At 49.4% G+C, this 57,671-nt stretch carries 56 protein-coding genes and 2 pseudogenes (1 of these 58 running past the window's edge); 17 read left to right on the top strand and 41 right to left on the bottom strand.

Annotated features, from left to right (window positions below):
• The 4 genes from J3348_RS13480 to J3348_RS13465 all read left to right on the top strand — a co-directional run.
• A protein-coding gene (locus J3348_RS13480; RefSeq protein ID WP_207699160.1) for a DEAD/DEAH box helicase family protein crosses the window boundary here: on the top strand, positions 1 to 1,226 show its end. Its footprint begins 4,534 nt before the window's first position; the window shows 1,226 of its 5,760 coding nt (coding positions 4,535-5,760); its start codon lies off the left edge, out of view; it ends in the stop codon at positions 1,224 to 1,226.
• Between the two features lies 1 nt (position 1,227).
• Positions 1,228 to 1,557 (top strand): plasmid mobilization relaxosome protein MobC, encoded by a 330-nt coding sequence (gene mobC / locus J3348_RS13475; protein ID WP_005924636.1) that lies wholly within the window; start codon positions 1,228 to 1,230, stop codon positions 1,555 to 1,557.
• A gap of 110 nt (positions 1,558 to 1,667) precedes the next feature.
• Complete coding sequence (locus tag J3348_RS13470) at positions 1,668 to 1,946, top strand: hypothetical protein (protein WP_005924630.1); 279 nt, start codon at positions 1,668 to 1,670, stop codon at positions 1,944 to 1,946.
• A gap of 62 nt (positions 1,947 to 2,008) precedes the next feature.
• Positions 2,009 to 3,391 carry a relaxase/mobilization nuclease domain-containing protein gene (locus tag J3348_RS13465; protein WP_005924627.1) on the top strand — a complete coding sequence of 461 codons (1,383 nt, stop codon included), beginning with the start codon at positions 2,009 to 2,011 and terminating at the stop codon, positions 3,389 to 3,391.
• 56 nt (positions 3,392 to 3,447) lie between these two features.
• Here the strand turns inward: J3348_RS13465 and J3348_RS13460 are convergent, their stop codons facing one another.
• Positions 3,448 to 3,642, bottom strand: coding sequence for a DUF3873 family protein (locus tag J3348_RS13460; RefSeq protein WP_005924624.1), 195 nt, complete (start codon positions 3,640 to 3,642; stop codon positions 3,448 to 3,450).
• A 513-nt stretch (positions 3,643 to 4,155) separates the two neighbouring features.
• Here J3348_RS13460 and J3348_RS13455 point away from each other — a divergent pair.
• A pseudogene (locus J3348_RS13455) lies at positions 4,156 to 4,362 on the top strand (PfkB family carbohydrate kinase); the annotation flags it as partial.
• A 234-nt stretch (positions 4,363 to 4,596) separates the two neighbouring features.
• Positions 4,597 to 5,934, top strand: a complete 1,338-nt coding sequence (locus J3348_RS13450; protein ID WP_015536769.1) for an FMN-binding protein — start codon at positions 4,597 to 4,599, stop codon at positions 5,932 to 5,934.
• A gap of 177 nt (positions 5,935 to 6,111) precedes the next feature.
• Here the strand turns inward: J3348_RS13450 and J3348_RS13445 are convergent, their stop codons facing one another.
• From J3348_RS13445 to J3348_RS13400, 10 genes are all read right to left on the bottom strand, one after another.
• Positions 6,112 to 6,624, bottom strand: a complete 513-nt coding sequence (locus J3348_RS13445) for a ferritin (protein WP_055185902.1) — start codon at positions 6,622 to 6,624, stop codon at positions 6,112 to 6,114.
• 567 nt (positions 6,625 to 7,191) lie between these two features.
• Entirely contained in the window at positions 7,192 to 8,121 is a 930-nt protein-coding gene (gene trxB, locus J3348_RS13440; RefSeq protein WP_015536766.1) for a thioredoxin-disulfide reductase, read from the bottom strand.
• Positions 8,122 to 8,135: 14 nt separating this feature from the next.
• On the bottom strand, positions 8,136 to 8,459 hold the full coding sequence (trxA, locus tag J3348_RS13435) for a thioredoxin (RefSeq protein ID WP_015536765.1): 324 nt from the start codon (positions 8,457 to 8,459) through the stop codon (positions 8,136 to 8,138).
• Between the two features lie 161 nt (positions 8,460 to 8,620).
• Positions 8,621 to 9,802, bottom strand: a complete 1,182-nt coding sequence (locus tag J3348_RS13430) for an MBL fold metallo-hydrolase (protein WP_015536764.1) — start codon at positions 9,800 to 9,802, stop codon at positions 8,621 to 8,623.
• 128 nt (positions 9,803 to 9,930) lie between these two features.
• Positions 9,931 to 10,794 carry a nitroreductase family protein gene (locus J3348_RS13425; protein WP_015536763.1) on the bottom strand — a complete coding sequence of 288 codons (864 nt, stop codon included), beginning with the start codon at positions 10,792 to 10,794 and terminating at the stop codon, positions 9,931 to 9,933.
• A 34-nt stretch (positions 10,795 to 10,828) separates the two neighbouring features.
• A complete protein-coding gene (locus J3348_RS13420) occupies positions 10,829 to 11,872 on the bottom strand; it encodes a ribonucleotide-diphosphate reductase subunit beta (protein WP_005946381.1) in 1,044 nt (347 codons plus the stop codon).
• Positions 11,873 to 11,882: 10 nt separating this feature from the next.
• Positions 11,883 to 14,399 (bottom strand): ribonucleoside-diphosphate reductase subunit alpha, encoded by a 2,517-nt coding sequence (locus J3348_RS13415; RefSeq protein WP_207699152.1) that lies wholly within the window; start codon positions 14,397 to 14,399, stop codon positions 11,883 to 11,885.
• A 165-nt stretch (positions 14,400 to 14,564) separates the two neighbouring features.
• The gene (locus J3348_RS13410; protein ID WP_005946385.1) at positions 14,565 to 15,776 is read right to left on the bottom strand and encodes an FprA family A-type flavoprotein; all 1,212 of its coding nucleotides are present in this window, start codon (positions 15,774 to 15,776) and stop codon (positions 14,565 to 14,567) included.
• 23 nt (positions 15,777 to 15,799) lie between these two features.
• Entirely contained in the window at positions 15,800 to 17,713 is a 1,914-nt protein-coding gene (locus tag J3348_RS13405) for an acyl-CoA dehydrogenase family protein (RefSeq protein ID WP_005946387.1), read from the bottom strand.
• Positions 17,714 to 17,735: 22 nt separating this feature from the next.
• The gene (locus J3348_RS13400) at positions 17,736 to 18,167 is read right to left on the bottom strand and encodes an Rrf2 family transcriptional regulator (protein WP_044954298.1); all 432 of its coding nucleotides are present in this window, start codon (positions 18,165 to 18,167) and stop codon (positions 17,736 to 17,738) included.
• Between the two features lie 479 nt (positions 18,168 to 18,646).
• Between J3348_RS13400 and J3348_RS13395 the strand changes: the two genes are divergently transcribed.
• Both J3348_RS13395 and J3348_RS13390 read left to right on the top strand, forming a co-directional pair.
• Positions 18,647 to 19,726, top strand: coding sequence for a diguanylate cyclase (locus J3348_RS13395; RefSeq protein WP_154261245.1), 1,080 nt, complete (start codon positions 18,647 to 18,649; stop codon positions 19,724 to 19,726).
• A 673-nt stretch (positions 19,727 to 20,399) separates the two neighbouring features.
• Complete coding sequence (locus tag J3348_RS13390) at positions 20,400 to 20,675, top strand: hypothetical protein (RefSeq protein ID WP_242703004.1); 276 nt, start codon at positions 20,400 to 20,402, stop codon at positions 20,673 to 20,675.
• A gap of 243 nt (positions 20,676 to 20,918) precedes the next feature.
• On the opposite strand, the gene J3348_RS13385 is transcribed toward J3348_RS13390, so the two are convergent.
• From J3348_RS13385 to J3348_RS13300, 19 genes are all read right to left on the bottom strand, one after another.
• Positions 20,919 to 21,707 (bottom strand): DUF975 family protein, encoded by a 789-nt coding sequence (locus J3348_RS13385; RefSeq protein WP_207699151.1) that lies wholly within the window; start codon positions 21,705 to 21,707, stop codon positions 20,919 to 20,921.
• 191 nt (positions 21,708 to 21,898) lie between these two features.
• Positions 21,899 to 22,234: a hypothetical protein gene (locus J3348_RS13380; protein ID WP_207699150.1), complete on the bottom strand. Its 336-nt coding sequence runs from the start codon at positions 22,232 to 22,234 to the stop codon at positions 21,899 to 21,901.
• A gap of 185 nt (positions 22,235 to 22,419) precedes the next feature.
• Complete coding sequence (locus tag J3348_RS13375; protein ID WP_005921183.1) at positions 22,420 to 22,851, bottom strand: hypothetical protein; 432 nt, start codon at positions 22,849 to 22,851, stop codon at positions 22,420 to 22,422.
• Positions 22,841 to 23,905: an FUSC family protein gene (locus J3348_RS13370; protein WP_207699149.1), complete on the bottom strand. Its 1,065-nt coding sequence runs from the start codon at positions 23,903 to 23,905 to the stop codon at positions 22,841 to 22,843. Before J3348_RS13370 ends, J3348_RS13375 begins: the two co-directional genes overlap by 11 nt.
• Before the next feature lie 33 nt (positions 23,906 to 23,938).
• A complete protein-coding gene (locus J3348_RS13365; RefSeq protein ID WP_005929825.1) occupies positions 23,939 to 24,982 on the bottom strand; it encodes a HAMP domain-containing sensor histidine kinase in 1,044 nt (347 codons plus the stop codon).
• Positions 24,982 to 25,692 (bottom strand): response regulator transcription factor, encoded by a 711-nt coding sequence (locus J3348_RS13360; RefSeq protein WP_005946428.1) that lies wholly within the window; start codon positions 25,690 to 25,692, stop codon positions 24,982 to 24,984. The genes J3348_RS13365 and J3348_RS13360 overlap by 1 nt, the downstream gene beginning before the upstream one ends.
• Positions 25,671 to 27,104 (bottom strand): phospholipase D family protein, encoded by a 1,434-nt coding sequence (locus tag J3348_RS13355; protein ID WP_207699148.1) that lies wholly within the window; start codon positions 27,102 to 27,104, stop codon positions 25,671 to 25,673. Before J3348_RS13355 ends, J3348_RS13360 begins: the two co-directional genes overlap by 22 nt.
• A 210-nt stretch (positions 27,105 to 27,314) precedes the next feature.
• Positions 27,315 to 28,874 (bottom strand): cardiolipin synthase, encoded by a 1,560-nt coding sequence (cls, locus tag J3348_RS13350; protein ID WP_005921174.1) that lies wholly within the window; start codon positions 28,872 to 28,874, stop codon positions 27,315 to 27,317.
• Positions 28,875 to 29,255: 381 nt separating this feature from the next.
• Positions 29,256 to 29,366, bottom strand: coding sequence for a hypothetical protein (locus tag J3348_RS14485; RefSeq protein ID WP_347565391.1), 111 nt, complete (start codon positions 29,364 to 29,366; stop codon positions 29,256 to 29,258).
• Positions 29,333 to 29,458 (bottom strand): hypothetical protein, encoded by a 126-nt coding sequence (locus J3348_RS14430; RefSeq protein ID WP_278251705.1) that lies wholly within the window; start codon positions 29,456 to 29,458, stop codon positions 29,333 to 29,335. The genes J3348_RS14485 and J3348_RS14430 overlap by 34 nt, the downstream gene beginning before the upstream one ends.
• 19 nt (positions 29,459 to 29,477) lie before the next feature.
• A complete protein-coding gene (locus tag J3348_RS13340; protein WP_242703003.1) occupies positions 29,478 to 30,050 on the bottom strand; it encodes a S24 family peptidase in 573 nt (190 codons plus the stop codon).
• Positions 30,051 to 30,140: 90 nt separating this feature from the next.
• On the bottom strand, positions 30,141 to 31,763 hold the full coding sequence (locus tag J3348_RS13335) for a recombinase family protein (protein WP_008791695.1): 1,623 nt from the start codon (positions 31,761 to 31,763) through the stop codon (positions 30,141 to 30,143).
• 107 nt (positions 31,764 to 31,870) lie between these two features.
• Positions 31,871 to 32,056 carry a hypothetical protein gene (locus J3348_RS13330; protein ID WP_004849804.1) on the bottom strand — a complete coding sequence of 62 codons (186 nt, stop codon included), beginning with the start codon at positions 32,054 to 32,056 and terminating at the stop codon, positions 31,871 to 31,873.
• A 270-nt stretch (positions 32,057 to 32,326) separates the two neighbouring features.
• Positions 32,327 to 33,667, bottom strand: a complete 1,341-nt coding sequence (locus J3348_RS13325) for a virulence-associated E family protein (protein WP_115714955.1) — start codon at positions 33,665 to 33,667, stop codon at positions 32,327 to 32,329.
• A complete protein-coding gene (locus J3348_RS13320; protein ID WP_115714956.1) occupies positions 33,552 to 34,292 on the bottom strand; it encodes a CHC2 zinc finger domain-containing protein in 741 nt (246 codons plus the stop codon). Before J3348_RS13320 ends, J3348_RS13325 begins: the two co-directional genes overlap by 116 nt.
• Positions 34,293 to 34,339: 47 nt before the next feature.
• Positions 34,340 to 35,755 (bottom strand): MobQ family relaxase, encoded by a 1,416-nt coding sequence (mobQ, locus tag J3348_RS13315; RefSeq protein ID WP_085953783.1) that lies wholly within the window; start codon positions 35,753 to 35,755, stop codon positions 34,340 to 34,342.
• Positions 35,756 to 35,814: 59 nt separating this feature from the next.
• Positions 35,815 to 36,132, bottom strand: coding sequence for a DUF3847 domain-containing protein (locus J3348_RS13310; protein WP_008816380.1), 318 nt, complete (start codon positions 36,130 to 36,132; stop codon positions 35,815 to 35,817).
• A gap of 286 nt (positions 36,133 to 36,418) precedes the next feature.
• Positions 36,419 to 36,622: a hypothetical protein gene (locus tag J3348_RS13305; RefSeq protein WP_004614949.1), complete on the bottom strand. Its 204-nt coding sequence runs from the start codon at positions 36,620 to 36,622 to the stop codon at positions 36,419 to 36,421.
• Between the two features lie 145 nt (positions 36,623 to 36,767).
• Entirely contained in the window at positions 36,768 to 36,992 is a 225-nt protein-coding gene (locus tag J3348_RS13300) for a helix-turn-helix domain-containing protein (protein ID WP_110104245.1), read from the bottom strand.
• Between the two features lie 302 nt (positions 36,993 to 37,294).
• Here J3348_RS13300 and J3348_RS13295 point away from each other — a divergent pair, with 302 nt between their 5' ends.
• Complete coding sequence (locus tag J3348_RS13295) at positions 37,295 to 38,335, top strand: DUF6076 domain-containing protein (protein ID WP_110104246.1); 1,041 nt, start codon at positions 37,295 to 37,297, stop codon at positions 38,333 to 38,335.
• Between the two features lie 256 nt (positions 38,336 to 38,591).
• Here the strand turns inward: J3348_RS13295 and J3348_RS13290 are convergent, their stop codons facing one another.
• The 5 genes from J3348_RS13290 to J3348_RS14300 all read right to left on the bottom strand — a co-directional run bounded on the left by J3348_RS13290 (position 38,592) and on the right by J3348_RS14300 (position 44,103).
• Positions 38,592 to 41,084, bottom strand: coding sequence for an ABC transporter permease (locus J3348_RS13290; protein WP_115714958.1), 2,493 nt, complete (start codon positions 41,082 to 41,084; stop codon positions 38,592 to 38,594).
• Between the two features lie 14 nt (positions 41,085 to 41,098).
• Positions 41,099 to 41,764, bottom strand: a complete 666-nt coding sequence (locus J3348_RS13285) for an ABC transporter ATP-binding protein (RefSeq protein ID WP_115714959.1) — start codon at positions 41,762 to 41,764, stop codon at positions 41,099 to 41,101.
• Between the two features lie 182 nt (positions 41,765 to 41,946).
• A complete protein-coding gene (locus J3348_RS13280) occupies positions 41,947 to 42,978 on the bottom strand; it encodes a HAMP domain-containing sensor histidine kinase (RefSeq protein WP_115714960.1) in 1,032 nt (343 codons plus the stop codon).
• Positions 42,975 to 43,667 (bottom strand): response regulator transcription factor, encoded by a 693-nt coding sequence (locus J3348_RS13275; protein WP_007890426.1) that lies wholly within the window; start codon positions 43,665 to 43,667, stop codon positions 42,975 to 42,977. The genes J3348_RS13280 and J3348_RS13275 overlap by 4 nt, the downstream gene beginning before the upstream one ends.
• Positions 43,668 to 43,878: 211 nt before the next feature.
• Positions 43,879 to 44,103: a hypothetical protein gene (locus tag J3348_RS14300; RefSeq protein WP_242703002.1), complete on the bottom strand. Its 225-nt coding sequence runs from the start codon at positions 44,101 to 44,103 to the stop codon at positions 43,879 to 43,881.
• A gap of 449 nt (positions 44,104 to 44,552) precedes the next feature.
• Here J3348_RS14300 and J3348_RS13265 point away from each other — a divergent pair, with 449 nt between their 5' ends.
• From J3348_RS13265 to J3348_RS13255, 3 genes are all read left to right on the top strand, one after another.
• Positions 44,553 to 44,834 carry a hypothetical protein gene (locus J3348_RS13265; protein ID WP_005928337.1) on the top strand — a complete coding sequence of 94 codons (282 nt, stop codon included), beginning with the start codon at positions 44,553 to 44,555 and terminating at the stop codon, positions 44,832 to 44,834.
• Complete coding sequence (locus J3348_RS13260; RefSeq protein WP_181573319.1) at positions 44,834 to 45,541, top strand: ImmA/IrrE family metallo-endopeptidase; 708 nt, start codon at positions 44,834 to 44,836, stop codon at positions 45,539 to 45,541. The genes J3348_RS13265 and J3348_RS13260 overlap by 1 nt, the downstream gene beginning before the upstream one ends.
• A 526-nt stretch (positions 45,542 to 46,067) precedes the next feature.
• On the top strand, positions 46,068 to 46,355 hold the full coding sequence (locus J3348_RS13255) for a helix-turn-helix transcriptional regulator (protein ID WP_005928332.1): 288 nt from the start codon (positions 46,068 to 46,070) through the stop codon (positions 46,353 to 46,355).
• 56 nt (positions 46,356 to 46,411) lie between these two features.
• On the opposite strand, the gene J3348_RS13250 is transcribed toward J3348_RS13255, so the two are convergent.
• Complete coding sequence (locus J3348_RS13250) at positions 46,412 to 47,809, bottom strand: ATP-binding protein (RefSeq protein WP_113992752.1); 1,398 nt, start codon at positions 47,807 to 47,809, stop codon at positions 46,412 to 46,414.
• Positions 47,810 to 48,460: 651 nt separating this feature from the next.
• Between J3348_RS13250 and J3348_RS13245 the strand changes: the two genes are divergently transcribed.
• From J3348_RS13245 to J3348_RS13225, 5 genes are all read left to right on the top strand, one after another.
• Entirely contained in the window at positions 48,461 to 49,228 is a 768-nt protein-coding gene (locus J3348_RS13245) for a type II toxin-antitoxin system PemK/MazF family toxin (protein WP_223474137.1), read from the top strand.
• On the top strand, positions 49,225 to 50,010 hold the full coding sequence (locus J3348_RS13240) for a DUF6551 family protein (RefSeq protein WP_097773969.1): 786 nt from the start codon (positions 49,225 to 49,227) through the stop codon (positions 50,008 to 50,010). The genes J3348_RS13245 and J3348_RS13240 overlap by 4 nt, the downstream gene beginning before the upstream one ends.
• A gap of 30 nt (positions 50,011 to 50,040) precedes the next feature.
• Positions 50,041 to 50,286, top strand: coding sequence for a helix-turn-helix domain-containing protein (locus tag J3348_RS14425; protein ID WP_005933015.1), 246 nt, complete (start codon positions 50,041 to 50,043; stop codon positions 50,284 to 50,286).
• A gap of 90 nt (positions 50,287 to 50,376) precedes the next feature.
• Positions 50,377 to 51,267: a helix-turn-helix domain-containing protein gene (locus tag J3348_RS13230; protein ID WP_207699147.1), complete on the top strand. Its 891-nt coding sequence runs from the start codon at positions 50,377 to 50,379 to the stop codon at positions 51,265 to 51,267.
• Positions 51,267 to 52,658, top strand: coding sequence for a site-specific integrase (locus J3348_RS13225; RefSeq protein ID WP_113992753.1), 1,392 nt, complete (start codon positions 51,267 to 51,269; stop codon positions 52,656 to 52,658). The genes J3348_RS13230 and J3348_RS13225 overlap by 1 nt, the downstream gene beginning before the upstream one ends.
• Before the next feature lie 57 nt (positions 52,659 to 52,715).
• On the opposite strand, the gene J3348_RS13220 is transcribed toward J3348_RS13225, so the two are convergent.
• From J3348_RS13220 to J3348_RS13200, 5 genes and pseudogenes are all read right to left on the bottom strand, one after another.
• Positions 52,716 to 53,120: an AbrB/MazE/SpoVT family DNA-binding domain-containing protein gene (locus J3348_RS13220; RefSeq protein ID WP_015536742.1), complete on the bottom strand. Its 405-nt coding sequence runs from the start codon at positions 53,118 to 53,120 to the stop codon at positions 52,716 to 52,718.
• A gap of 758 nt (positions 53,121 to 53,878) precedes the next feature.
• A complete protein-coding gene (locus J3348_RS13215; RefSeq protein WP_097780897.1) occupies positions 53,879 to 55,252 on the bottom strand; it encodes a sodium-dependent transporter in 1,374 nt (457 codons plus the stop codon).
• Positions 55,253 to 55,411: 159 nt separating this feature from the next.
• Entirely contained in the window at positions 55,412 to 56,704 is a 1,293-nt protein-coding gene (locus tag J3348_RS13210) for a TRAP transporter large permease (protein WP_005946462.1), read from the bottom strand.
• Entirely contained in the window at positions 56,674 to 57,135 is a 462-nt protein-coding gene (locus J3348_RS13205; protein WP_207699146.1) for an XRE family transcriptional regulator, read from the bottom strand. The genes J3348_RS13210 and J3348_RS13205 overlap by 31 nt, the downstream gene beginning before the upstream one ends.
• Before the next feature lie 81 nt (positions 57,136 to 57,216).
• A pseudogene (locus J3348_RS13200) lies at positions 57,217 to 57,671 on the bottom strand (tetracycline resistance ribosomal protection protein); the annotation flags it as partial.

Here is a 57,671-nt window from a genome sequence, read left to right as displayed (position 1 = left end):
TCTATGATGATATTCGCACCAAGCTGCTCAACGCCGGTGTGCCCGAACAGGAGATCGAGTTCATCCACAACGCAGATACGGAGAACAAGAAAGCAGAACTTTTCTCCAAGGTACGCAGCGGACAGGTGCGTGTGCTGCTGGGCAGCACTGCCAAAATGGGGGCAGGGACCAACGTCCAGACGCTGCTCGTAGCGGTGCATCATCTGGATGTAGGCTGGCGTCCGTCTGATATGACCCAGCGCAACGGCAGAATCATCCGCCAAGGCAACCAAAACAAACAAGTCTACGTCTATAACTACGTCACGGAATCGACATTTGACGCCTACCTCTATCAGACCCTTGAGAATAAGCAGAAGTTTATCTCGCAGATCATGACGAGCAAATCGCCTATGCGATCTTGCGATGATATTGACGAACAGGCTTTATCTTACGCAGAAATCAAGGCTCTGTGTGCAGGCGACCCTCGCATCCGGGAAAAGATGGACTTGGACGTGCAGGTAGCAAAATTGAAGGTGCTGCGCGGAGACTTCCAGAATCAGAAATATCGTCTGGAGGATAAGCTGCTCAAAACTTTCCCGGAGGAGATCCAGAAACAGAAAACCCGCATTGCTGCTTTGCAGCAGGATTCACAGATTGCAGCAGCACACCCGCAAGACAAAGAAAACTTCTGCGGTATGACCATCAAAGGTATGGTGTACGATGACAAAAAGGCTGCGGGCGAACGGTTGCTGCTGGCTCGGCAGGAGATGCCCAATGCCGATATGATGCTGCTGGGCACCTACCGTGGCTTTGAACTGAACATCCGGTTCGACAGCTTCAAAAATGAGCATCAAGCCGTTCTCCGGGCAGAGTTGAGCTATCCGGTATCGCTGGGCGATGATGCGCGCGGCAATATCACTCGTCTGGACAATGCCATCGACAACTTTACGGACCGTATTGCAGACGCTGAAAATGCTCTGCAAAATCTGGAGCAGCAGAAACAGGCTGCAGAGGTTGAAGTGGCAAAGCCGTTTGCACAGGAGGAAGAACTGGCCGAAAAGTCTGCCCGACTTTCTGAATTGAACGCCTTGCTGAACATTGATCGCAGTTCGGCACAGGATTCTCCCGAAAAAACAGAAGAAACTCCCACAACTCGTCCGTCCGTGCTGGCTGCGCTGGAGGAAAAGGTCAACCAACCGGAACCAGTCAAGCCGTTCAAGAGTTATCTGGATAAGGAGGGGCGATAATGTGAAAAAGCGGGAACACCGTCTATTTATTCGTGTGACCGATGAAGAACGAAACCGCATTTTAGATAAGATGTATGGAATGGGCATCCACAGTCTGAGTGCCTATATCCGCAAAATGGCACTGGATGGCTACTGCCTGAATCTCGACCTTCCACAGCTGCGCCGAATGGCTTATCTGCTTCAGAATTGCAGTAACAATCTGAATCAGGTCGCCAAACGCGCTAACGAAAACGGCAAGATCTACTCTGCCGACCTTGCTGATCTGCGCACCCGGCTGGACGAACTGATTTCCATTGGCAAGCAGATTCTGACTAAACTGGCAAATCTCTAAGAAAATTCCCGCAGTTGGAGGACTGCGGGTGTACATATAATGCTTGACATCCTTGCAGTGCAATAGTCGATACCTTTATAATAAGAGCGAACAGAAAGGAAGTGCCTGATATGATGTCTATCCTGAAGAAAATTGTTCTCTTCCCGGTTTCTCTCTTTGTGGCTTTTCTGGCTCTGATGGCGAAGTGGCTGCTCACGTTGTCCAGCTATGTGGTTGCTCCGCTGATGCTCTACATCTTCGGCTGCGGCATCTACACTGCCTACCGCCAGACTTGGGATCAGTTCTTTATCCTGCTGGTAGCTGAGTTCATCTGCTTCGTTCTCTTTTTCGGTGCAACAGCCATCACCGAGGACATCGGACGTTTCAGTGAGTGGCTTGCCGAACTGTAAGAAATAGTTTTAATCGTTTGCCGCCTTCGGGCGGCATTTTTCTTTTATGGGGGTGATTCAGGATGGCCGCGACACGGCTGATCGCGTTGCACAAAAACAAGGGCAAGTCGGTTGCGGCTTGTCTGAAAAGCCGCACAGACTATGTGCAGAATCCAGATAAGACCGAACAAGGTGAACTGGTAAGCTGCTACGAGTGTAGCCCTCTGACAGTCGATGAAGAATTTATGCTTTCCAAGCGGCAGTATGAACTTGCTACCGGGCGCAGACAGAAAAGCGACATCATCGCCTATCAAATTCGACAGTCTTTCAAACCCGGTGAGATCACCGCCGAGGAAGCCAACAAGGTGGGCTATGAACTTGCCATGCGGTTTACCAAGGGCAAATACGCTTTTATCGTTGCCACCCACACAGACCGTCACCACATCCATAACCATGTGATTTTCAACTCCACCGCATTGGACGGTTCAAAAAAGTTCCGGGATTTTTTCTTTTCGGCACTGGCCGTTCAGCGGTTGAGCGACTTGATTTGTCTGGAGCATCAGCTCTCTGTTATTGAAATAAAGCCCTACCGGGAACGGCAGAAACGTACCCTCTATCCACCCAAAGAAAGCAATCGTGATAGGCTGTGTGGCATCATCGACAGCATCCTTGCAGAAAAGCCCAAGGATTACGAAGATTTTCTGCAAAAACTGGAACAACAGGGTTATGAGGTCAAGCGTGGAAAATACACTTCCGTCAAGGGCGCACGGCAGAAGCGGTTCATCCGCTTCAAAACGCTGGGGGCTGGGTACAGTGAGGATGAACTGCAAGCGGTGATTGCGGGAAAAACCGAACACCGTCCGCGTCAGACACAGCCGTTCCAAGAGCCGCCGTTCCAATTGCTGGTTGACATTCAGGCAAAGCTCTCCGAGGGCAAAAGCGAAGGCTATGCACGATGGGCGAAAAAATATAATCTGAAAGAAATGTCCAAGACGCTGATTTTCTTGCAGGAGCACAAAATTGGCAGCGCAGATGAACTGAATGAACGCACAGCGGCGGCAACAGAAAAATACCACCAGCTGGGAGATTCCATCAAAGCCGCCGAAACACGGATGGCGGAAATTGCTGTGCTGAAAACGCACATCGTCAATTACGCCAAGACCCACCCAGTCTACGATGCCTACCGGAAAGCGGGATATAGCAAAAAGTTTCTGGATACTCACCGGGAAGAAATCACACTGCACAAAGTAGCCAAGGCCGCTTTCGATGAAACTGGCTTAAAAAAGCTGCCGAAGGTCAAAGCACTGAATGCAGAGTATTCCGATCTTCTGACCCAAAAGAAAGCAGCCTACCCGGACTATCGCAAGGCACGAGAAGAAATGCAGGAGTTGGTAAAGGCACAGAAAAATATTGAATTGTTCTTCGCAGAAGAAAAAGACGCACAGGAAAAGCAGCAGACCCGATAAACGAAAGTCGCCGAGGATTCTAACCCTTTCATGGGGCGGAATCCTCGGCGACTTTTTTAGTTTATGTAGCAGCGATCCTGCGTTACGAGCCAATCTTCACACAGCCGTTGGGCTTCATCTGTTGAGCGGCACACGCAATTGAACAGCTTGCCGTGCAGGGAGCAGTAGGTGTAACGGATTTTGGGCACACCGTTCTCATCCCGAAACTTTGTGTAGCGTTCCTCACCGGGCATCAGATAAAGCTGCTCCATTTCTGCATCGTCCTTTCCGTTTTCATGTGTCAGGCACACAACGCACCTATTCTATCATGAACTTAGGAATTATGCCATTGACGCTTGCACCAAAAAGCGCCCCGGATTTTCGGAGAGAGTGTGCATTGACACATTCAATAGCGTTCGGAAAGAACGCGCAGCCTGCACCGGAACGGTGCAGATCAGAAAGGGTTTGGGATTTCCCAACAAGCATTTTGCAACGCAAAATTTGCATTTGTGCGCACGAATGCCCTGCTTGCTACAATGGTGTTGGTTCTGAGAAGTTCACAGCCAGTGAGCTATACAGATGCCCAAACCTAAGCTACAATGAAGATGTGCTGAGAGAACGAAGCATTGCTTGAGCTGAACGCTCGTACGCGCAAACTGTTCTCCGCCATCTCCATTGCAGCGTTCGATTGACGCAGGTTGAGTTATCGGCAGATAAAAATGTTGCCGTACATTCGTGTCACAAAGCAAGCTGAATCGGTAATGGGCATAGGCGGAACCGGCATTAATATCCTCGACCGCGTGGGCGGCGGCGATGCCTTCGCCAGCGGCCTCATCTACGCCATGCTGCACGACTACAAGGCCATGGATATGATCAACTTTGCCGTGGCCAGCAGCGCCATCAAGCACACCATCCACGGCGATGCCAACATCACCGACGAAGTAAGCTCCATCCGCAACCTGATGAACATGAACTACGACATCAAGCGTTGAGTTTCGCCTTAGCGCTTCCGTCTGCCGGGAACCGACCGCTGCACGTTGGTTTCCGGCTTTTTTTATACCGTCAGCGTCACAAATTGACACCAATTTATCATTCTTCACGAAGTATGTGCTAAAATCTCTTGACAGCACCTCACAAAATATGTTATCTTTTGTAAACATCCTTGAAAAGATATGACATTTTCTGGGGACCGAACACAAACCGATTTTTCTCTGGAGGAAAGACCCATGAAACAGGAGATCATCCGCAAACTGAGCGCTGCCGTGGCCATGAGCCTCGTTGTTGGCGTCTCTCTGGCCGCCTGCGGCGGCAGCAGCAGCTCCACCGCTGCCGGTGTGACTAAGACCGGCTCTGCCGAAGGCTTTGGCGGTGCTGTCACCGCCACCCTGACCGTGGATGCCAACGGCACCGTTACCGACTGCAAACTGGAAGGCGCACAGGAGACCGAGAGCATCGGCGGCGCTGCACTGGAAGAGCTGTCCAAGCAGGTCGTGGCCGCCAACGGCCCCGCCATCGACGGCGTTGCCGGTGCCACGGTGACCTCCAAGGCCGTCCGGAAGGCCGTTGCCGCCGCACTGGGTGTGGAGCTGGCCGAAGAAGCCCCCGCCGACTCTGCTGCCGCAGCCCCCGCTGAGCCCGCCGCCATCGTCCCGGTGGAAGGCGGCATCCAGATCGGTCAGGCCTATGCTGCCGCCCACGGCACCAAGTGCTTCACTGAAGCGGTGGCTGTGGTGAAGGATGACGTCATCCTCGCCGCCTACCTCGACGATTTTCAGTTCACCAGCACCGATGCAGGCGTGACCGCCGTGCCCAACTCCGACTCCGACTTTGCCGCAGGCTACGCCGAGGGCAAGGTGCTGATGTCCAAGCGGGCCAACGCCGATTATTACAGCAAGATGATGGCTGAAAAGGGCGGCTCCACGGTCGCTCTGGATGCAAACTTCGACGCCATCCAGAACTTTGCCGTCGGCAAGACCATCTCCGAGCTGGAGGATGTGGCCGCCAAGGGTGCCGAGGCTGTGGACGCCGTCTCCGGCGCAACGCTGGTGGATACCGCCGGTTATCTCTCTGCCATCGTGGATGCCGCCAAAAACGCCCAGACCACGCAGGCCGTGGAGTTCAACGGCAGCTCCGAGGACCTGAAGCTGAATGTGGTCTATGGGGCCGCACACGGTACCAAGTGCTTCACCTCCGGCGCTGTCGCCACCGCCGGGGACACCATCGTGCTGAGCTACATTGACGAGTTCCAGTTTGCCGGTTCGGACGCCGGGGTCGTCGGTGTGCCCAACTCCGATTCTGACTTCGGCGCAGGCTACGCCGAGGGCAAGGTGCTGATGTCCAAGCGGGTCAACGCCGATTACTACAGCAAGATGATGGCCGAAAAGGCTGGTTCCACCGTTTCGCTGGATGCCAACTACGACGCCATCCAGAATCACGTGAACGGCATGAGCATTGCCGACGCCGAGGCTCTGAGCAAAGATGAAAAGGCTGTGGACGCCGTTTCCGGTGCCACGCTGGTGGATACTGCCGGCTACGTTGGTGTGCTGGTGGATGCCGCAAAGTAAGGCAAGAAAAATAACGTTCCTCTGAACACAGCAGCGCCCGCCGGGAGATCTCCCGGCGGGCGCTGCTTATTTATTATACGCAGTTAGCACAATCTAACCATCTGGTGGAAGAAAAGGCAGGCCACCTGTATGCAGTCTGCCTTTTGCCTGATGCGAAAGCCCGCAGACGCGCGGGGCTTACAGCACCAGCGAGGGCGCGGTGTAGACCCGTGCCTTCAGCTCGCTGTTTAGCATATACAGCCCCTTGCTGTCACCGCCGAACAGATCCATCTTGGTAATGAGGTCAGCGGCGTTCTTCTCCTCCTCACCCTGTTCCTTGATGAACCAGTCCAGCATCTGCATGGTGCGGAAGTCCCTGACCTCGTATGCGGCGGCGTAGATGGCATTGATGCTGGCGGTGACCAGCATCTCGTGTTCCAGTGCTCTTTTCAGCGGGGCCATGTGGTCGCCTCGTTCCCACTCCGGCTTTGCGATAGCCTCAAAGGTGACGCCCTCGCCGTTATTCTGCAAATACTGACAAAACAGCATGGCGTGATCCCGTTCCTCCTGCGCCTGTACCCGGTACCAGTTCTCAAAGCCGTCCAGTCCGACGGCGGCGTAGTAGTTGGCAAAGTCCAGATACAGATAGGCGGAGTAGAACTCCTTATTGATCTGCTCGTTGAGCAGAAGAGATACGTTAGCGTTCATGATACTTCTCCTCCATAAGATTGTCTTTTCCTGCTCCCGGCATGGGGGCAGATATACCGTACCCAGAGCGATGCTGGGATGCTCCCTTTTTTCATCTCCAGGAACACCTGCTCCGCTTTGGGATGCTGCTGCAGCTCCGTTACGGCGGCCAATATCTCCTCTGCGTATTTTGGCATACCGCCAATTCTCCAAATGCAAGAATGAACCTTATTATTTTGCTTTTATTATACCTATATTTTTTTCTCTGTCAACAACCACAAAGGGCTTGTGCTCCAAAAGCTGCCTCGAAGCCGATTTTCTCAAATTATGTGACGCCGTCACAGTAAAACCGCTTGTCACGCGGTAATACTACGCATAAAAGCACAGCCGCAGAGTACATCTGTGGCTGTGCTTTGTGTTCAGTTGCTCACTGTTGTGTGGACTGGATATGGAGAGACAACATATCTCCCGATCCTACATGGGTTATCTTATCTGCCATCACTCTGGCAGTTTGCCTTGCAGATATGTCGGCATCCCCACTGCGGTCGTATCCGGCCTGACCTTAAACATGGCTTTTTCAATCTACCTCCCTTATCGGTTTTCCGCGATATATTTCTCCGCCATGTGGACTGCCACCGCGCCGTCCGCCACGGCGGTGACCACCTGACGGAGGGGCTTCGTCCTCACGTCGCCCACGGCGTATACGCCGGGAATACTGGTTTCCGTGGTCTCTCCGGCCACGATATAGCCGCCGCCGTCCAGCGCCAGTTGACCCACCGCCAGCGCCGTGGCGGGCTGTCGGCCCACGCTGACAAATACGCCGTCGCAGTCCACCACGCTTTCCTCACCGGTGACGGTGTCCCGCAGGCGGACGCCGGTCAGCCTGTCCCCGGAAAGCAGCGCGGAAACGACGCTGTTCCAACGGAATTCCACGTTTTCGGCCTGTGCCAGCGGCTCGTGATAGATCTTGGTGGCCCGCAGGGTGTCTCTGCGGTGGACGAGGATCACTTTTTTCGCCACGCGGCTGAGAAGGAGGGCATCTGCCGCGGCGGAATTGCCGCCGCCCACCACGACCACCGTTTTGCCCTTGTAAAACATCCCGTCGCAGGCGGCGCAGTAGGCCACGCCCCGGCCCAACAGCTCCGTCTCTCCGGCAACGCCCAGCGTTCTGGGGTCTGCGCCGGTGGCCAGCACCACGGTTTTCCCCCGGAAGATCCCCTCGCTGGTCTCCACGAGCTTGGGAACCGCCGTCAGATCCATGCGGAGAACTTCCGCGTATTCGCTGCGTGCCCCAAAACGCTCCGCCTGCTTTTGCATATTCTCCGCCAGAGAGAAGCCGTCGATCCCGTTCTCAAAGCCGGGGTAGTTGTCGATCTGCTCGGTCAGGGCCATCTGCCCACCGGCGGACAGTTTTTCCAGCACGATGGTGTCCAGCCCCGCCCGTGCCGCGTACAGGGCAGCGGTGTAGCCGCCCGGTCCGCCGCCCACCACGAGCATATCATAAACATGATTGTTGTTCATATCTGAACCCTCCGTTATTTCGCCAAGGCTTCCTGAATGAAACGGTCGATTTCTGCCTTTGAGCCGGGCGCGATGATGGAATCCACGGCCTTTCCGTTCCGGTACAGCATCAGAGTTGGGATGTCCTCGATCCCCTCGGCCCCCGCCAGCTGCGGCTCCTCGTCAATATTGATCTTGCCGACAGCAAGGCTGTCCGCGTATTCCTCTCCAATCTTCTCATACGCAGGGCCGATCCTCCGGCAATAGCTGCACCAGGGCGCCCAGAAATCCACCAAAACAGGCTTTTCCTCCCGGATCAACTGCTTAAACTGCTCCTGATTCATATTCATAGCTGCCATATCTGTCAGCTCCTTTCCTTTGTTTGGGTATTCTCAAGACTCCGGTCTCGTCCCACACCACATTGTGACCTCATCCTGAGGTGACGGTACTCTGCCCTTGGGACATAAAGCAGATGAGTAAGACCATCATCTGTACGAAAATAGCTGCGGTTTGTTGCAGCTTATTCTGCGCAGAGCTCAGCCACCAGAGCGTCCATCTGCGCTTCGTTGGTTTGGTTCAATGCACCACGCAGAGACACTACCGTTTCGTAAAGGTGGATATCCTTCATCTCCTCCAATTTGGTGCGCATCAGCCGCGCGGCAGCAGGTGCCCAAGAGCCGTCTTCAATAAGGCCAACCCGGCGGTTTCGGAATCCCTTTGTCCGTAAATGTTCCAAAAACTCCCTCATGGGCGGAAACAGTCCTCCGTCATAGGTGGCGCTGGCTAAAACCAACTTCCCGCAGTAGAACGCACTGGCAACAGCGTAGGAAAGATCTGTCACAGTGAGATCACATATGTTGACCTGTACGCCTTTTTTCTCTAATTTACCCTTGAGGGTCTTCGCCGCATGGGCAGTATTTCCATGGATGGATGCGTGGGCAATCAGTATGCTCTCCGATTCTTCTGGTTCCCATTGTGACCAGAGATCATAGAACCGCAGACACTCCTCCAGCCCTTCTGTAAGCACGGGACCGTGGAGCGGGCAGATTGTTTTGATCTCCAGCGCGGAGATTTTTTTCAGCAGCGCCTGCACCTGTGCGCCATATTTCCCGATAATATTGTAATAATACCGTCGGGCCTGCGGCACCCAGGGGGCACGGGCAGTCCGTTCCAGTGAGCCAAAGCGTCCGAAGGCATCCGCCGAGAACAGGATTTTTTCCGTTTCCTCATACGCCGTCATCACCTCCGGCCAGTGTACCATCGGCGCCAGCAGAAAGCGCAGCCGGTGCAAACCCAAGGAAAGCGTATCTCTTTCGCCAACCTCCAGCATACGGTCTTCCGACAATGCACCTGTGCCGAAGAACTGCTTGATCAGGGTAAATGTTTTCGCGTTTCCCACGATCTTCATCTCCGGGTACTTTTGTGCCAGCCGCATGAGGCTGCCGGAATGATCCGGCTCCATGTGTGTGACCACAAGATAGTCGGGGCTGCGCCCCTCCAACACCCGCGCCACATTGGAAAGCCATTCTTCCGCCGCCCGTGCGTCCACGCTGTCCATCACGGCGATCTTCTCATCCAGAATGACATAGGAGTTGTAGCTCACTCCCATAGGCTGGACGGAGTACTGGTTTTCAAAGAGTGCCAATGTGTTATCATCCACCCCTACATAGCGGATGGCATCTGTTACCGTTTGGATAGCCATATAAAAAATACCTCCTATTTTCCTTACTCAGACTCTGACTGATAGGTTCTTCTTTTCTAATGGAACATACGCTCAACCGCGGATCGACGGTCGCGCATTTTACCGTTGCCTTGCTTCCCCCAGAGTCGTTACATGTGGTACACCGCAGCGGAGCGAAGTCCTTCCGGCAGGCCGTCGGGCGCAGCAGGTGAAAGTTCCCAGCGTACCTGCCCCGCCCACTGGGAGGCGACGGCGGAGAAGTGGAGCATGACAATACCGAGATCCAATGCGGCATCCAAATTATCGGTGTAGGCATCCTCCTGCTGCACCAAATAGATGCTGTGATCCTGCACAAGGAAGCCATAGGGCTGACGGTTGAGATAGCTGGGGGAGAGCGAAGCGGCGTAGAAGGACTGCCAGAGCATATCGTCGTAGAAGTCTATCATCTCGTCAAGCCCAGACTTGTTGCTCCAGCTCCCCATGTGAACCAAATCATGCACGCCCTTTTTGGGCGCGTAGTACTGCTGCTCGGCCCGCACATCGATCTGAGACATACTTAGGATATTCAGCCGCAGCTTTTTTGCGGTCTTTTCCCCGTAGCCAAAGGCAACGATTGCCGCCACCTCTAACGGGGTGGCGAGAGACAGTGCCTTTTTGATTTTGTCGCTGTCGGTGAAGGTCATCCAGCAGGTGTCAATGTCCAACTCAGTCAGCTTGAGGACGAGATCTTCCATCATGTAGCCGGCGTTGATGGCCGCATAGGAATGCGGGGCAGACATAAGGAGCAGGTAGTGCGGTGCTCCGATGAGAAATTGATTATAGCCCGCTGAGCTCTCCAGCGCCGGCTGTGCATCCTTGTCCAAGACGATCAACTCCGTTGCAATCTCCGGGACAAGACGGGGGCAGGTCTTTTCATAGTAGGATCGGAGCTGGCCGATAGCCTCGCTCGGAACTTCCTTTTCGCAGAATGCGTGAACGGATCTGCGATTTTGGATCATAGCGCTGTAATTCATAGTAGTATCTCCTATTCTGATGTCTTTGGTTTTCTTATAAATCGTCTATCAGTGCGGTGCTCTTGGCGTAGGCGGTACTGCGTGCCTCAAAGAAATCGGTCTTGACCATGTTGGCGTCGGCGTACTGGCTGACCCATTCCATGCTCTCCGGTTCGCTCTCAAAGCCTGGATACAATGCGGGATAGCCAAGGCTCGTCCAGCGGAGGTTGCCGAGATAGCGGATGTAATCGCTGATCATCTGCCGGTTCAGCCCCGGGATGTCGTCGCCGATTACATAATGTCCCCATGCGATCTCCTGCTCCACGCCCTCACGCATCATCTCGCGCAGCGCTTGTACGCTCTCGGCGGTGAACAACTCCGGCTGCTCCTTTTGCAGCTCCGTGATGATATTGCGGAACAGCCACAAGTGCGTGTTCTCATCGCGGTTTATGTAGCGAATCTCCTGCGCCGAGCCGGGCATCTTCCCGTTTCGGGAGAGATTGTAGAAGAACATAAAGCCGCTGTAAAAATAGATGCCCTCCAAAATATAGTTTGCCATCATCACGCGCAGCAGCGTGGGAGCGTCCTTCCGCTCCTGAAACTCGTTGTAGCAGTCCCCAATGAAGGTGTTGCGGCGCAGCAGATGCTCGTCCGTTTTCCATTGGTAGAGGATGTCATTGCGCTCCACGGGGGAACAGATGGTGTCGAGCATATAGCTGTAGCTCTGTGAGTGGACACACTCCTGAAACGCCTGAATGGACAGGCAGAGATTGACCTCGTTGGCGGTAATGTAGGCGCCGATATTAGGCAGGTTCGCTGTCTGAATGGAATCCAAAAAGACAAGAAAACTCAGAATTTTATCGTAGGCGCTGCGCTCGGCTGACAGCAGGCGTGGATAGTCCTTCACATCCTGCGAGAGATTGATCTCCTCAGGGATCCAAAAGTTGTTCATGGCCTGCCGGTACCAGTCGCTGACCCAAGCGTACTTCATATTGTTGAAGTCGTTGAGGTTTGTGGTATTGCCGCCGATCATGCGCCGCAGGCGCACATCAGGGTCGCCCTCCGGGTTAAAGAGGGGCTTTTTCTTCAGTTCCGTCATGCTATCCTCCTTATGACGAGCAGCTTTCGCAGGCCTCGACCTCAAGGGCCTTGCTGCGGACATAGTAAATGGTCTTGACGCCGGCCCTCCACGCCTCCAAATACAGTCTGAGCACCTGACGCATGGAATAGTCGTTTGTGATATAGAGATTCATGCTCTGCGCCTGGTCAATATGTCTCTGGCGAAGGCCCGCGGCGCGTACCGACCAGCTTTGGTCGATTAGATGCGCTGCCTTATAGTACCACCATGTGTCCATAGAAAGCTCTGGAGCAACGCGGGGCAGCATGCTGCCCTTTTTTTCCTCTAAAAAGAATTTCTTCATAATTGGATCTATACCCGCCGACGTGCCGGAGAGGATAGATGTGCTGGAGGTCGGTGCGACCGCCAGCAGATAGGCGTTGCGCATTCCCTGCACCGCCACCGTTTTCGCAAGCGCCCGCCACTTTTCGGAGGTATAACCCCGCTTTTCAAAATACGCGCCCGTCTGCCAGTCGCTGCCCTCAAAGAGCGCGTAACGACTCTTTTCCCGTGCCAGAGCTGTGTCCGCCTTGACGGCGGCGTAGTTGATGAGCTCGAACACTGCGTCGGTGAAGGCAAGGTGCTTATCGCTCTCCCAGTGGATGCCGCGCTTTGCCAGCATGTGGTGGTAGCCGCTGACGCCCAGGCCGATGCTGCGGTACTTCTGATTGGTAAGCCGCGCGTATTCCAACGGGTAGAAGTTGAGGTCGATCACATTATCCAGTGCGCGGATGGCCGTTTCCACCGTGCGTTCCATATAGGCCTCGTCCTCCACCGGCAGATTACCGAGAGACAGACTCGCCAGGTTGCAGACCACAAACTCACCTGGGCGTGTGGCCGTCACCACAATTGTGTCGCCGTTCTCCGTGTGCACCTCAGTGCTGATGTGCTCGATGGGTGCCATGTTCTGCGCGATCTCCGTACAGAGATTGGAGCAATAGATCATTCCCGTGTGGCCGTTTGGGTTCATATGGTTTACACTGTCGCGATTGAAAGCGAAGGGTGTGCCGGTCTCCACTGCCGAGCGAAGCACCAGCCGCACGATGTCCTTGACGGTGACGCTGCGCTTTTCGATGCGCGGGTCATTGACGCAGTCCAGATACCGCTTCTCCCATTCTGTACCCCAGTAATCCTCCAGTGCGTAGCCCTTGACCGTGAGGATCTCATGCGGACACATGAGATGCCACGGTGCGTCTATGTTCTCCTCCGCCAGTCGCCAGAAGAGATCCGGATAGCACACGGCGGGAAACACATCATGTGCCTTCATGCGGTCGTCGCCGTTGTTGGTGCGCAGTTGAAGGAATTCCGGCAGATCCCGGTGCCATGCGTCTAAGTAAACCGCCACAGCGCCCTGCCGCATCCCCAACTGATCCACCGCCACGGCGGTGTCGTTGACCAGCCGGATCCAGCGGATAACACCGCCCGCCGCCCCTTGAAAGCCGCGGATGGTGCTGCCTGCAGCGCGCACCTTACCGAAGTACATCCCCATTCCACCGCCGAATTTAGAGACCTTTGCGAAGTTGTCCAGCGAGCGGTAGATGCCGTCCAGACTGTCCGGCACAGTGTCCACAAAGCAGCTTGAAAGCTGATGGTAGGGCTTTCGTGCGTTGGACATGGTAGGTGTCGCCATCGTGACCTCCATACGGCTGAGCATATCGTAAAAGCGTTTTACCCACCCCATGCGGTCAGAGCCTTCGTTCATAGCAAGATGCAGCGCGATACCCAAAAACATCTCCTGCGGTGTTTCCAGCGGCACGCGGCTGCGTGACTGGATCACATAGCGTTTGAGCAGCAGGTCAAGGCCGGAATAGGTGAACAGCTCGTCCCGTTCCGGGCAGAGAAAGTCCTCCGCCATGGCAATCTCCTCGTGGGTATAGTGGGCAAGGATATAGTCACCGTAGAGTCCCTTATCCGTCAGATAGCGAAGCTTGCCATAGAGGTCGCAGACGCCGCGCCCCTCCCATTCCTGTGCGTTGCGACAGCGAAAGGAGTGGTTCAGAAGCCGCGCCGCGATGAACTCCCACTTGGGTGCCTCTGCCGTAGTCAGCTCTACCGCCGCCTTGGTCAGTGCCTCAGCCCGCTCATCCTCCGTCATGCCCAGACGACAGAAACTCTCAAACTTCATTTGAAGCGCCGCGAGGGAGTAGACTTCCTCGGTAAAATCCATCTGGATGCGGCGCAGCACCTCGTCAAGCGAGTCATCCCCCACCGTCCGCGCGATGGTATGCCGGACACGGCGCAGCGCAGACCGCTTTTCGCGGTAGAGGATGTACGCCTTGGCCACCTCATAGTGTCCGCGCTCCATGAGCGTTCGCTCCACCTCGTCCTGCACACGTTCTACGGTGAGCGGCACTGTGACGGAGAGATTGTTGAGAACGGTGGCGAGGATCTCATCCATCTCTCTGCTCCCGATCTCCTTGCCCTGTCCGTCAAACGCCTTTTTCATGGCGTTGAAAATTTTCTCCTGTTGAAAGGGAACAGACTCCCCGTTTCGTTTTCTGATCTCCATTTCGATCCTCTCATCTTCTCCGGTCACTTCTCATGTCCTTTTGGGCAAAGAGCGGGCAAGCGCAGTATCACGCTTGCCCGCTCTGTTTTTGAAAGCCGGTTTTTCTGCAGCCGACGCGGCAGGGCTGTTTGTTGTCTGTTGTCTTGGTTTTGGCTTTCCTGCCAGTTATTTCATAGATTCCAGAATGGCGTCCGCCAGTGCTTCCAGCTCAGTGCGCTTGTCCGTGCCCATGGACGAGGCGAGGCTGAGCCGCTCGTTGAGCACCGTCATGTTCTTAAGCTCATTGTTGACGAATTTCTGCATGAGGTCACCGGACTTCACCGCCCATGAGCCGTTTTCAATGATGGCAAAGGTGCGGTTTTGCAGATTCAGTGCCTTCATATCCATGAGGAAGTCATGCATGGCAGGGTAGATGCCGAGGTTGTAGGTCACAGAGGCCAGGACAATGTGACTGTACTTAAACGCCTCGGAGATCAGCTGGGAGACATGAGTGGAGGACACATCGTACATCGCCACCTTGCTCATGCCCTTATCGCAGAGCGACGTCGCCAGCGCCTGCGCCGCGTTCTCCGTGTTGCCGTACATAGAGGCGTAGACGATGAGCACGCCCTGGGTCTCAGGGGCATAGCGGCTCCATGTGTCGTACTTTTCAATGAACCAGCCCAGATCCTTGCGCCACACGGGGCCGTGGAGCGGGCAGATGTACTTGATCTGATCCAAAACGCCGCCGGCCTTTTTCAGCAGGAGCTGGATGTGGGGGCCGTACTTGCCCACGATGTTGGTAAGGTAGCGACGGGCGTCGTCCAGCCAGTCCCGCTCGAAGTCCACCTCGTCGGCGAACAGCTTGCCGTCCAGCGCTCCGAAGGTGCCGAAGGCGTCGGCGGAAAAGAGGACGCCGTCGGTGACGTCGAGGGTCACCATGGCCTCCGGCCAGTGAACCATAGGCGCGCCCACAAAGGTGACGGTGTGTTTGCCGAAGGAGAAGGTGTCGCCCTCCTTCACCTCGATGCACTCATGTCCGTCCACATGGAAGCCGAACTGCCGCATGAGCATGAATGCCTTCTCGTTGGAGATCAATTTCACCTTGGGATGGCGCAGCAGGATCTCCTCGATGCAGGCGGCGTGATCCGGCTCCAGATGGTTGACCAGCAGGTAGTCCAGCTCGCGGCCATCCAGCACATACGCCAGATTTTCCAAAAGCTGGCGGCAGGCAGACCAGTCCACCGTGTCAAAGAGCACCGTCTTTTCATCCAGCAGGCAGTAGGCGTTGTAGCTTACGCCCCGGGGAATGGGAAAGCAGTTTTCAAACAGGGCCAGGCGATGGTCGTTGGCGCCCACCCAGTAGAGGTCGTTCGTTACTTTACGCACGCAATACATCTTATCTTGCCTCCTTCACGGCCTCAAGCCTTTACAAATTGATCCTTCGTCTCCGCGCACTCGGGACACACCCACTCGGCGGGAAGCTGCTCAAAGAGCGTACCGGGCGCGATCTCGCCGTCCTCGTCGCCCAACTCCGGCACATACTCGTAGCCGCAGCCGCTGCAGACGTAGCGGTCGCCGATGGGGGCGGGCTTCGGCGGCGTGGGTCGCTTCATCTTTACCATGGGCGGCGCGGGCAGCTTTTCGCCGCTATCCAGCGCGGCAGTGAGCAGGGGCAGGATCTCCTCCACATCGCCCACGATGCCGTAGTCGCAGTTCTTGAAGATAGGCGCGTTACCGTTCTTATTGATGGCCACGATGGTGGAGGCGTCCTTGATGCCCTTAAGGTGCTGGGATGCGCCGGAGATGCCGCAGGCGATGTACAGATTGCCGGTGAACTTCTGACCGGACATACCCACATAGCGGTTCAGCGGCAGATATTTGAGAGTCTCCGCCACAGGGCGGGAAGAACCGATGGCCGCGCCGGCGGCCTTGGCCAGCGACTCTACCAGTTTCATGTTCTTTTTCTCCCCGATGCCCTTGCCCGCGGAGACCACCCGTTCCGCCTGCGGGATGGGCGTATCCATAGGGATGCCCACGGAGAAGTCGTGACCATCCTTCTTCAGCGCCGCCACAAGGTCGGCCACCTGCTGGGCAGCATCCCCCTCCCGGAAGATGGTCTTTTTGCGAATGCCGGTGATGGGCGCGGGTTTCTTGGCCGCCGAACGGCTCTCGCCGCCGGAGCTCTTGCCCAGCCTGCCCAACAGATGAGAGGCGATGACCACCCGCTGGATCTCGTTAGTGCCCTCGTAGAGGGTGGTGATCTTGGCGTCGCGGTAGGCCCGTTCCACCTCCATGCCCTTGAGGTAGCCGCTGCCGCCGTGGATCTGCAAGGCATCATTGGTGACCTCCAGCGCGATGTCCGAGGCGTACATCTTCGCCATGGCGGACTCCATGCCGTAAGGCGCGTGCTGCTCCTTCAGCTCCGCCGCGGAGTAGATGAGGAACCGGGCGCAGCGCAGCTTGGTTGCCATATCCGCCAGCTTGAAGGCGATGCTCTGCTGGGCCGCGATGGGCTTGCCGAACTGGACACGCTCCTTGGAATAGCTCAACGCGTGCTCAAACGCGCCCTGGGCGATGCCCAGCGCCTGCGCGGCGATGCCGATGCGTCCGCCGTCCAGCGTGGACATGGCAATCTTGAAGCCCTCGCCCTCCTTGCCCAATAGGTTTTCCTTGGGAACCTTCACGTTGTTGAAGATCAGCTCCGCCGTGGAGGAGGAGCGAATACCCATCTTGTCATAGTGGTCGCCGAACTCAAAGCCCTTCCAGCCCTTCTCCACGATGAAAGCGGAGATGCCCCGGGTGCCGATGTCCGGCGTGGTGACGGCGAAAACCACATAGGTGTCCGCCTTAGGGGCGTTGGTAATGAAGATCTTGCCGCCGTTGAGGAGGTAGTAGTCCCCCTTATCCAGCGCCGTGGTCTCCGTGCCGCCGGCGTCGGATCCGGCGTTGGTCTCCGTAAGGCCGAAGGCGCCGATCTTCTCGCCCTTGGCCAGCGGAACCAGATATTTCTTCTTCTGCTCCTCGGTGCCATAGGCGAAAATGGGCCATGAGCCGAGGGAGACGTGGGCGGAGAGGATTACGCCCGTGCCGCCGTCCACACGGGCCAGCTCCTCCACCGCGATGGCGTAGCTCAGAGCATCAAGACCGGCACCGCCGTACTCCTTGGGGTAGGGAATGCCCATCCAGCCCAGCTTACCCAGCTTCTTGACAGCCTCCTCGGGAAACTCATTGTTCTGATCCATTAAAAATGCGAGTGGCTTGATCTCCTCCTCCGCAAAACTCCGGATCTTCGCGCGCAGCTCTTCGTGCGCCGACGTGGTTTGAAACAGCATACGGGTACCTCCTTTTAAAATTTTACAGCTTGCTTGTATCTTGGGGATCGGATCCGCCGGTCAGCAGCCTGCGCAGGCTCACGGCACGGAACGCCTCGTCCTGCTTTTGCTGCAAGGCCGCCAGCTGACAGTGGATGGCGCACCGCCCATGCTTGTCATGCCAGCGGCATTCATATCCCGGCTCCATGCAGGCGCACAGGATGCCCCGCTCCCCCACGACCACCATGAGATCGTAGAGGGAGGTCGCGTCCAGATCGCAGGACAGCTCGCAGCCGCCGAGAGCGCCGCGGCTCACCCGCACCAAATTGCCGGCGGAGAGCTTGCGCAGAATCTGGTAGGCAAACTGATTGGGGATCAATTCCGTTTCCGACATCTCGGCCACCGAATGCTTCTCCCCGTCCAGCAGCACCCGCAAAATGCGCAGCGCGTAGTCCGTCTCTTTGGTGATGATCATGCTCCACATCCTCTTTTCGCTTGCTTGTTAATACTATCATATCAATCTTGATAAATTTTGTCAAGATTATTTCAAAAAAAATATTGCTTTCATACAGACCGCCCCAGCCCGGGTCAGCTTCGCTTTCCATTCAGCGAAAAGCCATGTTCCTTACAATTATAGAAGCCGAAAAAGCTGTGCCATGGCAGTCCGCCGAAAGCAGAAAAGACTATGACTGAAAACCAGAAAGCGGAGAAATTGGTTGGGGCTCGCAGGGGTCGCCCATCCAAGGCGGATGAGGCGATCCCTGACAAGCCTAAGCCATCCAACCGAAACAAGCAATAAAGTGCGTGCTTTTCATTTTATTCATGCCGATCATTCTTGGGAGACAGTAGAAAAATTTCCATTGTTATTGACATGATGTGCGTTACAGAGTAAAGTATTCATCAAGACTGATTCGCAATAAAGAATATCATGGTCGTTCCGTGATCGAGGTCGTTATGATAAAAGGAAATGTAAAAATAGATCGCAAAAATCTCATCAGCATCCTGCAAAGCTGCCTTGTGCTGATTTTGGTGATCCTTGTCGCTCTGATGATGGTCGAGATCGGCAACCTGAAGGGCACGGCCCGCGTCATCAATTATGCCGGGCTGGTGCGCGGAGACACGCAGCGGGCGGTAAAGCTGGAGATCACAGGCACCCGAAACGATGAGTTGATCGCGTATTTAGACGATATTTTAAGCGATCTGACATCCGGGGATGGGCACTACGAATTGGTAAAGCTCAAGGACGCGGCCTATCAGGAAAGGCTGGACATCCAGAGTGCCTACTGGGAGCGGCTCAAGGCGGAGGTCGCGGCGGCCAGACAGCGTGGATATGAGAACACCCAAATCGTTGCCATGAGCGAGACCTATTTTGAAATGGCGGACGAAACGGTGTCTGCCGCGGAACACTATTCAGAAAAGATCGCCATGAAGATCCGCACTATTGAGATCCTCTCGGCACTGGATATGCTGTGCCTGGTGATCCTGATCATGCTCCAGACCGCCATGGCACTGAAAATGGCCCGGAAAAACCAACTGCTGGAGCAGAAGGCATACATCGACATCCATACCGGCCTGCCCAACAAAGGCTCCTGCGAGGAGCTTCTCAACAACAGGGAAATTCTCCGGGAGCCTACGGCCTGCGTCATATTTGACCTGAACAATCTGAAAACCGTCAACGATACGAGGGGTCATTCGGCGGGTGACCAACTGATCCTGAGCTTTGCCCGGCTTTTACGCCGGGTGATCCCGGAAAAGCATTTCGTGGGCAGATACGGCGGCGACGAATTTATGGCGGTCATTTACCATACGGACCGGCAGGAGGTGGAGGGCATACTGGACAGTCTGCGCAGGGAAGCCGACGCTGCAAACCGTGACGGCAATCAGCTTCCTCTCAGCTACGCCTACGGTTGGGCGATCTCCGCCGATTATGAAGGCTGCATCATGCAAACGCTGCTGGACAAGGCCGACTATTGCATGTACGAAAATAAGCGAGCCTACTACGCTACCCACGACCGGAGAGCGCCCAGGTCATAAGGCTCTTTTCAAACGAAAAACAGCAAGAACGAATTCGTCGCCACTATTGCGAAAAAAGCCTGGCCTGACGAAGAAAGGACAGGGAGGCGGCACTGAACGTCCACGTCGCAGTTGTGATGGAGGTACTGAAGGCTGGTGGCAGCGTGCAGTTCATTAGCTTCGTTAGCTTTGAGGTGAAGGGGTGCGCTGCCCGATCTGCCGGTTCAATGGTTTGCTGTACAGGAAACTCACCAGCAGGTACTTTACGATGAACGCTGGGGCGAGGGGCGGACGACTATCTTCTTTGCTGCACAACTGCACCATTTTCTCATACACGGACGGTAGATCCAGCACTGCCTCACATTTCCGGAGGATGGTCTCCTGCTGCATTAGATACTCGATTAATCCGCCAAGCTGATCTGGCCATTGCTGTAACGATACATAGCTGCCCTCCAGGTACAAGGTTTTTGCTGGATTTTTTCCAGTTCTCTTGCTCCAATTATACCACAGATTGGCCTCTATAGATTGAAATATAAGGCTTTTTCTTTTATTCAGTGCATATTAAGTTAGGATGTGCAGTAGATGCTCCATTTTAGCGTTTATCTGGAGATTGCCAAAGGATAAATAGAAGCAGTATTATGATGAGCAGCTTGCCGCAGAAAAACAGCGCACCGAGCGGGTGACCAAGCGCATTTTGACCGAGGAAGAAATGTCGGCTCTGTCCGATCGGCTGATGCAGGTCACCAAGGGCATGACCATCACGGTGCGGTACTTCAAGGAGGATACCGCCCACCCGGAGATTCCCGCAGTGGGCAACTACGTCACCCTGACTGGCAAGGCAGACCGCATCGACCCGGTGTTCCGCACCTTGCAGGTGGGCGACACCGTAGTGCCCTTTGAAGATCTGGTGGAGGTCAGTGGGGAGGGTATCATGGAGATCGACCAATATCTCGGCATCTCCGAGGAATAAAAAACGCTGGGAGAAATCTCCCAGCGCAAGCAGCCCTAATCACGGTACCGATATGTGCCAAGCCAAAGCGGACCCAGCACCCACAACCAAGGCAGTGAAACCGTTCTCGTCACTTTTAATACCGTAAGCACCAGCGTTAAAGCAAATAAGAGGGTCATTGCAATTATTTCGGAACGGTCAGGTTTCTTCTCCATACGCAGATCACCTAGAAAGTCCGGTCACATCTGAGAAATAGTATAAAAGTCAGTATGCTTCATCCGGTTCGGTAGGTGCTGCGGTAATATCACGGTAGAAAGTGGCCCATGCAGCTTCCTCATAGGGGCGTACAAAAAAGAAGCCAATGCTCAATGGAATTGTCAGCAGAAGAAAAAGAGAAATCGCCATAGCCTCTGAACCGGTGAAATATTTGAGAACCAGAAAACCCCCGGCATACAGTGGCAACGAACAGAGCAGCTCCCAGCCAATGAAGCTGAAATCCAGACAGAACAGCCGCCATTTGTTGCCGTCCATAATCCGCCGGGATTCTGTGATTGCTTCATTTGCAGTCAACGAAGGATGCTCGGACATGATGTAAGGTGTCATCGCATAGCTGTATGTTTTCACGATTCCCGGAATCACCAACAGCAGCGACCAGAGGGCGATGTACAGACCCTGCAGGAATTTCATGCAGAAGCCATCCCACAGACGGTCTTTCTGAGAGAACAAGTCCGAGATGGCAGCATCCTTTCCATCTACAAGGTTCAGATTAAAATGAGCATATCCCAGTTGAACTGCACCGCCCACGATCAGTTGGAGGATTGCCCACAGACCAATGCCGACAAGCAAAACAGCAAGCAGCCGACCGCCGTTTGGCTGGGCGAACAGGTTAAAATGAATGTCCTTTGCCTGATTGGAATTGGAAACGACACTGTTGGAACTGCTCACAATGGTAGCACCGAGCGCACTGGCGGCAATACCTGTCAGAACAGCAGTTTTCCATTTTCCGCGCAGAGCATCGAGAGCGAGCATACGATAGTCGGCAGATATTTTCATAAAAGCAACCTCCTGTCTGAAAATGGCAAGTATGTGTGAAAAGGAATATGATATGCCACTTTAATTTAGATACGTTTGAAACGCTGAAAAAATTGCAGCATGAATGAAAAAGAGGCTGTTGCACCGGCTTTTATCCGTGTGCAACAGCCCCTTCCTTTACTTCAGCAGCTTGTCCAGTTCATCATATTGCATTACTGGAGCTTTGCAAGGATTTCTTCAGCCGTCATACCGCTGGCAAGCAGCTTCTTCAGTACATCTTCTGCTTCGCCCTTCTTTGCTTCTTCTGCTGCCTTTGCTTCGGCGGCAGCTTTTTTGTTTTCGGCTTTGGCAAGTTCCTTGGTGGCGGCTTTCAATTCTGCTTTCTTGGCTTTCAGCTGCGTCTTCAGATCATCGAGATTTGCAGTCAGCGCAGCAACCTCAGATTCGATTTTTTCCTTTTCGGCGGTCTTTTCTGCAACGACGGCTGCATAATCAACGTTGGCATTTACAATACGGGTCTTATTCTTGCTTCCCTTGGGTCTTGCCATAATAATTTCCTCCCATACAGTGAAATAATTTGATACTTACAAGTATATTCCAAATAGTCAGAATTGCAATAGGTAACCTGAGCTGTTTTCAACTGCTACTGTGCCACATCAGAAGGTAGGGCTTCATAATGGCAAGATACTTATCGCGTGCAGAACTTTCGTGCATATGCTTCTTGAGAATCCATCTAGTGAATACCGACACCCTCCATGATCTTTTCTATCCAATTTGTGGAAGAATCATTTTTCTCACTAAATGACCCCAAATAATGTGACGAACTCTCAACCTCTATTATTACACCATCCGGCATTCTGTATTTTTCTAAACTGAGATTCAAACCTTTAAGTGGGATTGTTCTAGCCAGTTGAGGGATAGAAACTGTATGGAGAATATCAATTTTTGATAAACCTCTATACGTTTCTGTCTTTTCGGCTTCACTTAGCAACCGTTCTGCATACTGATTTGAAATAACCTGTATGCGAAATTGTTCTTTTTCATCCTCGGTCATCTCAAGTGGAACGCCGTGCAATGTGTCTACAATATAGGACGAAATTTTAGCGAAGTGCTCGTCAAAATCAGTGGTATTCAAATTTTCTTCCTGATTCACTTCACTCTGCATGTACGGTCACCTCACTTTCCTTTTTTTTAGGCATAAACCAATAAAACATAACACAAAATGCTAAAGCAAACACAACACCAAAAACATTTTGACTCACTCTAAGACTAACCGCTCCTTGTAGTCCATATGTCTCTGCAGCAATGGCTAAAGCACCAAATGTGTTAAATACTGCCTGCCAGCCATATTGTGCTGAAAATCCTACACCGATTCCACCAAGAATTCCTATATATGCATAGATTGACGAAGGAAGCAGAAAATATAATACTGTAAAACATATAACACCTGCAATATTTCCGACAATCCTTTTACGGACTCTGTAGTGCATATCTTCCATAGACGGCAAAATCACGGACATGGCCGCAATACCAGCCCACATTGCACGTGGCATATTACAAAGTTCTGCAATGCAAAGGACAATCGGTACGCATAAAATCTGACATATCTGCCATTTTGTTCTGGAAGAAGTGATATCAAATTCTTGTATCAGATCTTTCAGATTTCTTTTATAAGTTCTGTTTTTATGATTTCGATAAAATACGAAGCAGGTAAGTGCTGCACCTAAAGCCATTCCGACTAATCGCATCTGATAGCTTTTTCCCGTAACATCATAACCATATAGCAGCAGATACCCAAGAACCAATGTAGATTGATTAAACATGAATGGATTATGGCATCCGAACAGAATCAACACAGCCAGTGCCGCAATATTTAACAGCATTCCCAATACCGGTGAAAACTGATTTGCTAAATGCGGACATACAGTCATAATTACAAAGAACAAAGCCAAAAGCATCGTAGATTGTCCGGTGTGGATCCCCAGATCCGCATTCCTAAACACCATGAGACATAATAAGACTACTACACCTACAATGCTGTTCTCATTTCCAAATAGGATGCTGAAAATACTAACAAAGAAAAAACAAAATGCCATTGTAGCAGCTATCTTCACCAGATATACCCACATATGATATAGTTTTTCTTTTAGTGTTTCACTCTTTTTCAACAGGTTTTTAGAACCTGCCTGATTTAACTGCAACTCCTGATAAAATGTCATATAAATCCTCCCATCTTCTAATTTATCTTAAAACTAGATAATCTCATCTTTCTGCTTTGGCAGCTCTATAACAAATCTGCATCCACCATATTCACGGTTTTCTGCTTTGATTGTTCCTCCGGCACTATCTACAATCCGTTTTACAAGTGCAAGACCTAGGCCATTTCCTTCTGCTTTATGAGATCCATCTACCTGATAGAACTTGTCAAATATTCTGGATTTTACATCATCCTCTATTCCTGGTCCTTCATCTTCCAGAATGAACTTAACAGAATCCTGTTCTTGTTTCAGAAACATCGTAATTGTCCCCTTTGAAGGGCTGAACTTAATCGCATTATCTAAAAGATTTATCCAGATATGCATAAAAAGTCCTTCATTCGCAGTATATTTAACTTCCTCCAATTCTACCTGAAAACCAATTTCTTTTTCTGTCCATTTTGTTTCCAATGAAAGAACTGCCTGGCGGATCTGTTCATCCAGACGATATTCTGTTTTTTTCATTGGTATATTCTGATTCTCTAACTTGGATAACAGCAAAATATTACCAACCAATCCGGAAAGTCTTTGGGTGTTAAATAAGATTTTTTCTACATATTCCTCTTGATCCGGAGACAGTTCTTCTCCCTGAAGCAGCATTGTATATCCTTCAATGGCATTAATCGGGGTCTTAAACTCATGAGAAACATCAGATACAAAATCCATCTGCAGCACCTCTGTTGCACGAAGTTCTTTTGTCATAACGTTAAAACTTTGATAAGATTCTCCAACTTCTGCTATACGGCTGTTCGTTTCCAAATGCTGTTCAAAATCTCCCCGAGAAACTTCCTTCATTGCTTTACTAAGTCTTGTAATTGGTTCCAGTAACTTTGCATTAATAAAGGAAGTGATCAGCCCTGCAATCAATGTATTGAAAATCAAAAGCCAGCCAAGCACAGGTATGCTGCCCGGCAGATTAAAAAAATGATTCAAAAAAGCAAATAATAACGCAGATATGACTGTTGAAAATACAAGTGCCAGCCAGATTGCACCAGTCAGACAGGATCGGATCCGCAATCCTTTTTCTTTCTTTTGTTCCATTATTTTTTCACCACCTTGTATCCAATTCCACGCATTGTTACGATTTCAAAATCAGGGTTATCTTTCAAACGCTCCCTGATTCTTCCTATATGTACCTCTATCGTATGTGGGTCTGCCTCCGTCTCGTATCCCCATACTTCATCCATCAACTGTTGTTTTGTAAATATTCTGCCTGGCGAAGCTGCAAGCTTATATAAAAGCAGGAATTCTTTTTTAGGCAAAACAAGACTTTCCTTATCAGTTGTAACCGTCATTGCATCATAATCAAACTCTGTTGAACCGATCACAATTTTGTGTTCATTCAGTATCTGTGCACGGCGAAGCAGTGCTCCGACTCTTAAAACCATTTCATTCACATTTACCGGTTTTACCATATAATCGTCACTTCCCGAAAGAAATCCCTGGCGCATATCATCAAAGGAACCTTTCGCAGTGATCATAAGTACAGGTATCTGATATCCTGCTGAACGGAGTTCCGACACCAGTTCATAACCATCCATAACCGGCATCATAATATCAGAAATGATCAGATCAATATATTCCTTAACCAATACTTCTAATGCCTGTGCTCCATCCGATGCACTTTTGACTTGATATCCATTCTTCTCAAGCACTTTTTGGAATAGCTGGCTTAATTCTTTATCATCTTCTACAATCAATATTTGAAACACGTTTTCCTTCCTCCTTATTAAAACAGATACCTTGCCCATCCAAGCAGATGCTGTACCAAAAATATTTTTCTCTGACGTTTCTTTGTTAATTCGATTGGCTCTACATGATATGGATCACGATAGGTTCCATCTTCCAATACCTGGCGGGACACTCTTTCATATTCCATCATGCCCTCTTCCAACTGTTTATTAATATCTTTACTGCGAATTACAAGCATCAGTTCCGTATCCAGATATGCACTTCTCATGTCCATATTAAAGGAACCGATTACAGACAGATCATCGTCAATCAGAATACTTTTTCCGTGGTATGAATAACCGCCTTCATATTCCCAGATATTAATTCCTGTACTTAAGATTCTATTTCTGTTTTTCGCATAATCGGCAGCCCCAAATGGATTCCCATTATTCGCAACTGAATTTGTCATGATAGAAAAATCTGAAACGTTCTCTGCAATCTCCTCCCATGTATTATACATCATATCATTACAGATAATATATGGCGTGTGGATCTTCACACGATTTTTTGCATTTTTCATCAATTCTCCCAACTGATACCACACTACTGGTTCTTTGGAACCTGTGTGAATAGGATTTGACACTAATGCAATCTTTTCTGTCTCAAAAGTTTCGTCCGTGTAATCGGTATCGCAGATTCTTTCCTTATTCTCTTCAAAATATTTCTGATAGCCGTTCTTCAGCTCTAAAACTGCGTTCTTTACAGATTTTCTATTTGCCAGTTTTTTATTGTCATGAAAATAATCACTGTCTTCTTGTTCCCATATCGTTTCAAAATACTCTAACAACTGGTTAACTGAATTTTCTTTCTCAGGTTCATCGCAAACCACTAACACGTCTCTGTCATAGTTCTTATGTCCCGGAAAATCACCCAGGAAATAATTGTATGTATTTCTTCCCCCAAGAATATATCTCTTTCCATCTGCAATCAAATATTTATCATGCATTCTACCCATTATTTTCCACGGTTTCAACGGATTGGCCTTATTATACAGTTTAATTTCAACATTCTCATGGGAAGATAATCCATAGAAATACGGATTTCCTTCCATATCAATCCAGCTCTCCATTCCATCTACTAACAGACGAATATGTACACCTCTGTCTGCCGCATCATGCAGTGCTCCTAAGATCAATTTTCCACTTTCATCGGATTGAAATGCAAAAGTAGAAAGAATAATTTCCTTTTTTGCATTCTTGATCAAACGCACTCTTTGTAAAAGCGCTTCTGGATTCTTTTCTATGATTACTGCCCGTTCTGTATTTTCACTGCATTTGTTCCATGACCCATTTTTTGTTTCTTTTTTGGTTGTATTGGACACTTCCGGCTGCTTTTTATATGCAACGCAGATTCCGAGCAATTCATAAAAAGCCACACATAAAAAAATTGCCAGTATAACAAGAAGGATTTTACATATTTTATGCTTTTTCATTGTACATCACCTGATTCCTTTTTATTTCTTATTCTTATTCATTAGCAATACAATACAATAGAAAACTCAATTTAACCTCAACAAGGTTTGTTTTTTCATCCATGCAAAATCTTCTTTGTACAACAGACTGTTAGATATAGCAAAAACGGCCTTTCAAAAACAGTTAACGTCTAAATCAACTGTTTTTTGAAAGGTCGTTTCATCAGATTCTTATAGCAATCCAGCAAATAATCTCATAAATAATTGTCCCAGTCGCAAATATGCACTTCGTCCGGTTTGATATTGGTCTGTCACATCACGACATTCTCCCATCGTTCTTATCAGATCATTTTTTATTTCCACAACTGCCTGACAATCTGCCATAAAACAGCCGTTTTCAAAATGGTGATATAAACTTCGATAATCCAAATTAATTGTTCCACAAGTTGCCATACAGTCATCTGCCACACTCATTTTTGCATGACAGAAACCAGGAGTCCACTCATAAACACGAACACCATGTTTAACTAATCCATGATAAAAAGAACGAGTTACATTATAAATGAATTTTTTATCAGGGATACCAGGTGTGATAATTCTTACGTCTACCCCTCGCTTAGCAGCCAGACATAACGCATGCGTCATTTCATCTGTTATGATTAGATATGGAGTCATAAACCAACAATATTTTTCAGCTTTATTTATCATACTGATATAAACTTCTTCTCCGACCTGCTCATTATCCATAGGACTGTCTGCATAAGGCTGAACAAAACCTGTTTGCTGTGCTTTATAATCGTAATGAATAATGTATTTACTAAAATCAGTATCATTCGTAGCTTTTTCACTAACAGCATTCCACATTTCTAAAAATGTCACTGTAAGCGACTGAACAGCATCTCCTTCTAAACGAATACCTGTATCTTTCCACTGTCCATACGGGTGTGTGTAATTAAAATATTCGTTTGCTAGATTATATCCACCTGTAAATCCGACTTTTCCATCAATAACTGTTATTTTTCTATGATCACGATTGTTCAAAAACAGATTTAAACCTGGCATAAACGGATTGAATACACGGCAATGAATTCCTATTGTCTCCATTTTTTTCACAAAATCTGTGTTAATAAAGCCTATAGAACCCATGTCATCGTAGAATACTCTAACTTCCACACCTGCTTTTACTCGCTCTTCCAGAACATCTTGAATCTTATGCCATGCTTCAGCGTCTTCTATCGCATGATATTCCATAAAGATAAACTTTTGTGCTTTCTCCAAATCCTTAAGCTGTGCCTCTAATCCTTTCACTGCTTCATCAAAATACACAATATCCGTATTCTGATAGATTGGATACTGCGAATTTCTTTGTATGTAACTTGCTATATTTCCTGCTTTCGGAATTGTTTCTTTTATTCTGCTCAAACACTCCTGACTGTCCGGAAGCATTGGTAACAATTTGCTATCAATTTCTGCATACCGCTCACGCATTTTATGTGTGCCACCATTCAAACCAATCAACAAATACAGGCCTACACCCATAATTGGGAAAATTAGAATTAAGATGACCCAAGGCATTTTCATAGAGGATGTCTTATTTGATGCGTACAATCCCAAAACCAAGATCCCACTCAAAATCCTTGTAAATAAATTTATGACTTCTGCATATTCATTCAAGCGTGTTACGATAGTAATAATAAAAATCACTTCCAGAAGAATGCAGATTATGGAAAAACACAGCCGTTTTACCCCATTTTTTGTTTTTGCTTTGCCCTCTAAAGTATCTTGTTTCATATATATTCCGCCTTCCTACTTGCTCAGTTTTCTCCCTAAATTTCGTGGAACATACCAATTTTGTCTTTTATTCTCTGCATTTCATTACACCGGACTGGATAAGTTTGGTGCGGATGTCCTCATACAGTGAAATAATTTGATACTTACAAGTATATTCCAAATAGTCAGAATTGCAATAGGTAACCTGAGCTGTTTTCAACTGCCAAGGCAAATCTTATTCGGTATGCCCGAAGATCGTCGCAAATGTATTCCTTCAATGGTAACAATCATGGAGATTAGTGTTTATCTGGAGATTACCAAAGGATAAATAGAAGCAGTATTAAAGCCGTTCACCACGCAGATTTTCCAGCGTGGCGAACGGCTTTTTTGCTGCCCCTATATTTACAGGTAGGAGGAATCGAAGAAGTCTTTTAATGTAATTCCCAAACCCTGACAAATTCTTTCAATCGTCTCTACGCTTAACTGCCCTCCTCGACGGGCAGTACTTTGGATTGTGGAGTACGATATCCCGCATTTTTTGTCAACACACATAGATTCATATCACGCTCTTGCATCAAATCCTGAACACGCTTGATCGTATCCACGAAAATCCCTCCCATCTTTTTAGTTCAAAACTTTTCCAACAACCTCGAATCTTTGCTCTGGAGATATAAGGATCGGTGAATATTTGGTGTTAAGAGAAACCAAAACCGGTTGGTTATGCACCACGCCATAGCTGTCGGTAAAGAACTCTGCTTGAGACTTATCTGGGGTATGTTCATCGTATTTTTTCAGATATCCACAGTCATCATATACGAATATACCGATATCCCCGCATTCAAGTTCTTCGCAGCGCTTCACCCATACGATTTGTCCGTCATGATAACGCGGCTCCATACTATCGCCACTAACGTATATCCCAAACTCAGTCCCTGCCGGAACGCTACTGGCAGGCACCTGTATCTGTTGAAACATTTCACCTTCAAGAAAAGCTCCTAGACCTGCCGATACTGGCAACTCTGATACTGGCATCGTTATGCAGTCGATTTTCGCAGGCTCTTCCGTGCCTGGCTGGTAGCGCCGAGATGCAATCAAGTCCATTTCGTACTCGGCGACTTTTTTTTGCCCGATGGCATTTAGAAGGGCGGGTTTCTGAAAGGTCTTTGTAAAGTAGGAAGGTCCTTCCTTGATGTTCAATGCGTGGCAGATCGCAACCAGTTGGTAGATGCTGGGAGTGGTGTATCCCGTCTCCCTTAATTAAAGATATTGTTGGGTAAAAAAGAAAGGTCAGTCGATTTTGCCGATGAAGCGGTAGTAGATTTCTACTTCCTGCTCACGGCTTCCGTCCTCGCCCTTGACAGCTTCGTGGACGGTTATTTTTTCAATTAGAGTGTTCAGAAGTTCGGCGGTCAGCTCCACAGGGTTGACATACTGTTTCATCAGGGCAATCCACTTTTCAGCATCCGCTGCGGTCTGTACGGCGGCTTCCATCGTTTCGTGAAGCTGTCTTATTTTTGTTTCAAGCTCCTTTTGCTCGTTCTGGTACTTCTCGGACAGCATATTGAAGTTATACTCGGTTATGCGTCCGGCAGACCAGTCCTCATACATTTTAGCAAACAGCCCGTCAACCTCGGCTTTACGCTTCTCTGCCTTTTTCAGCTCCGCAGCCTGCTTTTTCTTCGCAGAGTTTCTTTCCCTGTCGCTGGCATTGAGCAGGCGTTTCAGCAGCTTGTCCTCGTCTTTCTGTGCCAGCATAGACCAGTATTGCAGTCTTGCAAGCACATAGGCATACAGTACATCATAGCGGATATAGTGCATGGAACACTGGCGTAATCCCTGCCCGTTCTTGCTGCAATGGTAGTACCCGTATGGGTTCTTATTCTGCTTGTTTTCCCCATAGGCTAAAGACCATCCGCAGTCTGCACATTTTATCAATCCTGCGAAAATCTGTGTCGTACCGTTTCTGCGTTTCCTGCGTCTGCTTGCAATCAGCTCCTGAACTTTTTGGAACACTTCTTCAGAAATGATGGCTTCGTGGGTATTTTCCACACGATACCATTCTTCCTGCGGCTTCCGCACCTTTTTCTTGTTCTTGAATGAAATGTTGCTCTGCTTGTTGTGAATGCTGTGACCGATGTAGGTTTCCTCTTTCAAAATGCTCTTGACCTGTGCTATCGTCCACGCATAGGCTTTTTCTGCGGGCGCACCGGCGTAGATATTGGCGAAAGTCCCGTATCTTTCATAGTTCAGCCAGCCGGGGGTAGGTACTTTTTCCTCCACCAGAATCCGTGTAATGCTGGCGGCTCCACGCCCGTGTACAGCAAGGTCAAAAATCTTCTCTACAATCCAGCGTGTTTCCGGGTCGATCAGAAGATGACCTTTTTTGTCCGGGTCTTTTACATAGCCCAGCGGTGCATAGGCTCCATAGTGTGCGCCATTGGCAAATCTTGTGTGCATGGCAGCCTTGACCTTTTTGCTGGTCTGTCGGGCGTGCATTTCATTCAGGATGTTTAAGAACGGTGCAAGCTCGCTTTCTCCGTTGATGGTGTCCACATTGTCATTGATGGCAATGTAGCGTACTCCCTTGCTGGGGAAATAGATTTCCGTGTACTGACCGGTCAGGATATAGTTTCTTCCCAGACGGGATAAGTCCTTTGTGACAACGCAGTTGATTTTCCCGTCTTCGATGTCATCAATCATCCTTTGGAAACTTGGACGCTCGAAATTTGTCCCACTCCATCCGTCGTCAATGTACTCGTCTACAACGGTCAGCCCATGCTCTGCGGCATACTGTCTAAGCATCATGCGCTGGGTCTGGATACTGCCGCTTTCCCCCTGTAATTCATCGTCACGGCTCAATCTCAAATATAGTGCAGTGTTATAAATCGTTGTATTGTATGGTTGTTTCACGGTTAAAAATCCTCCTTCTAAAAGAAACAACCCACGCTTATACAATACTCGCTGGTACAAGTATATCATAAGCGTGGGCTGATTGACAGTCGTTATTCCGTATTTTTTCAGGAAGCGGCGGCAGCGTGCTGGATCACATCTTCCAGCAGGCTGTCAAGCGGCTTCCCATCCTGTGCGAAATGCTCCGATACCTTGATACGGACTTTCCCCATGACAAAATACTGGGTGCCGTCTTTTTCGGTAAGCAGGGTGCCGCTGTTTTTGTTATTGCTCTCGTTTTTGCTTTTTGCCATAGGCAGTTACCTCCATAAATGAAATATGCCCGACAAGGGAATGTCAGACAGGTGTACAGCCGCAGACTGTCTCCGTGTCAACCAAACCGTGTCAACCGGCAGAAAAGACTTTGAAAACAATCCATAGGCGCTCTATTATTACTTTTTACTTTTTCTTTGATTTCTTGGTTGACATGGTTGACAAAGGAGAGAAATGCCCCAAATATCAGGCTTTTCCCCGTCAACCGGCTGTCAACCAAAGCGTCAACCAAACTGTCAACCGGTGGCTTTTCAGAATGGAAGTTCCATTTGCCGGGCTTCTTCTTCCGTGATTTCCTGAAAACCGTCCCCCTCCGGCGGAGCTTGGTTGACACGCTCCCAGCCTTTTTGAGAACCGTATTTCTTATACCGCTTCGGGCTTTTGTAGGCTACCCAGCCCTGTATGATGCCGCCCGCAATGCCGGTATTCATAATCTCGCAGATTGCCCGTGTCTCCCAGTCTGCCGGGGAATTTAAGTTCCCCAGCGCTTCCTCATAAAGCTGCTTGGAACATACCCTGTCGCCGGTGTAGTCCTCCAAATAGGCGTAGATCATGCCGGCCTGTGTGTCTTCCTGCATAAAGTCCTGCTGGTGGGCGTTCAGGTATCGGTTCATTTCTATGCTGAATGACAGCTTATACTTCCCACTGCGATAAACCGTCATGGCTTCCGCCCACATCTGTTCGATATACGCCCTCGCCGCCGCTTCATCGTCCAGTATGTGAACCTCCGCCCGTTCCGGGTACACCGTCACGGGGAGAAAGCGCCGGTTGCCGGTGCGGTCACGGGGCAAAAAGTCCTGCCGGTTGGTCGTCCCTCCAAATACACATTGCCGCAGCCGGTCTGCCGGATGTGTCTCATACGGCACTTTGTAGGTTTCTTTCTGGCGGCTTAAGAATGACTTGATTTCCTCAATACTCTTGGCGTTGGCTGTGGCAATCATCTCCGACATCTCGATAATCCAATGCCCTTGCAGCTTGCGGTACACATTTTCATCGTCCAGCTTTTTCAAATCGTCTGAAAACCATTCGTCCCTGCCTGCCAGCAGCCGGAAAAAGGTAGATTTCCCGGCTCCCTGACCACCAACCAGACAGAGCATGACCTCAAACTTGCTCCCCGGTCTGAATACCCGCCGGATGGCTCCCATCAGGAACAGTTTCAAGGCTTCATAGGTGTATTCGTCCGTATCGGCTCCCAGAAAGTGATGCAGGGCGTAACGGATGCGCTCTGTGCCGTCCCATTGCAGGCTGTTCAGGTAATCCCTGACTGGATGGTAGCGGTTTTCATTGGCAACAATCTTGATGGCGCTCTGCACCTTTTTCTCGCTGGTAAGCCCGTAATTTTCTTCCAGATACAAAAGCAGGTAGTTCATGTCCATGTCGGTCAGCGTGGTACTGGTGCGCTCCCAGCCCAGCGGCTTCACAATGTCAATCTGCTCCGTCAAAAGGTTCAGGCGCAGCGCCCCGCGAAACAGAGGGTCACGCTGGAACACCGTCAGGCAGTTTCGGATGCTGTTCTTCACGCCGCCTTTCTGCGTCCCCTCTAATGTTTCCCGGATTTCTGCCGGTGTCTGCGCCGGTTCCATTGTGTCCATCGTCCTTTTGACCGCTTCCTGCGTTTCCGGCGGCAAGCTCTGAAATTCGCTGTTCAAGCCGCAACACCTCCTTTCCCTGTGCGGCGATCAATGCCGCTTTTTCTTCTATTTCTCCGTATAACAAAATATCCAAAAGGTATTCTGTGTAGCTTATCCTCTGCAACGCTTCCACAAAAAGAGGATGCCAGATGGCATCCTGCGGCTGTGGGGCGTGTGCTGTTTTCCAATGCTCCAGCAGGCGCAGATAATCGCATAGCACCCGGAAACAATACCGTTCCGTTTCCTGAAATCTCTGCTCCGCTGATTTTTGTCGGGGCTGTGACCTGTTGTGACGCTTCCTATCTGGCGGCGCATTGCCGGATTTCTCATAGGAAACGCCGAAGTTCTCCGCAAGCCTGACCGCAGCTTCCCGTTTCCCCAATCCATGCAGCAAAGCGGCAAAGTCGATCACATCCCCGGAAGCCCCGCAGCCGAAGCAGTAAAAGCGGCTGTCCACTTTCATGCTGGGCGTGCGGTCATTGTGGAATGGACAGCAGACCATGCCGTTTCTCCCCACCCGGATTCCATAGAATGAAGCAGCCTGCCGGGTGGTAACAGACTGTTTCACCGCTTCAAATACATTCAAATGCTCCCTCCATAAAAATACTGGTAGCGGTAAAGCTGCCGGTTATATCATAGCTCCATCTCATGTTTCTTTCTCTGTACTGCCTGTGGCTGCTCCCTCCGGCGCAGTGCGGTATCTACGGCGTTCTGCACCTGCCGTAGCCGTATGACTTCCTCCCGGAGTGGCTTGTGCTGCGGAGACAGTTCGGCATACTCTGTTTTTAACTGTGCGTATTCCTGTTTCCATGCTTTCAGGGCAATGGGTTTTCCGTCCAGTTTTTCTTTCAAAATACGGCGGGCGGCATAAAACAGCCGTAACTCCGCATCGTGGGATGTTTCAAATTTCTCCCTCTGTTTCTTAAACTTGATATTGTTCAATTCCGTATGAACAGGTTTTAGCCGCTGGTAATTCTCGCCCTCCCGTATCAATTCCTGCAATTCCTTTATCCGGGCAGATTTCTTTTTCATGGAGTCGCTTAACGCTTCAAATTCTTCGTTGACAGAGGAAAGACGCTCCTGCAAATCCTCTAATGTGAGCAGCTTGTTTTCCGTCAGATAATTGACGGCTTCGGCAAACTGCTTTAAGTTTCCGGTTCTGGCTTTATTGCTCCATGCCCCTGCGTTGCGCTGGTTGTAATAAGCGATCAACAGGTCGGCAAGGCTCGGTGTCTGCGGTTTGGAAAGTTCTTCTTTTACCTCTGCCATCCAGACAAACAGGGCTTTGATCTTCTTCCTCACATCCTGCATGAGCCGGTTGGTGGCTTTAATCCAGCGGTTCAGTTCCCCTTTCTCGGTGCGGATGCCCTTTGCTTCCATCTGCCGGACATTAGCTCCCTCGTGGACAGTAGGTATCAGGTCAAGCCCCTGCCGCACATAGGAACGGTGGTCGATACGCACATCCAGCCCTTTTTCCTCAAATTTTGTATTAACGGCAGCCGCCCACTGCTCCCGCCAGTGTTCCAGCGTTTCCGGCTCATGCCAGTCTGTTGTATGGACAGCGTTAAACATATAATCGCCGTTTTTATCCCGGATTCGGTTTCCATCTTCATCAAGAAGATATTCCCGACGCTGTTTTTGTCCCCATGTGCCATCCGGGTTCAAAGGGCGCATGGTTGTCATCACATGAAAATGCGGGTTAGGGATGCCGCCGTCCTCTTTCTCCGGGCTGTGAAAAGCAAGGTCGGCAATCATGCCTTTTGTCACAAACTGCTCCTGTACGAACTTCCTCGCCAGCTCCATGTTTTCTTCCAGCGTCAATTCATTCTGCATGGCAATATCAAAGGAATAGGCAAGCTGTGCTTTTGGATGTTTCTCGCAGTTCTCCACAGCATTCCAGAGGGTCGCCCGGTCAAGATATATTTCCGGCGCATGGGGCGGCAGCATGATTTCCGAAGCGATCACGCCGCCCTTTTTGGTGTAGTCGCTGACTTCTCCATAGTAGCTGCTGTAAAGACGCTCCCCGGCTCGATAGGCTGCGCTGGCAATGGCGCTCTGACCGGCGCTGCGCTTGATCTGTGCGATTGAAAAATGATAAAGTGCTATCCTTAGTCACCGCCTTTCTCCTGCCCGGAAATACGGGCGTGGTTCTCTGTGGCAGACCGGATGAAATGCTCCGCCTGCGGCAGATTCAAAATGCTTTCCATGAGGGAATAAAATTCCGCTTCGGATAGCTCCTTTGTCTGTGGTGCAATGCTCTCAATAGCTGCCCCACGGGTAATCAGCCGGTGCGTCCTCTGTTTCCGGGAACCGCTTTCCAGATACGCCTGCCGGTTTTTCAAACGCTGCATTTTCCGTTTTTCCTGTTCCAGCAGGACAGTGGTTTTTTCATATTCCTGCTTCAACTGTTCCAAAGATTTTTCCATGTTCTCACATCCTTTGCTGATAAGATAAAGAAAGACCATCCGCAGACAGTCCGTGTGTCAGTGCTTCTATAAAACCCGATGAAAAGGGAAAACCGCAGAGCGGATTTCTCTTTGCGGCGGGTACACAGGGGATAGCCGCTTTAGCGGCGCAAGGGGGTGTAGCCACCTTGTCGGAGCGAAGCGAACGCAGACCTCGGATTGCTGATTTTATCAGCGGCAGAGGTAAGCTCCGCAGGACGCACGATACATGGTCTTTAGACTATGTATAGAAGTGCGCCCTTAGTTCCTAAGGGATTTTGCCGTTTCCGGCAGTCTTGTCCTTTTTCTTGGAACGCTTGGAAAGATACTTCGGGCAGTCAACCACAACCGCCCGGAAGCTCTGTTTACATTCGTGCTGGCATTTCCGGCACAGTTCGTTGTAAGTGATACGGCTGCGGTCATTTAAGAAGAAAGACCATTCCAGCCGCCGCTTGTTGCTCATTCTTGCCATAACCGGCTCCTTCCTCCGTTTCTATCTGATGTACGCAGATAGGCTGTTTTGGCGTAGCGTTTCGGTATCATTTTTAAGGTTTTTCCCTCTGTATGCCCCTTTGGAAAGTGCGGCGGTATTGCAGTCAGGGGATAATACCTCACGCTTATTTGTCGCTTCCCGGTACGGTTTCAGAGCCTTTTGCCATCCATTCAAAGAAAGCAATTTTGCTGACCTTGATAAGCCTGCCCCTGCGGAACGCCGGAAAGCTGGGGGTGTGTACCAGCTCATAGGCGCTCGCTCTTGAAATTCCCATAATCCGCTGGATGTCCGCCACATCCAGAACCAGAGGTAAATCCTCGTAGCTGTTCAATCTCTTTTTATCGTTCATTCTGTTCCTCCCATAAATCAAATAGGTTAAAATGCTTCCTGTTGCCGTTCTCCCCCAAAGCCGTTTTCCTGCCCCATTCCTGCGGTGTTTCCCTGCATTGGTGCGCCGGATGCGTCACTTCTCCTGCCGGTCATATCCCTTTTGGACGGTCATTCACTTGTCAAGGTACTGTGTGGTACGAAATTACCAACTACAATCATCATAGCGGACCATCATTGACAAAACAATGCTTCTGCGTTACCATGAGTGTAACGGATATAACTAAATTATATAATTACCATAGACAAAGGCAGGGGATAGGGATGGAGAATCAGTTTATACGGCATGAGCCATGTTTTGAGAGGATTTTGTTTGTCCTGACGCTGGACAGGAAGAAAATGAAAGAGCGGATTTTGATTGGGGAAGAACAGCAGATCCGCTTCCAGCTGAACGGGAGCCAAAACGCCGAGGTGCTTTGTGATATGAAACGCCCGCTGGGGACTTTTTTGATAAACTTTGAGCGTGACACGGACAGAGATTGGAACTTATACGGGCTTTCTCCGCTGCGGCAAGCCCTCCGCTCCAACCGATGGAAACAGCCGGAGCTGGAGCAGACGGCAAGCGAATTTCTCTGGGGAAAATATCTTAGCAATGACCCTCTGAAAATGTATGTGGCGTTCCGTATCTGGAACAGCTATCTGCTTGCCAGAGAACCCCGTGACCGTAACGCTGCCTGTGACCGCTTCATGGATAAAATGAGCAGACTGACCGGGGTATTCCAAAACGAAACCATGAGCTTTGACAGGGAGACAGGAAAACCGAAACATTTTCAAGCTGGCAGCCTTTATTTCAAAGGCGCACCGTCAGAAGATACCCGGCTTGACCTCTGGTTCCCGGACAACCGGCGCACAGAAGAATGTGTGTCTGCCTATGCGTCCCTCTACCCGTTGATTACCTATTATCTGAACAGGCTGAATGACTGGGGGCTTTGTTTCCGGCAGTGCAAGGTCTGCGGGAAATATTTTCTGGCAAAGAGCCAGCGATATGAGCTGTGCAGTGACAAATGCCGAAAAGCACAGGCGCTTCAAAACAAGCGGGAATTTGACGAGAGGGCAAGAGAAAATAACTATGACCTGCTTTATAAAAATGAATGCCAGAACTGGCGCAACAAAATAAACCGGGTAAAAAATACCGCAGGCTTTCCGGCTGACCGTCTGGAAAAAATACAGGCTGCCTTTGCTGACTTTAAGAAAGAAGCCTTACAGAGAAAAAAAGCTGTAAAAACAGGAATGGCCAGCCCGAAAGAATTTGCGGACTGGCTGTATCAGCAGAGTAATGTAATTGTTGAGCTGACCGAGATATGAAAAACTTTCTATCGTCAATTTCGCATTATTGCAATAACAGATTGCTTCTTCCATGAATGGTAATATTATCATCAAACTTTTGGAAGAACTATAAATGTCCGAGGTGCCTTTGATTTCGACAGAAAAACAGGCTGAATTGTTACAAAGCTCGGACATTTCAAAAGAATTTTTTGAAAAATACTAAAGAAGCGGAGCAGCTAAAATCTGCTCCGCTTCGATATGATTGATCTAAGGATGTTTTGCTATTTGATAAAACTCACTCTGTCAACCGCAATCGTTCCACAACTGGAAGGTTAACGTCAGTTTTGTAGACCCATATAGGCACAATAAGGCAGATTAGCAACACCAGTCCAGACACCAGCACCAGTGGGATAAATGGATAGGAGAAAACAGCATAATAGGCCACTTTACTAAAAACCATATATAGCAAGATGAAGATTGCTGTTCCAATGGTGACTGCAAGGGAAAGGGAAACGCCCCAATAATAGAAACCTTCCATAAATAGCATTCGTTTGATTTGTCGCTTTGTCATTCCAATGCTTTCAAGAACAGCTAATTCATAGCGCCGAGTATTTACATTGACAACCATTGTATTGACAAAGTTCATGACACCAACAAGCAGCAGGATCACGGACAACCCTGTTCCTAAAACCTTTGCTGTAATGAGATATTCCTGCATTTCTTCTCGCCGTTCATATCGGGATATAATATCAATGTTAGCTTGTGATGCGGTGATTTGCTTTAATTCTTGCAGTATACTTTCGTCATGTTGACCATCCGTATCAAAGGCCACGCGGAACACTCTATATTGCGGAAAGAGTTCTTTCAAAGCTGTTTGACTAATATACAAATCAGGAGCCGTCCCTCTCTCATTGTCTCCACCTGCTCGAAACCCTTCATTCAAATAACCGTTCGCTACAATAAAGGAATGCTGTCCGTTCTGCGTCTGGATTGTTATTTCCTGCCCCGGCTGAATAAGGCCTTCTACTGTTTTGGACAGCAGCACAACCTTTCCTTGTTCAAAGGCAGACGTGTCAATAGGCAAGTTTAAGGTTTTATTGATTTCTTCCAAATATGCACTGTCAATTCCAAAAACCCCGCTAAAAAAGTTTTGCTGATAATTTTCTAATTTTGCCGGATCAGAAAAATCAATGCCGTTTACTCCGTCTAATGACGCAAGAAACTCGTGAAATACAGCATCGTCATATACAACATCTGCTGCTACTTGAGGATAAGGTGCATAGGTCAACCTCAAATTCTCAATGCCGTCAAGCTGACCAATCTCTGAAACCATTTCGCTGGAAATTAAATCTTCTCTTTCGTGGATACTATATGTGAGTGCAAAATCGCTTACTCCCCATTGGCTCACATAATTCTCCGGGCTTAAACCATGTAATAGCCCTGTGACGACAAGGAACAAGGAAAGGCCGAAAAAAAGCGATGCAAAAACAAGGGTTGTACTCTTAGCATTACGAAAGACATTGTTCCATGCCATTCTGGACAACTTCATTTTGCTACAATTTCTGGCGCTGCTCTTTGTGCTGGCTGCTGTATATTGGAGTGCTGCTATTGGTGAAACACTTCCGGCAATTTTGGCGGGCTTCATGCTTGCAATCATAACGGTAATGAACGTAAATATGGCCGATCCTATGAAAATAAACGGCGAAAAAGATACTTTTGTTCCCACATCAGAATTTGTTGAATACATCATATTCAGGAAGTAAGGAACAATGCCAAAGGAAACAACCGCACCAAGTAACAGACCAATCGGAATACCAATACAAGAGATTCTGATTGCCTGCTTATAGATAATTCTTTTTATCTGCCTTTGGGTCGTTCCAATCGTTTTAAGACGGCCATAGAATTGCACATCTTTTACGACAGAGACATAAAGAATATTATAAATCAGCAGATAGCCGCTAAAGGATATAAAAACTGCTAAAATTATTACAGCTAAAATAATAGTTCCACCATTTGCCTGTTCTAATGGTGCAATTTCAAATGTTTGCCCTTCTGTAAAGTCAATCTCACGCCGCAATCTTTCACAGTTTTTGTCAGCATTATCATTGCCTTGAAAACGGATCATTGCCGTAACACTATTATCCAGTGATACATTTAAGCTATCCTTAAAAGCGGATGAAACATAAACATAACCACGATTATTTGTGCGCATTGGAATGTAGTCCGTATAGTAGCCCGACAGCAAAAAGGTGTCTGAGACATAATTATAGCTATCGCCAATTTGGTACGACAACACAATCTCCATCCCTATTTGCGGATCAGAAATGCCCATCTGTTCAAGCACCCATGTAGGTAGCATAATTTCGTTTTTACTTGATGGGTAATTTCCTACAACACCTGATATAGTAGGAAGACGGTGGTGTTCCCACTCGGTATCATCTATCCAAACTATACCTAATCTCGCATTTTGCAGTTGCTCTGTATCAACACTGCCTAAACGCTGCTGTATACCTACGTCAAGGACAAGGTTTGATTTTGAAATGTCAACCAACTGATTTTCTGTTACATTTGTGATTCCGACATCAGCGGTAGTTCCCATTAACCGAATTTGTTGCATTTGGTAGGTTTCAAAGTAACTAAAACCAATACTGAATGTCGCAGTTATCATAAATGCAGTTAGCACAAGAGCAATGATTGCAAATAAATTACGCTGCCGTTCACGATGCAAACTGCGCTTTGCCAGCTTCTTTTCAATGTCACTGGTATCATTTTCAAAAGGCCATGTCATAGCTTGCCACCTCCTTATTCCACAATCCTGCCGTCCTCAATGCGGACAATCCGATCTGCAAGGCGGGCAATGTCGTTGTTGTGGGTAATCATCACAACAGTTTGCCGAAACTCCGCACTGGTACGCTTGATAAGTCCCAGCACCTCGGCGCTGGTCTTGCTGTCAAGGTTGCCGGTCGGCTCGTCGGCCAGCACAATAGCCGGTTTGGTAATCAAGGCGCGGGCGATAGCCACACGCTGCTGCTGGCCGCCGGAAAGATTGTTCGGCATATTTTTCAGTTTATCTTCCAGCCCCAGCAGGTGAACGATTTCGTCCAAAAACTTCTGATCCACCGTGTCCCCGTCCAGCTCCACCGGCAGGACGATGTTCTCATACACATTCAGGATCGGAACAAGGTTATAGTTCTGGAAGATAAAGCCGATGTTGCGGCGGCGAAAGATGGTAAGCTGCTCGTCGTTCTTCTTTGCCAGTTCTTCGCCTCGGACAATCACTGTTCCGCTGGTGGGAGTGTCCAGCCCGCCCATCATGTGAAGCAGGGTGGACTTGCCGCTGCCGGAGGTTCCCACAACGGCCACAAACTCACCGTCATTTACGGAGAAGTTCACGCCGTCAAGGGCGCGGGTAATGTTCGGTTCTGTACCGTAATACTTTTTCAGGTCAATCGTCTGTAAAACGCTCATATTCAAAACTCCTTTCAAGGTTTCCTACCTGTTGATGAGTGTATTGTAAAACCCAAATGTCCGCGAAATGTTACAGCGGCTAAAAAAATTCATTGAAAATTGAGGTGAAATGTTACAACGCTCGGACATTTCATTTTATCTCTGCACTTCGGGCCAACTTGACCCGAAGCAGAAAGTTTCTCTCAACGCAAGGGAAGCATAATGGAAAATTCCGAACCCTTGCCCGGCTCCGAAACCACTTTGATATAGCCACCCTGCCGCGTTACGATCTCGCGGGCCAGATACAGGCCAATGCCCACACCCTGCTGTTCGTGTACTTCTTCCTCACGATAGAAGCGCTGGAAGATAGCGGCCTGATTGCTTTCGGAAATGCCCTTGCCAGTGTCGGTCACTTTGATTTCCACATACATTTCCCACAGCACCACAGACACAGTGATTTTCCCGCCTGCCGGGGTGTACTTCACCGCATTGTCCAGCAGGTTAAAGAGGGCTTCCGATGTCCACTTGCTGTCATGGGAAACGGTCAAATCCTCCGGGCAGTCCACGGACACGGCGATTTCCTTTTTCTCCGCTGCATACACGATCCCACTCATGGCCTGTGCCACGGTATCAAAGAGGCGGCCCGGTTTCTTGTCCAACTGGATCACGCCTGTTTCCAGACGGGAGGTTTTCACAAGGGCCTGAAAGAGAAAGTCCAGCTTATCCGTCTGGCTGCGGATTCCCCGGATAAAGTCGGTGCGCTCTGCCTCGGCCATAGGCTTTTCCAGCAGGGTGTCCGTCGCCATTTTCAGATTGCTTACCGGCGTTTTCACCTGATGGGAAATATCCGATACAAGGGTCTGTAACTCCTGCCGTTCCTCGTCCACCCGGCGGCGGTTCTCCTGCATGATCTGGTAAAGCCTTGCCAGCCGGTGTCCGATTCTGGCAAGCTGGGTTTCGCTGTCCTCTGGCCGCTGGGGCGCTTCATTTCCGGCAATCATGTGGTCTAAGGTCTGGCACAGGTCAGCGGTAAACTGTGATAACCGTTTTCCAAACGCCTGCGTCAGTACAAAAATCCCTACAAGGGCGCACAACAGCAGCGCCCCGCCCGTCAGCAGCACCGCCGTCTGTTTTGTCACAAGAAAAAGGGCTATGGTGATCCCGGACATGGAGAGGGCAAACCCTATTGCCACCCGGCCAAACAGCCGCTTTACCGAGAGGTTTTGAAACTTCATTTTGCCTCGCCTCCCGTCCATTGATAGCCCATGCCGTAAACGGTCTTGATGTAGGGCGCGCCGCCGTCGGATTCAATCTTGCTGCGAATCCGGCTGATAGAAGTTGTCAGGGTGTGTTCGTCTACAAACCTTTCGTCTATATCCCACAGCTTTTCCAAAAGCTGCCCACGGGTCAGCACTTGCCGGGGATTTTTGCGGAACAGGTTCAGCATTTTGTACTCCATCGGGGATAGGGTCAGGGGCTTGCCATTTAAGGAAGCCGTCTGTTCCGAGAAGTCCAGAAACAGCCGCCCGTCGTCGTAAATGTCCTTGGCCGGTTTGTGGTGTTCCAGCATGGCGAACATGGCTTTGATTTTCCGCTGCAAGGCCCCGATCACAAAGGGCTTTGTGATGTAGTCCACCGCGCCCACCTCATAGCCCCGTATCTGGTCGCTTTCCTGATCGTTGGCGGTCAGGAAAATCACGATGGTATCCGGGTGCTGGGGCTTTATCAGCTTGCACAGTTCAAAACCGTTCCCGTCCGGCAGGTTGATGTCCAGCAGCACTAAATTAAATTCCCGCTGGCGGATGGCTTCGGCTGCGGTTCTGGCATTTAGGGCAGAAGTCACGCCGTAGCCGTCTGCTGTCAGGTTATAGGCCAACATCTTATTCAAAAAACTGTCGTCCTCGACAATTAAAATCTGCTTCATATCCTCACTTCCTTTGCTTTTTGCAGATAGTATAACAGGCAAATGTCCGTGAAATGTTACAAGGACAAATATATTTATCATTTTACAGCTTTTTTATGTGTACTGCAATTTTATAAAAGAAAGGACAGCAGTATCATCAAATTGCTGTCCTTGCGGTTTATTATAGCTGGTAGTGTATAAGCGTGGGTTCATCATATTTGGTGTGGTATCTTTAACTATGGGAAACTCCTTTTTCCCATTTACTGATTCCCTTGTCACTGACATCGACGCCATAGTGGCGGAGAAGTTCGGAGAAAGTTACAAGTGAATAGCCATTCCTTTTTCGTACAGCTGCGAGAATCAGACCAACCTCATTACTATCCCTTGCGGCGACTGCATCATAGCACACCGTAGATGGGGCTATGTGCATTTTGGTGAGCGCAGTTTTCTTTTTCATAGCAAGAACACTCCTTTGTGATCCGGTAGCTCTATTATAGTATAGAAAAGATAAGAAATCAACAAGAAATCTCCAAAATGGCGACAAATGCGTAATTGACATCTCCATAAAGTGGGCGTATAATCGAATCAAATCCGCAAATAACAGCTTTTTGGTGTTGATTCTGGACCGAAATCGTGTATATTTGGCGTTTTTGAGAGGTGATAATATGAGAAAAGAAAATTTAAGATGCCCGATGTGCGGAACCATGAACTATGATGTAGATCTTGATGCAACCGACGGCTGGACAAAATGCCGTCTGTGCAAAGCAGTAACCTGCTCTATGGATGAGTGGAAAAAGCATACAGTGTCCGTTCCTCTGTTAAACGAAAAGCAGCTCGTGGCACGCAGTATGATTCGCAAGTAATACACGCTGCATTCTGATAAATCTGCAAAAAGGAGGAATTCTGATGTGTGGTGATTACAACCTTCGCCGTGAGAAAAGATACGTCGAAGTGGATGTTCGTTTTACTCCTGACGGCAAGATCCGTCCTCTTGCCATAAACTATGACAAGACTCGTACTTATGGAATTGATCGTGTCTTGGCAGTCAAGCACGGCACATCACGTTTTGGCGTGAAAGGGCATTGCTTCACCTGCCTGATTTGCGGGCAGAAGCGGAATCTTTGGCTTGAAAAGGGCAAGTGGTTCGTGGAAGCCTACTGTGCCACATCAGAAGGTAGGGCTTCATAATGGCAAGATACTTATCGCGTGCAGAACTTTCGTGCATAGCAGGCAAATATATTGAAATGTACTATGCACTCTTCGGAATAAGCAAAAATGACCCCGCTCCTATTAACCCAGAGCAGTTTGCAAATTCTGTTCTTGGACTGAATCTGAAGATGTTGCCGCTGTGTAGCGATGGTCACATCCTTGGATTAACGGTTTTCCAGAGATGTAGCTTCACCGCAACCCTTGAGGATGGAACAAAGCTTGTTGAAGTATTTATGCCGAGGGATATCGTAATCGATTCTGCTCTTGCGGCAGACAGATGCACTGGATGCCGGAATTTCACAATAGCGCATGAAGCAGCACATCAGATTTTGGCTGATCTGTTTCCGAACGACTACGGAAAAGCAGTCAAGTGCCGTGGGCACATTGCCTATCGGGAGAGAAACGGAAAGCCCTCGTGGGAAGAATGGCAGGCGGATACCCTTGCAGCAGAGCTGCTGATGCCAACATTTCTGATCAATGCCGAAATAGAACGTGTAGCGTTGACTCTGCCAAATGGGATTCTGTACAAATCAGTGTCTGACCCTAACTATGAAAAAATTCTGGAGATGGCTCGACGGATTGGGGTTTCTTGGTCTGCAATCAGGATCAGACTGCAGCAGATGCAGGTTATAAAAGGCAAACCCATCCACTGCCATCCATTGGACATCATGCGATTTGGAGAATGAATATGATTCAGTTAAAGAACCGTCCCTTTGCCGGTAAAGCACCGACTACTACACAGCAGGCAGAATTTAGCATAGGCTGGAGATTTTGCCCTGTTTGTGGAAATAAGTTATACCAAAAAATCGAGGGGTGTTCAGGTATACTACAAGTGAAGTGCAATAGATGCAAAGAAACCCTGAGACTTGATCTGGCATTTAGATGCCGGTGATTTTCCAGGCATTTTAACAAATACGGGTGCATTGCACCCTGAATATGGACTGTTCGCTCCGAGCAACGGGCCATTGCCGCAAGGCAATGTATGAAACGTGCTCCAAATAGCCGGGCAACAGCTGATTGAGAGATTTTCTTTGAAGATCTCTCAGTTGGTTGTTGTCCGGCTATTTTTTTAGCCTTCAGGAAGCCTGCTCCCGTAAAAAGGAGCAGGCTTTATGTTTGTCCGTTTTTCGTGGATGCCCCAAGCGGCTAGATATCCGTAGCAACTCCGAGTTTTCGACTTCTCACGCTTTATCGAAAATTTGGAGGTCACACATGAGTTTTGATCCGAATGCTATTGGTAACCGTATTTTTACTTTGCGTACAAATGCGAAGTTATCGCAGGAAAAACTTGCTGAAAAACTTGGTGTTTCCCATCGCCACCTCGGCGATCTTGAAAGGGGAAGCTCCAATGGCTCTGTAAAAATCCTGATCGATATTGCAGAATACTTCCATGTCAGTATGGATTATCTTCTTTTGGGCCGAGATCCTTCTAGGGATCAGTTTCAAAATGAACTGCAAGCCGCTATAGATCATCTTGAAAAAATCAAAGGTCTTTTATAATCACTTCAACAAGAAACGCTCCTGCCGGTTTTACACCGACAAGAGCGTTTCTTGTGTTATTCAAAAATATCGGCAAGGGTAAGCAGCTGTACTTCTCCGCGTTCCTGTGCCTGAAGTAGTCCGTCCGTAAATCCGCCTTTCGAGAAAATGTAGTAGTGGTAGTTTGTTCCTTTCCCAAAGACTGCTGCATATTCCCGAATCAGTTCCAGTTCGTCCAAACCGATTTTTTCATTGCGATATTTGCAGGAGCCGATGATATAGTCATTGCCCTCAACCGGCCTACCGACAATATCGATTTGTATCTGCTTCTTTTTTTGAGGGTCGGTTCCCCACCACTGCCCAATCTCACTCAACTCGATAGGAAGATCATTCGCATAATAGAGCAAGTAGTCTTGGCACATCTTCTCAAAAATCAGACCCATATAGTCTGGAAAATACTGCTTCACCGCATGGGGGTAGGTCTTTGCGATCCGCCCCGAATCAATGGCACTTGCATTGACCGGCACAAAACGGTACCAAAAACGAAAAAAATTGTCTGCCAGAAGATAGATCGTTTTTTTGCCCGGTTTCTCAGTGATCGGCGTTTCCTTTTTGACGATTCCAAGGTCTATCAACGTTTTGAGGTACTTCGCCACCACAGAGTTTTCTTCACCAACTTTCGTGGTGATATCATTCAGGCGAGAAGCCCCCTCTGCAATTGCCTTGATGATTGCATTATAAATTGCTGGCTCACGCAGCTCCTGCTTTAACAGGTTGGCCGGTTCCTCATAGAGGTAGCTGGAACGGTCAAACAAGTTTTCCATCAGTGCTTCATCTACGCTGTCCCGAACATCCAATTTGTTGATATAATGCGGAACGCCGCCTGTGATGCCATAAATCAGGGCGTTATCTTCCTCGGACAGATTCGGATGGAACACCGCTGTTTCCTTGTAATCCAGCGGCATGATCTTGAATTGCGCTGTTCTGCGCCCATACAGAGGGCTTTCTTTGCCCAAAACCTGACTTTCCATAAAACTCATGGACGAGCCACACAGGATCAGGTACATTTGGGACTCTGTCCATTTATGGTCGATGATGTGCTGAAGCATTGCGGAAATAGCGGGTTTAGCCTTTGCAAGATAAGGATACTCATCAATTACAAATACGATCCGCTGCTCCTTGGAGAGAGCTGTCAGTTCGTCCAATGCTGCATCGTAGGTTGTAAATTCCGGAGATGATTCTGCATTGGGTCGTTCAAAACTCATGATTGCCTTGGACAAGGCTTCCAGATTTTCTTTTCCGGTCGTATTCAAGGCAGAGAAGAAAATGGTCGGTTTATCCTTGCAGAATTCATTGATCAGCGCAGTTTTTCCAACACGGCGTCTGCCGTAAATGACAACGCATTCAAACTTTCCATTCTCATATCGTTTGTTTAACTTCCGAAGTTCCTCATCGCGGCAGTAAAATCGGCTCATTTTGTTCCCTCCCCAAAGTGTATTTATCGAATTTATATACTCGTAAGTTAGTTTCTTACGAGTATAATACTTCATTTCTTACATAAAGTCAAGAAATATATTTTTGACGGCTCATCGAGAAACAGGAACGATACTTCCTATTTTCCTCAAAAATTGTGAACTCTGAGTTCCTGTTCATTTCGTTCCGCATCGGTTACAATACAGCCATAGCTTCGGAAAGCGTTCAAAGCAGCCCTCAAGCTATCCCGCCCCTTGAAAATTGAACACGCATTCTTCAGTCACGTTCCTGTGATGATGAGCCACGTCCGTAACAAATGCGATGATCTCCCACTGAGGGAATGAGCGGTAGGTTGACGGTAAATGGATGACAGCTTCTCCATAGCTAAGAGCCATCACAGAATAATGATACTTCTGCCTTCGGGCAGCTCGGTGAGAACCACGGAGAGGTGAGAACCCTATGGATTCGGTACGCTGCCGGACGGCTGAAAGATTTCCCACACGAAAACTGAGTTTTCGTTTTCCGGGGATGTCGGGGACAAATACGGAAAGGTATAGAACTATAAATCACAGCATTTTTGCTGTTTGAGATAGTAGGGTGGGCTGTGCGAGCAGCCCACTGTTACATATACGGATAGAAAGGAGAAATCCAAATTGGCAACACGAGGCAAAAAAGAGAAAAAGTATCCGCCTATGCCCGCAAACTGGATGTACAAGCGCGGGGATGTCTACATGATGGATCTGAATCCTTACAGCGGTTCCGAACAAGGCGGCATCCGACCTGCCATTGTTGTCCAGAACGATGACGGTAATTTTTATTCCAATGTTCTTCTGGTCGTTCCGCTGACAACACAGATCAAAAAGCGAAATATGCCGACGCATTTTATTCTGCACAATCGCTTTTTGAGTGCGCCATCTATGGCGATTTGCGAAAGTCCGCGCCCCGCAGATAAATCCAGAGTGTTAAGCTACCTTGGGCACCTGTCCAAATATGAAATGCGGCAAGTGTCAGTGTGTCTGCAATACAGCTTTGGCTTCATTGGGTATAAGTCATTCCGAAAATACCTTACGGCTCCTCCGCAGGAGGATGTTCTCGCCGCTGCAAAAGAGCTGCTCTCCCAGCAGTTTCAGAATCTTCGTGTGCTGAACAGTCAGCCCCCTGCTCTCACCAAGCACACAAAAGGCGATTTACATAGCATTGAGCAGATATCGGAAAGGATGCTCTCCACCCCAACAGAATCTTCTGTTGAGTTCATGGTCGCAGAACTGGATGATGCACTTCAATCGCTTATGTTCCGCTGGAATATCTGTTATGAACGGTATTCCAGTTTTCACTTATCCGATAACGAAAAGAAGAAAATCGGTTTGATTATCCAATCAGGAATTGATTTTCTGCAAAAGAAGAAGGAGGTTCCTTTATGATGAACGCAGTTGTAAAACCTTACCATGAGATGTGCCTGAACAGCAGCGAACTGATCGTGCCGCGCGACACTTATCAGCGTGCTCTTCACCCCGCTCGTGTTGCCCGCATCGCAAAAGAATTTGACGAGCGGGTTGCCAATGAGCCGAAGATCAGCTTCCGGGATGGTCACTACTATGTGATGGACGGACAGAACACCATCGCTGCACGGAAATTTCTGAACGGCGGCGAAGATTTGCAGATTCGCTGCAAGGTTTATTTTGGTATGACAGAACGAGAAGAAGCCCTCCTGTTTGCACAGCAGACAGGCATTTCGGAACGGCTGAGTGCAGGACAGAAGCTCCGTGCCCTGATTTTTGCAGGGGAGCCTGCTGCCGTTGCATTCCAGCAGGCCACCGAATTGGCTGGCGTTCATCTTTCTTTTGAAGAAGGCCGGGGCAAGCAGCGGATCAGCTGCATCGCAACCGCCTATCACGAATTCATCCGGCTTGGTCCTGAACTGTATATCGAATCCCTTGATGTTTTGCTGAATGCGTGGGACGGAGAACCTGATTCCATGAGTTCTGCAAATCTGCTCGGCATCTGCCGCTTTGTAGAACTGTACCACTCCGAATACAGTAAAAGCCGTCTGATTGCCAAACTGCGGCAGGTCGATGCATTCACGATTTTTCGCCTTGCACGAACCGCAGGCGTAAGCCTTCCCGGCAAGACGAAGTACCTTCAGCAGGTCTATACTATTTATAATGGTGGCAGCCGCCGGGCTGCATTGCCGCTCAAGTTTTAACTTTAAGTATATTTAACGAGGTATTATCCAATGATTATCCATGAAGAACCTTCGCCCAACTCGGTTTCCTCCCCTGTTTCCACAGCAAAGGACAGCCGCTGCTATACCGTAGAAGACCTGATGGAAATGCTGCTCCTGAGCCGTCCCACTGTCTACCGTCTGCTGAAGCAGAACGAATTCCGCTGGTTCAAGGTAAGCGGCGCTTACCGTATTTCCAAAGCCAGCTTTGAAGCATGGCTCAATGATGGCACTGTTGAACGCAATCCTGCTGTTTGACATCCTCAACATTTCACGCGAAATCTGCTATTCTTTAGCCGGGATGAGAAATCCCGGCTAAACTTTTACATAGATAGAGAGGTGTCTTTCATGGATGATATGCGGAATACTTCGGCTCCCTTATACGGAAAAGCTGAACCTGCCACTACCAAAACCACCATGTCGGTTCGTGAGATGCGGCAGCTTCTCGGCCTTGGCAAAACAGACAGCTATTGGCTGCTTCATAAGAATCTCTTTGAAGTCATTCTGATAAACGACAAAAGGCGTATCGTTATTTCCAGCTTTGAGAAATGGTATGCCAATCAGGTCAAATATCATAAGGTCAATGGTTCGCCACCGGGCGAGGAACTTTGCAAACGGTCCTATTCCGTTCCTGACGCCGCCGAGATATTGAAGGTGAAACCCGAAACGATCTATACACTCATCCGACAGGGCAAGTTGAAAACAGAAACGGCAGACTTCTGTATGAGAATTCCCAAAGAGGACTTTGAGCGGTGGTACCGATCACAAAGTCGCTACCGCACAGCAGCCGACCGTGAGCGTGACCGGGAGATTGAAGCGCAAACCGTCTCCATCCCGGAAATGGCAAAACTACTCGGTATCCCACGCAAGAATGTTTATGGGATTCTTGATTGCAAAAAATACCGAGATTGTTTCGTCATTGAGCGCGTGGCCGACAGGCCGCGCATTACCAAAAAAAGTTTTAAGGCATGGCTTAAAAGCCAATCTACATACCAACTTCAAAAACCGAAAAAAGAAACGCATGAGGAGCCGCCGCTAAAACTGCAATGTCCCAAGAATGGGAAATACTACAGTTTTCAGGAAATTCAGGCTTTTTACGGAATCAGCCGCCCAACACTTGACTCGTGGGTTCTCAAAGAAGGAATTCCAACGATGAAGTTGGGAAGGGTAAAACGCATCCAAAAAGATGCTTTCGATGAAGTTCTGAAGTCCAAACGTAAAGTAGAGGAGGATGTATAATGGCTAGCATTGTCAAACGCAATAACCGATACTGCGTTGTCTATACCTACAAACACACTAATGGAACGCTAAAGCAGAAATGGGAAACCTTTACCGACCTTGCAGATGCCAAAAACCGTAAGAAAGAGGTCGAATACAAAGAATCCGTCGGTACCTTTGTGGCACCCCAGTGCCGAACTCTAAAAGACCTGCTTAAAGAATACGTCACCCTGTACGGAAGAACCAAATGGGCACTTTCAACCTATCAATCAAACACTGCACTGATTTCAAACTACATAGAACCGCTTATCGGCTCAATGAAGCTGCAAGATCTCACCACCCGCGTAATTGAGGGATATTATCAGCGGCTGCTTAAATACGAAGCCGTTGACCCTATGTGTGGAAAGCGTCAGCATCAATACGTTTCTCCCGGCACGGTTCGTTCGGTTCACAAAATTTTGAGAAGTGCCTTTGAGCAGGCTGTAAAGTGGGAACTTATGGAAAAGAATCCCTGTATTTATGCCACCTTGCCCAAATACACTGCAAAGAAGCGTGATATCTGGACTGCCGAGACCCTGTTCCATGCCTTAGAAGTCTGTGATGATCCACGGCTCCGGCTTTGCATCAACCTCTCCTTCTCTTGTTCCCTGCGCTTAGGGGAATTGCTCGGTCTGACATGGGATTGTGTGGATATCTCCCCCGAAAGCATTGAAGCCGGGCGAGCCTCCATTTACATAAATAAGGAATTGCAGCGTGTAGATATTGCTTCGCTGAACGCCTTGGAAAATAAAAATGTCATCACTCGTTTTCCCTCGCTGAGTTCCCGCTGCACCACGGTCCAGGTTCTGAAAAGCCCTAAAACAGACAGCAGTATCCGAACCATTTTTCTCCCCAAAACAGTTGCTGAAATGCTTGTCCACTATAAAGCCGAGCAGGACATGACAAAGGACGCACTGGGTGCAGAGTATGCAGACTATAATCTCGTGGTTGCCGGCCCGCTGGGAATGCCGACCGAACAATCCACCATTAACGGTGCATTGAAGCAGCTGATTGAGGAAAACGATCTCCCCAAAGTGGTTTTCCACAGCTTCCGACACTCCAGCATTACATACAAGCTCAAGCTGAACGGCGGCGATATCAAAGCCGTGCAGGGCGATTCCGGTCATGCACAGGCTTCGATGGTCACCGAGCAGTACGCACACATTCTGGATGATGATCGGCGTTTGAACGCACAACGATTCGACGATTTCTTCTATCAGCATCATGGTGCAGAGCCTGAAGCCCTCCCTCGCGCAGAGCAATCCACTCCCAAAGCCAGTCCAGTCGATACAGATGCGGCAGCAGCTCTTGCTAAACTGCTGGCTGACCCCTCTATGGCTACACTCATTAAAAATCTTGCAAAGAACCTATAAGCCTCTATACATAAACAGCGGCAGTTTTCCGTATATGGAAAACTGCCGCTATCTGTTTTAGGATGATCCCGTTTCTTTGTGTTTTTTCGCCTTAGCTTCCTCTATGTCCATCTTCAGCTGATGTGTAAGCTGTTTTACATAATCGAGTGAAACTTCATAGCCTTCTGCGATTTTTTCTGCCGGCATCCCATCAAGGATACGGGAGATCACAATGTTCTGAGTGGCTTGTTTTCTCGACTCTGCAATCATTTCCTCAATAGAGGGGCAATGTTTATTATGCATCCAATTCAAGTAATCCAAGCGTTCAGCTTCTATCCGCGATAGAAGCCTGACTGCATAGAAATTGTCATCTACCTCGAAGCGAACTTCCTCTCCGGGTTTGACTTCAAGTTTTTCCAGAACCGCATCTGGGAGTTTTACAGTTCCATCTTCACCGACTACAATATTAAATTTCTTTTCCATCGCACACTCCTAAAATCACGCAAAGTTCCTTGCATCCAGTGCCTTTACTCCCGTAAGAATACCATAAGCCCCTTCCTTTTACAAGACAATGCGCATTTCCATTCGCACTGTTACATAGACCAGAGTTTTCTCGCAGAAAGCTCTGGTCTTTTTCTATTGAAAACATTTGTCCATCACACCAGCTACGGCTGTATGGTCTGGTTCACGAATGCTAAACAAGCAAATATCCGTAGGGAAACGTACACTTCCCAGCTAATGAAAGGTGGGCATTTTACAATGAACCTTCCACTTTTCATTAGCTCTGCTAATTTTCTGCTAATGAAAAGCCTTTTACTCGTTTTATTTCGGGGTTTGTGTTCTTTACTCAGATTGACAGCGCAACAAAAAATCAATTGATAAAACGTTACTTGTTTTACCTACTTTTGCCTAGGATTTATGGCTTCAGCCCCTACTCCTAAGCCTGAGGCCCCCGGTTCGAATCCGGGCGGGGACGCCATTTTAAGAAAATGCGAAGGTCATTTTTCCATGTGAAAGACGATCTTCGCATTTTTCATTTTGAACCTATCACCAAAATTAGCCAGCGAATGCCATTAGCAGAATTTTCGGTTCCAGCTAATAAAATCAGGCTTCCAGCTAATTGAGGCCAAAATCGCCGTTTTCTATGCTTTATGCAACTTCACAGCATAAGAAAACCTTTTGGACATACAAAAAAGCGCAGAAGGCTTCCTTTGAGAAACACCTTCTGCGCTTTTTTGTTTTTACATTGCGATCCAGCCCAGAGCATTTGCCACAGAGCTGATCAGGATAATGGCCGCAAAGATGGGGCACAGATACTGGATCATGAAGTTGAAGATCTTTTTACGGCGGAAGGGCTTGCCGCCCAGCGTCACCTCTTCTTCGATCTTCTGCACGCCGATCACGCGGGACACCAGCAGGCAGATAGCAATGGCTGCAATGGGCATCATGACAGAGTTGGTGAGGAAATCGAAGAAATCCAGAAACTGCATTCCGAACACCGTCACGCCCGCCAGCGGGCCATAGCCCAGTGCCGAAAGGCTGCCCAGCGCCACCATGATCAGGCCGATCAGTGCCGTTGCGCGCTCGCGGCTCCAGCCCAGCTCGTCCTCAAAGGTGGAGACAGCGCTCTCGGTCAGGGCAATGGAGCTGGTCACGGCTGCAAACAGCACCAGCAAAAAGAACAGGATGCCCACCACATGGCCAAAGCCCATGCTCTCGAATACCTTGGGGATGGTAATGAACATCAGCGCCGGGCCGGCCTGCAGGGTGTCCGGGTCGCCGCCGGAGAAGGAGAACACCGCCGGAATGATCATCAGGCCCGCCATGATGGCAATGGCCGTGTCAAACACCTCCACGTTCTCGGTGGATTCCTCAATGGAGACCTCCTTCTTCATATAGGAGCCAAAGGTGACCAGAATGCCCATAGCGATGGACAGCGAATAGAACATCTGGCCCATGGCCGTGACCACCGTCATCCAGGAAAAGTTTGCCACGTTCGGCACCAGAAAATACTTCACGCCTGCCAACGCACCCGGGCGCGTGACCGAGTAGCCCGCAATGACCACCGAAAGCACCACCAGCACCGGCATCATCACCTTGGAAACACGCTCCACGCCGTTGCGCACACCTGCAAAGATGATGGCCAGCGTAAAGGCCGTGAAGATCAGAAAGCACACCTCTGCCGACAGTCCGCTGGAAATGAAATTGGAAAAATAACCGTCCTGCGAAAGCTCACTGCCATGGCCGCTGATATACTCCGACAGATAGCGGATGACCCAGCCGCCGATGACCGAATAGTACGGCACGATCAGAATGGGAATGACCGCATTGATCCAGCCGCCGAACCGCAGGCCGCCCTTTTTGCCAAAAGCTCCAAAGGCACCCACCGGGCTTTTGTGGGTCATGCGGCCCAGTGCCGTTTCGGCCACGATCATCGTGTAGCCAAAGGTGACGGCCAGCACGATGTACACCAGCAGAAAAATGCCGCCGCCGTATTTCGCGGCGAGGTACGGAAACCGCCAGATGTTGCCCAGACCTACCGAAGCGCCTGCGGCCGACAGCACAAAGCCGATCTTGCCGGAAAAGGCGCTGCGCTTTTGTTTTTGCGTATCCATGATTTAATTCCTCTTTTCCTATATTCCTATACACAAGTGGCCTTAGTGTACCATATCTGTCCGTCAAATACAACTGTCCCGCCTGTTTGCGTGCAAAAAACAAACAGCGCCCCGCAAGGGAGCGCTGCCTGTTTTTTATAAGAGGTATACGCGTTGATCTCAGAAGATGCTGTAGCCCAGCAGCTGCGGCAGGGCGGTAGTAAGCGGGCCCCACAGGCTGATGGAGATCAGAACGATCACGTTGCAGATCACGTAGGGCGCTGCGCCCTTGAAGATCTCGATGATGGGCATGCGGTTGATCTTGTTGCAGGCGTTCAGGCACATGCCAACCGGCGGGGTGACCAGACCGATGGCCAGACCGGTGATCATCATGGCACCGAACTGCAGCGGCGAGAAGCCGTACTGCACCATGACCGGCAGCAGGATGGGGGTGAGCAGCAGGATGGCCGGGCTGACATCGATGAAGGTGCCGATCATCAGGATCAGCACATCAAAGATCAGTGCAATGGCCCATGCGGGCATGTTCAGGGACATGAAGAAGGCACCCACCGTCTGCGGCACCTTCTGCATGGTCAGCACCCATGTAAAGATGGTGGTAAAGCCGATGATGAGCATGATGGAGGAAGAAGAGATCAGGGTCTTTTTCAAAGCCTCCCAGACACCCTTCCATGTCAGCTCCTTGTAGACGAAGAAGCCCACCAGCATGGAATACAGCACGGCCACACCGGCACTTTCGGATGCAGTGCACACGCCGAAGGAAACGCAGATGATGATGAACAGCGGCATGATGAGGGCAGGAATGCCGGAAAGCAGGCTCTTGGCAGCGCGCTTGCCGTCAAACTTGATCTTTTCCGGATGCCAGCCCTTCTTGGCGCTGATGATGTACACCAGCACCAGCTGGGTCAGGCCGATCAGGATGCCGGGCACGGCACCTGCCACGAACAGCGCACCCACCGATGCACCGGAGATCATGGAGTAAACGATCATGGGGGTGGAGGGCGGGATGATCATGCCCATGGTGGAGGATGCCACCGTGATACCGGCAGAAGCTTCCGGCGGGTAGCCTTCCTTCTCCATGGCGGGGATCAGGATGGAACCCAGAGCCGAGGTATCGGCCACAGAGGAGCCGGAAATACCGCCAAAGATCATGGAAGCCACGATGTTCACTTCGCCCAGACCGCCGCGGATGGGCCGCAGCAGCTCCATACAGAAGTTGATGATGCGCTGGGTGATGCCGCCGGTGTTCATCAGTTCGCCAGCCAGCATGAACAGCGGCATAGCGATCATCAGCTCACTGTAGGCACCGTTCCACACGCGCTGCGGCAGCATGGTAATAAAGGTAGGTGCATAGATCAGGATGTAAGTCACACAGGAAGCGCCGATGGCGAAGGCCAGCGGGATGCCCAGCGCGGCAAAAAAGATCAGCAGCACCAGAAGGATGAGCATTGCCATAGTTGTGTATGGCATATCAAGCCAAATACAAGAGAAAAACAGCCACCGCCAAATAGTGATGCTCCCCACCCTGCACCTGACATTGTCATAAAACCGCCAACAAAGAAAATACCAATGCCAAGAAATATACCAACACCATAAAAAAGTCCAATTGCCATATCGTACTTATTAAATTGTCGTTTCTCCTTTTTTTCATATGTTTCCATCTTTGTTATTACCTCCTTCGCAAAATCGTCCATGTTGACTCCAAAAAGAAAGCAAATTTTTTTCAACATATTTAAATCGGGTTCATTAACATCTCTCTCCCAATTCGATAGTGCCTGCCGGGTAACATTCAATTCCCCGGCTAGTTCTTCCTGTGTCATTCCCAATTGTGTTCGCAGATGACGTATTTGCTTTCCTGTTGTAATATTCGTCTGTTCCTGGTTCAAAATAGTTTCTCCTCTCTGATACTGATTTTATCAATGATATTTCGCAATAGCCAGCAATGAACGCTTGCATTGCGCAAGACGTTACATTATCTTCTGAAACATATAGCGCACCTTGTCCAGGCGGCTGTTTGGACGGCGGGGCTGGATGACTGGCTTGCCGACAGCGGCCTGATACCCTTTCAGTTCTGTAAGGCATACGCTCTGCCCGTTGGTGTAAAAGGCCAGATCAGTACGGTATGCCTGTATACAGCGGGCGGGAATCTCGCCAGTAAAGACAACTTCATCCTTTTTTACCTGGACCGTTTCGATGGTGGCACAGTATTTCGGTGCATCATGATAAGCCCTGGAAAGATATTCCCGGGGCGCATAGAGGGTGAAGGAGAGATAAGGTTCCAGCAGTTGCGTCCCTGATTCCTTCAATGCCTGTTCCAATACAATCGGGGCCAATGAGCGGAAGTCCGCCGGCGTGCTGACCGGACTGTAATAAAGCCCGTATTCAAAGCAAATCTTACAGTCCGTTACGTTCCAGCCGAACA

It is taken from the genome of Faecalibacterium sp. Marseille-Q4896 (assembly GCF_017377615.1).
Classification (GTDB): Bacteria; Bacillota; Clostridia; order Oscillospirales; family Ruminococcaceae; genus Faecalibacterium; species Faecalibacterium taiwanense.
The sequence above is the reverse complement of the archived record's forward strand: the minus strand, read 5'-3'. Positions and strand labels throughout refer to the sequence as shown.

What these genes read in the sequence shown, in the direction of transcription:
- J3348_RS13470 (WP_005924630.1), top strand. Translation starts at nt 1,668, where the DNA reads ATGATGTCTATCCTGAAGAAAATTGTTCTCTTCCCGGTTTCTCTCTTT.
- J3348_RS13465 (WP_005924627.1), top strand. Translation starts at nt 2,009, where the DNA reads ATGGCCGCGACACGGCTGATCGCGTTGCACAAAAACAAGGGCAAGTCG.
- J3348_RS13460 (WP_005924624.1), bottom strand. Translation starts at nt 3,642, where the DNA reads ATGGAGCAGCTTTATCTGATGCCCGGTGAGGAACGCTACACAAAGTTT.
- J3348_RS13450 (WP_015536769.1), top strand. Translation starts at nt 4,597, where the DNA reads ATGAAACAGGAGATCATCCGCAAACTGAGCGCTGCCGTGGCCATGAGC.
- trxB (WP_015536766.1), bottom strand. Translation starts at nt 8,121, where the DNA reads ATGAACAACAATCATGTTTATGATATGCTCGTGGTGGGCGGCGGACCG.
- trxA (WP_015536765.1), bottom strand. Translation starts at nt 8,459, where the DNA reads ATGGCAGCTATGAATATGAATCAGGAGCAGTTTAAGCAGTTGATCCGG.
- J3348_RS13430 (WP_015536764.1), bottom strand. Translation starts at nt 9,802, where the DNA reads ATGGCTATCCAAACGGTAACAGATGCCATCCGCTATGTAGGGGTGGAT.
- J3348_RS13425 (WP_015536763.1), bottom strand. Translation starts at nt 10,794, where the DNA reads ATGAATTACAGCGCTATGATCCAAAATCGCAGATCCGTTCACGCATTC.
- J3348_RS13420 (WP_005946381.1), bottom strand. Translation starts at nt 11,872, where the DNA reads ATGACGGAACTGAAGAAAAAGCCCCTCTTTAACCCGGAGGGCGACCCT.
- J3348_RS13415 (WP_207699152.1), bottom strand. Translation starts at nt 14,399, where the DNA reads ATGGAGATCAGAAAACGAAACGGGGAGTCTGTTCCCTTTCAACAGGAG.
- J3348_RS13410 (WP_005946385.1), bottom strand. Translation starts at nt 15,776, where the DNA reads ATGTATTGCGTGCGTAAAGTAACGAACGACCTCTACTGGGTGGGCGCC.
- J3348_RS13405 (WP_005946387.1), bottom strand. Translation starts at nt 17,713, where the DNA reads ATGCTGTTTCAAACCACGTCGGCGCACGAAGAGCTGCGCGCGAAGATC.
- J3348_RS13400 (WP_044954298.1), bottom strand. Translation starts at nt 18,167, where the DNA reads ATGATCATCACCAAAGAGACGGACTACGCGCTGCGCATTTTGCGGGTG.
- J3348_RS13395 (WP_154261245.1), top strand. Translation starts at nt 18,647, where the DNA reads ATGATAAAAGGAAATGTAAAAATAGATCGCAAAAATCTCATCAGCATC.
- J3348_RS13385 (WP_207699151.1), bottom strand. Translation starts at nt 21,707, where the DNA reads ATGAAAATATCTGCCGACTATCGTATGCTCGCTCTCGATGCTCTGCGC.
- J3348_RS13380 (WP_207699150.1), bottom strand. Translation starts at nt 22,234, where the DNA reads ATGGCAAGACCCAAGGGAAGCAAGAATAAGACCCGTATTGTAAATGCC.
- J3348_RS13375 (WP_005921183.1), bottom strand. Translation starts at nt 22,851, where the DNA reads ATGCAGAGTGAAGTGAATCAGGAAGAAAATTTGAATACCACTGATTTT.
- J3348_RS13370 (WP_207699149.1), bottom strand. Translation starts at nt 23,905, where the DNA reads ATGACATTTTATCAGGAGTTGCAGTTAAATCAGGCAGGTTCTAAAAAC.
- J3348_RS13365 (WP_005929825.1), bottom strand. Translation starts at nt 24,982, where the DNA reads ATGGAACAAAAGAAAGAAAAAGGATTGCGGATCCGATCCTGTCTGACT.
- J3348_RS13360 (WP_005946428.1), bottom strand. Translation starts at nt 25,692, where the DNA reads ATGGGCAAGGTATCTGTTTTAATAAGGAGGAAGGAAAACGTGTTTCAA.
- J3348_RS13355 (WP_207699148.1), bottom strand. Translation starts at nt 27,104, where the DNA reads ATGAAAAAGCATAAAATATGTAAAATCCTTCTTGTTATACTGGCAATT.
- cls (WP_005921174.1), bottom strand. Translation starts at nt 28,874, where the DNA reads ATGAAACAAGATACTTTAGAGGGCAAAGCAAAAACAAAAAATGGGGTA.
- J3348_RS13330 (WP_004849804.1), bottom strand. Translation starts at nt 32,056, where the DNA reads ATGGCAAAAAGCAAAAACGAGAGCAATAACAAAAACAGCGGCACCCTG.
- J3348_RS13325 (WP_115714955.1), bottom strand. Translation starts at nt 33,667, where the DNA reads ATGGACACAATGGAACCGGCGCAGACACCGGCAGAAATCCGGGAAACA.
- J3348_RS13310 (WP_008816380.1), bottom strand. Translation starts at nt 36,132, where the DNA reads ATGGAAAAATCTTTGGAACAGTTGAAGCAGGAATATGAAAAAACCACT.
- J3348_RS13305 (WP_004614949.1), bottom strand. Translation starts at nt 36,622, where the DNA reads ATGGCAAGAATGAGCAACAAGCGGCGGCTGGAATGGTCTTTCTTCTTA.
- J3348_RS13300 (WP_110104245.1), bottom strand. Translation starts at nt 36,992, where the DNA reads ATGAACGATAAAAAGAGATTGAACAGCTACGAGGATTTACCTCTGGTT.
- J3348_RS13295 (WP_110104246.1), top strand. Translation starts at nt 37,295, where the DNA reads ATGGAGAATCAGTTTATACGGCATGAGCCATGTTTTGAGAGGATTTTG.
- J3348_RS13290 (WP_115714958.1), bottom strand. Translation starts at nt 41,084, where the DNA reads ATGACATGGCCTTTTGAAAATGATACCAGTGACATTGAAAAGAAGCTG.
- J3348_RS13285 (WP_115714959.1), bottom strand. Translation starts at nt 41,764, where the DNA reads ATGAGCGTTTTACAGACGATTGACCTGAAAAAGTATTACGGTACAGAA.
- J3348_RS13280 (WP_115714960.1), bottom strand. Translation starts at nt 42,978, where the DNA reads ATGAAGTTTCAAAACCTCTCGGTAAAGCGGCTGTTTGGCCGGGTGGCA.
- J3348_RS13275 (WP_007890426.1), bottom strand. Translation starts at nt 43,667, where the DNA reads ATGAAGCAGATTTTAATTGTCGAGGACGACAGTTTTTTGAATAAGATG.
- J3348_RS14300 (WP_242703002.1), bottom strand. Translation starts at nt 44,103, where the DNA reads ATGAAAAAGAAAACTGCGCTCACCAAAATGCACATAGCCCCATCTACG.
- J3348_RS13265 (WP_005928337.1), top strand. Translation starts at nt 44,553, where the DNA reads ATGTGTGGTGATTACAACCTTCGCCGTGAGAAAAGATACGTCGAAGTG.
- J3348_RS13260 (WP_181573319.1), top strand. Translation starts at nt 44,834, where the DNA reads ATGGCAAGATACTTATCGCGTGCAGAACTTTCGTGCATAGCAGGCAAA.
- J3348_RS13255 (WP_005928332.1), top strand. Translation starts at nt 46,068, where the DNA reads ATGAGTTTTGATCCGAATGCTATTGGTAACCGTATTTTTACTTTGCGT.
- J3348_RS13250 (WP_113992752.1), bottom strand. Translation starts at nt 47,809, where the DNA reads ATGAGCCGATTTTACTGCCGCGATGAGGAACTTCGGAAGTTAAACAAA.
- J3348_RS13240 (WP_097773969.1), top strand. Translation starts at nt 49,225, where the DNA reads ATGATGAACGCAGTTGTAAAACCTTACCATGAGATGTGCCTGAACAGC.
- J3348_RS14425 (WP_005933015.1), top strand. Translation starts at nt 50,041, where the DNA reads ATGATTATCCATGAAGAACCTTCGCCCAACTCGGTTTCCTCCCCTGTT.
- J3348_RS13230 (WP_207699147.1), top strand. Translation starts at nt 50,377, where the DNA reads ATGGATGATATGCGGAATACTTCGGCTCCCTTATACGGAAAAGCTGAA.
- J3348_RS13225 (WP_113992753.1), top strand. Translation starts at nt 51,267, where the DNA reads ATGGCTAGCATTGTCAAACGCAATAACCGATACTGCGTTGTCTATACC.
- J3348_RS13220 (WP_015536742.1), bottom strand. Translation starts at nt 53,120, where the DNA reads ATGGAAAAGAAATTTAATATTGTAGTCGGTGAAGATGGAACTGTAAAA.
- J3348_RS13215 (WP_097780897.1), bottom strand. Translation starts at nt 55,252, where the DNA reads ATGGATACGCAAAAACAAAAGCGCAGCGCCTTTTCCGGCAAGATCGGC.
- J3348_RS13210 (WP_005946462.1), bottom strand. Translation starts at nt 56,704, where the DNA reads ATGGCAATGCTCATCCTTCTGGTGCTGCTGATCTTTTTTGCCGCGCTG.